Genomic DNA, 57671 nt, shown 5'->3' with positions numbered 1-57671 from the left:
TCTGCAGCATCAGGCTGAGCGTTGCGTCCTCCCTGTCGGCCCCCCGGCGCAGCAGTTCGATGGAATCGAGCAGGAATACGATGGCCATGATCGCGAGGAAAGTGCCGAGCACCCAGAGCAGGAACTGCTTTCCGAAATAGAGCGAGAGAGTTCCGGAAAGCTTCATGCCGGCGTCCCCTCGGCCGGCAGGCTGCCGGGTTTCGGGCGCCGCATCTTCTGTCGTGTCAGCAGGAGGAGGCAAAGCAGGATCGGGCCGATGGCAGAGGCATACATCATCGGCATCAGACCGAGCTCTTTCGCCGCAACGTATTTCGAACCGAGAACCGCGGCCTGGACGAGACCGACGAGGAGCACGGCGGCCACCAGCCGGCTGCTCCGTCCGCGGCGGCTGAATTCTCCGCGGAGCACGACGACGAGGCCGATCAGCGGGAGGGCGAGGCCAAGCAGCGGCGTTACCAGCCGGCTGTGGCCCTCGGCCATGTATTTGCCGAAATTCCTCGGCTGCGTGACCTGTTCAGTCGGATTCAGGAGTTCGTCGATAAAAAGTTCGTTCTGATCGCGCGTGGTCCGCTGCACGGCCTCCTGCAAGCCGCCGAGATCGACCGTGTAGCGATCGAAATAGAGGATGCTGATGCGGCCGGTTTCGTTGTTTCGAGCCTGCCGGTTGCCGTTGACCATCAGGACCTTCGGGCTGGTTTCGTCGAGGATCAGGGCTCCGCTTTCTGCCAGCAGAGTCACCGACTCGTCACTCTCGCGGTCGTCCTGGACGATGATCCCCGACAGCTCTCCGCTCGGCTGCCGTGCCCGTACGAAGACCGTCACGTCGTCTCCCATCGAATTGAAGACGCCCTCGCGCAACAGCACGTTGGTGTAATTGTGCCGGATTTGGAACTGCAGCTCCTTAAAGCCGCGATAGGAGACGGGGACGAGATAGAGACTGAGCAGGTAGCCGAGCAGGGTCACGCCGAGCGCCACGATCAGGGCCGGGCGGGCGAGCCCTATCGGACCGAGGCCGGATGCGGTCAGGACAACGAGCTCGCGATCGCTCGACATCCGGCTGTAGACGAACATGGTCGCCGCGAAACAGGCGATCGGCAACACAAGCGACAGCCAGGTCGGCATCAGCAGGACGGTGAAATAGATGAAGGTCGCGAGCGGCAGTCCGCGGTTCACGATCATGTCGATGAAGCGCAGGGACTGGCTCAGCCAGATGACGCAGGTCAGCGACACTACCACGATGATCATCGCGGCCAAAATCTGGCGAATGACGTAGCGGTCGATCCTCATGGTCCCGTTCGACTGGATTGTTCCGTTTGGCCGGAGCCGCTCCGGCGGGTCCTTGCACAACCCGCGTTTAAAGGCGCATGATAGCGATGTTTCAAGTGTTTCCAATCACCAACTTATTCAGGATGTGAAGCAGCACAGGCTTGTTCCCAAGCATGCAAGGTTTCGCGGCGACATTGTGATTGCGGCGACCTTATGCCCCGGTCGGAGACCGGAGGGCACTGTTCGGGACGCTGACCTGGCCGGGAGAGAATCGGAATGAAGATCGGGTTTCAGAAACTGGCACTGCCGAAAAAGGGCGCCGTCGTCGTCGGAGTGATGGACGGCGGAAAGCTCCTGCCGCTCGGCGCGGAGCTCGACGAGCAGCTCGGCGGGCTTCTGTCCCGCGCGATGAAGGCCAACAAATTCACCGGCAAGGCGAAGCAGACCCTTTCCGTCTTCGGAGAGAACGGTACTGTTCTGCTGTACGGTCTCGGCGACGGAACCGACATCGACGAGCTCTGGTGCGAAAATGCCGGCGGCGCCATCGTCGGGGCGATTCTTTCCGCCGGCGACAAGGAAGTGTCGGTGCTGTTCGAGCCGCACACCGCGGACGGCAAAGCCGACGACAAGGCTGCGGACCGTGCCGCCCGCCTCGCTTTCGGCGGCCTGCTGCGGACCTACAGGTTCGACAAGTACAAGACCAAGCTGAAGAAGGAAGACAAGCCGGTCCTGCAGAAGCTGACGGTGCTGACCAATCAGGCCGCCGAGGCGAAAAAAGCAGCCGAAGCGCTTGAAGCGATCGCCGAAGGTGTGTTCCTCGCCCGCGATCTCGTCAGCGAGCCGCCGAACGTCCTCTATCCGGTCTCCTACGCCAAGCGCTGCGAGGAACTGAAGGAGCTCGGCGTCAAGGTCGAGGTCCTGGACGAAAAGCAGATGAGCAAGCTCGGCATGGGTGCGCTGCTCGGCGTCGGTCAGGGCTCCGAACGCGAAAGTCGTCTCGTGATCATGCGCTGGGACGGCGGTCCGAAGAAGCAGCAGCCGATCGCGTTTGTCGGCAAGGGCGTCTGCTTCGATACTGGCGGCATCTCGCTGAAACCGGCCGGCGGCATGGAAGACATGAAGTGGGACATGGGCGGCTCGGCCACCGTTGTCGGCCTGATGAAGGCGCTTGCCGGCCGCAAGGCGAAGGCGAACGTGATCGGCGTCGTAGGCCTGGTCGAGAACATGCCGGACGGCAACGCCCAGCGTCCGGGCGACGTGGTGACCTCCATGTCCGGCCAGACCATCGAGATCATCAATACCGACGCCGAAGGCCGTCTCGTGCTGGCCGACGCGCTCTGGTACACGCAGGACCGCTTCAAGCCGCAGTTCATGCTGGATCTCGCCACGCTGACCGGCGCGATGATGGTCGCGCTCGGCCAGGTCAATTGCGGCTATTTCTCGAACAATGACGATCTGGTCTCGAAGCTCGAGGCGGCCGCGAAGGCGTCGGGCGAGAAGATCTGGCGGATGCCGCTCGGCGAGGAATACAACAAGATGATGGACAGCGACATCGCCGACGTGAAGAACGCCGGCGCGCGCTGGGGCGGCAGCATCACCGCCGCCTGTTTCCTCGAGCGTTTCGTCAATGATATGCCCTGGGTTCACATGGATATAGCGGGCATGGCCTGGTCCTCGAAAGATGCCCCGACGGTGCCGAAAGGCGGCACTGGCTGGGGCGTCCGTCTCCTGGACGAGATGGTGCGGGCGAACTACGAGGCCTGACGGCTTCGACACTCCTCTGATGACGGACATCAACTTCTACCATTTGACCGCGCGCCCCCTTGAATGGGCTCTGCCGAAGCTGCTCGAAAAGTCGCTTCAGGCAGAGGCGCGTGTGGTCGTGATGGCGTCGAGCGAGGAGAGGGTCGCCGATCTGAACGCCCATCTCTGGTCCTACGATCCGGACAGCTGGCTGCCGCACGGCAGCGAGAAGGACGGCCATGCCGAGGACCAGCCGGTCTGGCTCACCGTCGAGGACGAAAATCCGAACGGCGCCAGGTTCCTCTTCCTGACGGACGGTGCGACCTCGGGCCATATCGGCGATTTCGAGCGCGTGTTCGAGCTGTTCGACGGCCGGAACAACGAAGCGGTCGCGGCGGCGCGGGCCCGATGGAAGAACTACAAGGATTCCGGCCACACGCTTGCCTACTGGCGGCAGACGGATGCCGGTGGATGGGAAAAGGCCGGCTGACCGCCGGCGGGAACGACAACCAGAAACCCCTGGAGCAACAGGTGAAATACAATTTCGATCAGGAAATCCGGCGGACCGGTACCCATTCCGTCAAGTGGCAGATCTACTGGCGCGGCGACAAGCGCGAGCTCTGGGAGGGCACCGACCCCTCCCTCGGGGACGACCGCACCTTGCCGATGTGGGTTGCCGACATGGACTTCCAGGTTGCCCAGCCGATCCTCGATGCCATGCGCAAGCGTATCGATCATCCGATCTTCGGCTATGTCGTTCGCACCCCGGATTACAACGAGGCGGTGACCGGCTGGATGGAGCGCCGGCACGGCTGGAAGATCGACCCCGACTGGATCGTCAACACACCGGGCGTCGTGCCGGCCCTGAACCTGCTGGTCCGCGCGCTCAGCGAACCGGGTGACAAGGTGCTGATCCAACGCCCGGTCTATTATCCCTTCACATATGCGATCGAGAATAACGGCCGCGAAGTCGTCTCCAACTCACTGATGATGGAGAACGGCGTCTACCGCATGGATTTCGCCGATCTGGAGGCGAAGGCGGCAGATCCGAAAACGAAGCTGCTGATCCTCTGCAGCCCGCACAATCCGGTCGGCAGGGTCTGGACGGAAGAGGAACTGCGGCGTCTCGGCGAGATCTGCAACAAGCATGGCGTCGTCGTCATCGCCGACGAGATTCATGGCGACCTGATGCTGAACGGTTCGACATTCGTCCCGTACGGCAAGCTCGGCCGCGAGTTCATGGACAATTCGATTGTCTGCACCGCGCCGTCCAAGACCTTCAACCTCGCCGGCCTGCATACCTCCAACATGATCGTCTCGAACGAGGCGCACCGCAAAGCGCTGGTGAAGGAGATCGGGGCCTCGGGTATCGGCGGCATGAATACCTTCGGCCTGGAGGCGACCAAGGCCGCCTACAACGAGGGCGAGGAATGGCTTTCCCAGGTGCTCGATTACCTGAGCGGGAACGCGAACTTTCTGGAAAGCTTCGTCGCCGAGCGCATTCCGGAGATCAAGGTGATCCACCCGGAAGGCACCTATCTGGTCTGGCTCGACTGCCGTGGCCTCGGGCTCGACAAGCTCGAGCTGGAAGCAATGATGCACGAGGAAGTGAAGGTCCTCTTCGACGAGGGCTATGTCTTCGGGTCCGAAGGCGAGGGCTTCGAGCGCATCAACATCGCCTGCCCGCGTTCGATCCTCACCGAAGCGCTGGAGCGTATCGAGCGCGCGGTCGCGAAACGCCGCAAATAATCTGCATTTCCGGGGCAAGGCGCGCCATCGCCCGGCTTGCCCCGTTCCGTCGCGCCCGCTATAAGGCGCGCGCCGGGCGCCTTTGCGCCCGTTTAGCTTATTCAATCGCATCTCGCGGGCGGCTCCGGCCTCCCGGCGGAACCAGAAGAGAGACACGATGGCCATTCAGCGCACTTTCTCCATCATCAAGCCGGACGCCACCGAGCGGAACCTGACCGGCGGCGTGAACAAAATGATCGAAGAAGCCGGCCTGCGCATCGTCGCGCAGAAGCGGATCCAGATGACCCAGGCCCAGGCCGAGACCTTCTACGCCGTGCACAGCGCGCGTCCGTTCTTCGGCGAGCTGGTCGAATTCATGACCTCCGGTCCGGTCGTCGTGCAGGTTCTCGAAGGCGAGAACGCGATTGCCAAGTATCGTGAGGTGATGGGCGCGACCAACCCGGCGGAAGCCGCCGAGGGCACCATCCGCAAGGCCTATGCGAAGTCCATCGGCGAGAACACCGTGCACGGTTCCGATGCCGCGGAAACGGCCGCGGTCGAGATCGCCCAGTTCTTCAGCGGCAACGAAATCGTCGGCTGATCCTGATATCGGGCAAACGAAAAGGGCCGGTCAGTTCGACCGGCCCTTTTTGCTTCGTCAGGAAGGTTCCTCAGACGAGGAAGGCCGCCATCAGGATCAGCAGAATGACGACGCTGACGGTCGACCATTTCAGCAGGGTGATGAAACCTGCGTAATTCTGCTTGTGTTCGACGTAGTCGCCATCGGACTGCGCGTTGCTTCCAGCCATGTTACCTCCGCTAGGATACCGGCCGGGCACGTGGCCCGGTTCGATTGTTCAGAAATTTGTATAAATCACCGCGCCGTGAGCGCCAAGGCCCTATCTTGTGGCCTCGGGTGCCGGATTGAGCAGTGATGTGTCCGGATGTGTGGCACTGTCGAGCAGCACCCGTTCGCCTTCGATGCGGATCCGGCCTTCCGCGATCCAACGCAGGCTGGCCGGATAGATCCGGTGCTCCTGCTCCAGAATGCGCGCCGCAAGGCTCTCGGCGCTGTCGTCCTGATGGATCGGCACCACCGCCTGCTGGATGATCGGTCCGACATCCATTTCCGGGGTCACGAAATGCACGGTGCAGCCGGAGAAGCGCGCGCCGGCATCGATCGCCCGCTGCTGCACGTTCAGGCCCTTGAAGGAGGGCAGCAGGGAGGGGTGGATATTGATCATCCGCCGGGACCAGTGCTCGACGAACCCGGTCGTCAGCAGGCGCATGAAGCCGGCGAGGCAGATGAACTCTACCCCGGCGGCATCAAGCGCGCGCTGCATTTCCGCGTCGAAGCTCTCCCGGTCGGGATAGGCCTTGTGATCGACGGTCACCGCCTCGATGCCGGCCTTCTTCGCCCGGTCGAGCGCCTTCACCCCCGGCCGGTTGGAGATCACCGTGACGATCTCCGCCGGATGGTCCGGGGCGGCGCAGGAATCGATCAACGCCTGCAGGTTGCTGCCGCTGCCGGATACGAGAACGCCGACCCTGAGCCTGGCCTTGCTCACGCGGGCCAGGTTCCCAGTCCGGTGATCGCAACGGGCGGCGTCCCTTCCGCCCGCTCGACCAGTTGCCCGATGCGGTAGACGGTCTCTCCGGAGGAGGTCAGGGCCTCTGTCACCGCTTCGACCTTGTCCGGCGAAACGGTGATGGTCATGCCGATCCCGCAATTGAAGGTCCGGGCGAGCTCCGCGGCGGGGACGCCGCCGGTCTCGGCCAGCCAGCGGAAGACCGGCGGCAGTTCCCAGGCCGTCACGTCGATCTCGGCCGCGATGGTCTCGGCATAGGAGCGCGGCGGGTTTTCAAGCAGACCGCCGCCGGTGATATGGGCGAATCCCGTGACACCACCGGCCTTGAGGGCCGCGAGGCAGGATTTCACATAGATCCGTGTCGGCGTCAGCAGCGCTTCGCCGAGCGAGCGCGTCCTGTCGAAGGGCGCCGGGTCCGACCATGCAAGGCCGGAGCGATCGACGATGCGGCGCACCAGAGAGAAGCCGTTCGAATGAACGCCGGAGGAGGCGAGGCCGAGCATGATGTCGCCCGCTTCCGCGCGCGGCTCCAGGATCAGGTTCTCGCGTTCGGCGGCGCCGACGGCGAATCCGGCGAGATCGAAATCGCCGTCCTCATACATGCCGGGCATCTCGGCGGTCTCGCCGCCGATCAGCGCGCAGCCGGACTCGCGGCAGCCTTCGGCGATGCCGGCGACCACGGCACGCGCGGCTTCCACATCGAGTTTGCCGGTGGCGTAGTAATCGAGGAAGAACAGCGGCTCTGCGCCCTGTACGACCAGATCGTTCACGCACATGGCGACGAGGTCGATTCCGACGCCGGAATGGATCCCGGTATCGATGGCGAGACGCAGTTTCGTTCCGACCCCGTCGGTCGCGGCGACGAAGACCGGGTCCTTGAAGCCGGCGGCTTTCGGATCGAACACGCCGCCGAATCCGCCGATGGAACCGTCCGCGCCGGGCCGTCGCGTGGATTTGGTCAGCGGTTTTATGAAGTCGATGAGCCGGTCCGCCGCATCGATATCGACGCCCGCGTCCTTGTAGGTCAGGGGGCGGTTGGATCTGTCGAGGCCTGTTATGGTCTCCTCCTCAGCCATCCGGTATAAGACTCGGGCAGTGCCGGGTGCCATTTTTCTGCCCGGGTGAGGGTTTATGACGGGGGCGCTTGGACCGCAAGCGGATTTGGCTGCAGGCCAGAGAGTTCAGGGATGTTTGAGCTGATCACGAATATGCACTGGCGCCGGCTTCCGGCGGGGACGGGCGGGGCCGCGCGGCGATGTATCGGCATGCTGGCGTTGGCAGCGCTTCTGGTGAGCGGCGCCGTGTCCGGAGCACGGGCGCAGTCGGACGAGGACAGGGTGTTCGAAGTGCGCGCTGTCGCCGTCGACGTCCAGGCCGCGACCGCCGCCGACGCCCAGGCGAAGGCGATCGTTCAGGGCCGCCGGGACGCCTGGCGGCGGCTTTTGGATCGCCTCGTTCCGAAAAGCAATGCGGCCCAGATTCCGGCCCTGTCGGACGAGGAGCTTGTCGGACTCACGGTGGGCTATGAGGTCGCGCGGGAGCGCACGTCGGACGTGCGCTATCTCGGATCGCTCAATTTCCGCTTCAATCCGCTCGCCGTGCGGCAGTTTTTCAACGCGCGGGGCATTGCCTATGCGGAGGTCGCCTCGCGTCCTGTATTGATCCTTCCGGTCTATAACGACGGCCGCAAGCCGCTGCTCTGGGAAGAGGAAAGCCCCTGGCTCGCCGCCTGGCTCGAACGGGGTGCGGGAGACGGTCTGGTGCCGATCACCGTCCCCTACGGCGATCTCGCCGACATCAGGGACATTTCGGCGGTGCAGGCGGTTCTCGTCGACCGGGAAGCAATCCAGACCATCGGGGCACGCTACGGTGCTGCGCAGGCCGTGATCGCCAATGCGAGGACCGTGACCACCGATGCCGGCACGCAGGCGGTGGAGCTTAATCTGATCTATGTCGGCGGCGTCGCCGACGGGCAGTCGCTGATCCGCACCGTGGCGCCGGACGCGGGTGCGGCCGGCTCGGATCTTCTTGCGGCCGCCGCGAAGGCTGCCGCGTCGGAAATTCAGGAAGCCTGGAAAACCGAGAACCTCATCAGTCCGGGGCTCGAGACACGGGTGACGGTGCTGGTTCCGGTGCCGTCTTTCGACTACTGGCTGGAGGTCCGCAAGGGACTGGACGGCGTCTCCTCGATCTCGCGTCGGGAGATGCTCCGGATATCCCGCACGGAAGCCCTGATCGACGTCTGGATCAATGGCGACGCGGACCAGCTTGCTCTTGCCCTGAAACAGAGAGGCCTCGTGCTCGAGGAAATGGGCGGTAATTGGATTCTCTACAAGGAAGGCACGGAGTTGCCGGAAAGATACCGCCCGGCGCCGCAACTGCAGCCGGTTCTGCCGCCGTCCCCCGAGCCGGCGCCCGCTCCGGCGCAGCCGCTCATTCTCCCGCCTCTGGTGCAGTGATGCCGTGTCACACGCCTGGTTGTTCCCCCAGCCGCATCGGAACGCGTCATGACCCAGCGTGAACGGCTCACCTTCTGGGCCGGCTTGCTCGCCGCTTTTCTGCTGGCGATTTACTTTCTGAAGAGCGTGCTGGTGCCGTTCGCGGCCGGTATGGCGATCGCATATTTTCTGGATCCTCTGGTGGACCGATGCGAGCGGCTGAAGATGTCGCGGACGGCCGGTACCGCCGTCGTCCTGCTTGGCTTCTTTTTCGCCGGGACCGGACTGCTGCTTCTGCTGATCCCGCTGATCCAGGCACAGGCGATGCAACTCGCGAAGACCCTTCCGAACTATATCGAGCGGCTCTCCGTCACGACGGAGCCGCTGCTCAATATGGCGCGAGCCTGGCTCGGCAATGGCGGGGCCGATAGCCTCGATCTGCCCGCGATCGCGGCCCAGGCGGGGAAGTGGATGCTCACGGTCGCCGGGCAGGTGCTCAGCGGCGGCGCCGCGGTCGCCAATCTGCTGTCGCTTCTGGTGATCACCCCGATCGTCGCGTTCTATCTGCTCCGGGACTGGGATCACATCGTGGCAGCGGTCGACGGCTGGCTGCCGCGGGCGCAGGCGGGAACGATCCGGGAGCAGGCAAGCATCATCGACCGGACGCTGGCCTCCTTTGTGCGGGGGCAGGGATCGGTTTGCCTGATCCTCGGTGGCTTCTATGCGGTCGGCCTGACGGTTGCGGGGCTCGATTTCGGCGTGATCATCGGTCTCTTCGCCGGACTGATCTCCTTCGTTCCGTTCGTCGGATCGATTTTCGGCGGGCTTTTGAGCATCGGCCTCGCGGCCCTGCAGTTCGACAGTCTGACACCGGTTGCCATCGTCGCGGGCGTCTTCGTTTTGGGGCAGGCGATCGAGGGCAATTTCCTCACCCCCAACCTCGTCGGCGACGCCGTCGGCCTCCACCCCGTCTGGGTGATGTTCGCTCTGCTTGCTGGCGGTGCGCTCTTCGGCTTCCTCGGCGTGCTGATCGCGGTGCCAGTTGCGGCGGTCATCGGGGTACTGACCCGGTTTGCGCTCTCTAGATATCTCGCCAGTCCACTCCATCTACATGGCATACCGCCGGCGGACGATGATGCCGGCAAAGACGGACACTGAGCGGGTCAACAAGACAGCATGACGGACCGGAACAATAGATCGCTCCTCGCGGGCAGTGAGGGCGGGCAGCTGCCACTGACGCTTGAGCACCGCCCTGCCTACGATAGGGGGGAGTATCTCGTCTCGAGCTGCAACGAGGCGGCGACGGCCTGGATCGATTCCTGGCCGGCCTGGCCCGACGCCACCTGGGGATTGAACGTCTACGGCCCGGAAGCCTGCGGAAAATCGCACCTGGCGGAAGTCTGGGCGCGCAAGGCGGAAGCGGTGATGCTACGGCCGTCCGATCTCGATGTCGGCGTTCTGCCGGCACTGCTGGGCGACAACCGCTATGCCGTGCTCGACAATGTGGACGAGAGCCTGCCCGGTGTGCCGGCATTCCATCTCTACAACATGCTCGTCGAGCGTCGCGGGGCCCTGCTCGTGCTCTCCCGCACGCCGGTTTCCCGAATGGCGCTGACGCCACCCGACGTGAAGTCGCGGTTCGCGGCGCTGCCGGCGGTCGCGATCAGCGATCCGGACGATGCGCTCATCACCGGCGTGATGGACAAACTCTTTCGTGACAGGCAATTGTTCGTTGCTGAAGAGGTTCTGGCCTTTTTGGTCGGGCGCATGGAACGATCATTTCTTGAGGCGCAGGCGATGGTGGAAGCCATCGACGCCATGTCGCTTGCCGAAGGACGCCGGATCACGCTGCCGCTCGCGCGCCGGGTTCTGGAGGCTCGGGGAGCGCGCTAGCGCCCGACGGAAACAAGAAAAACACTCAAAACGGAGCACTATCCATGGATCTGGGAATCAAAGGGAAGAAAGCGCTCGTCTGCGCGTCGAGCAAAGGTCTCGGCAAGGCGTCGGCGATGGCGCTGGCTGAGAACGGGGTCGACCTCACCATCTGTTCGCGCACGCCGGAAGCGATCGAGGCCGCGGCCGACGAGATCCGTTCGGCGACCGGCGTCACCGTGCATGCTGTGGCCTGCGACATCACCACGCCGGAAGGCCGCGAGAAGGCGCTGGCGCCGTTCAACGCGCAGCTCGACATCCTGGTGAACAATGCGGGTGGCCCGCCGCCGGGCAATTTCCGAGACTGGACCCGCGACGACTGGATCAAGGCCGTCGATGCCAACATGCTGACCGCGATCGAGCTGATCAAGGCGACGGTCGACGGCATGATCGAGCGCAAGTTCGGCCGCATCGTGAACATCACCTCCGGCGCCGTGAAGTCGCCGATCGCGATCCTCGGTCTCTCCAACGGTGCCCGCGCTGGCCTGACCGGCTTCTGTGCCGGGATCGCCCGCGAGGTGGCGAAGGACGGCGTGACGATCAACGGCCTGCTGCCGGGTCCGTTCGATACCGACCGGCTGCGCGGCAACATGAAGCTGCAGGCCCAGAAGGCCGGGGTCGATTTCGAGACCTACTACGCCAAGGAAGCCGCGGCGCACACCGCCGGTCGCTTCGGTACGCCGGACGAGTTCGGCCAGACCTGCGCCTTCCTCTGCAGCGCCCATGCCGGCTACATCAACGGCCAGAACCTGCTGATGGACGGCGGCGCCTTCCGCAGCACGCTCTGGGAGCGGGACGGTTTTCCCGGGAGGAAGGGGAAACCCGCCACCGAACTGCAACATGACGCGACTAGTTTCCGGCCCGGGATATTCCATATCCCGGGCCGACCTGTGTTAAGACAGCATTGAGCGCTGCTTGCGCTGTCAGGTCCCGCGAGGCAGTGAAGACCAGGAGGCGATTTCGTGAGCGAGAGTCAGCCGGAAAACATTGTGCATGTCGATGCCGCGTCGCCCGAGCGCTTCTTCAATCGGGAACTCTCGTGGCTGAGCTTCAATCACCGTGTGCTGGAGGAGGCCGACAACCCGGCCCACCCGCTGCTCGAGCGCCTGCGCTTCGTCTCGATCTCCGCATCGAACCTAGACGAGTTCTATACGGTCCGCGTGGCCGGGCTGAAAGGCATGGTGAATGCCGGTGTCGCGACCACGAGCGCCGACGGGCTGTCGCCGGGCAACCAGCTGATCGCAATTGCCGAGAAGGCCGCCGAACTCATCGCCGTGCAGCAGCAGTACCTGAGCAAGCTGCTGGGCGAATTGCGGCAGGCGGGCTTTCACCTGATTGGCGCCGACGATCTGACGGCAGCCGATACCAAATGGCTCGATACGCATTTCATCGATCACATCTTTCCGCTGCTGACGCCGCTCGCCATCGACCCGGCGCACCCGTTTCCGTTCCTGCCGAACGGTGGTGTCTGTCTCGCCATGCAGCTGACCAACCCGACGAACGGGATCGACATGGAGGCGCTGCTGCCTCTGCCGGCCCAGGTCGGGCGCTTCGTGCGGCTTCCGGGAGACGATATCCGCTTCATCGCGATCGAGCAGGTGATCATCAAATACACCGATCAGCTGTTCCCGAACTTCGAGGTCTCCGGTCACGGCATTTTCCGCGTGCTGCGCGACAGCGAGATGGAAATCGACGAAGAAGCGGAAGACTTGGTCCTGTCCTTCGAATCCGCCCTGAAGCGGCGCCGGCGGGGCAATGTCATCCGGCTCTCCATGAACCGGGATATGCCTGATTTCCTGCGTGACTTCGTCATCGAAGAAATGAAGGTCGCGCCGGAGGATCTCTTCACGCTGGACGAGATGGTCGGTTTGGCCGATCTCTCCCAGCTCATCGTCGGCGAACGGCCGGACCTGCTCTGGATGCCGTTCAATCCGCGTTTCCCGGAACGGATCCGCGATTTCGGCGGCGATTGCCTGGCCGCGATCCGCGCCAAGGACATCGTTGTCCATCATCCCTACGAGAGTTTCGACGTGGTGGTGCAGTTCCTGCGTCAGGCGGCGGCCGATCCGGCGGTGGTCTCGATCAAGCAGACCCTCTACCGCACCTCTAAGGGCAGCCCGATCGTCAACGCGCTGATCGAGGCGGCGGAATCCGGCAAGACCGTGACCGCGATGGTCGAGCTGAAGGCCCGGTTCGACGAGGAGGCGAATATCCGCCTCGCGCGCGATCTGGAGCGGGCCGGCGTTCAGGTGGTCTACGGTTTCGTCGATCTCAAGACTCACGCGAAGATTTCGCTGGTGGTGCGCCGCGAGGGGAACGGGCTCCGCAACTACGTCCATTTCGGGACCGGCAACTACCATCCGATCACGGCGAAGATCTACACAGACCTCTCTTTCTTTACCTGCGATCCGGTGCTCTGCCGCGATGCCGCGCGCATGTTCAATTACATGACCGGCTACGCGACGCCGCAGCAAATGGACAAGCTGGCGCTCTCGCCGCTGACCATGCGTCAGAAGCTGCACGACCTGATCGAAGCGGAGATCGGTTTCGCGCGGGAAGGCAAGCCGGCCGCGATCTGGGGCAAGATGAACTCGCTGGTCGATCCGGACATGATCGACATGCTCTACAAGGCCTCCAGTGCCGGGGTGAAGATCGATTTGGTCATCCGCGGTATCTGCTGCCTCAGGCCGGGACTGCCGGGGTTGTCGGAGAACATTCAGGTCCGCAGCATCGTCGGTCGCTTCCTTGAGCATTCCCGGATTTTCTGCTTTGGCAACGGACGGAAGCTTCCCTCGGATCAGGCGAAAGTGTACATCTCCTCCGCCGACTGGATGCCCCGCAACCTGGACCGGCGGGTCGAACATTTCGTCCCGATCGAGAACCGGACGGTGCACCGGCAGGTGCTCGACCAGATCATGGTCGCGAACCTGAAGGACGAGACGAATTCCTGGATCGCGCAGCCGGACGGGCGCTATGTCCGGGTGGCGGCGGATGCGGGCGCCTTTTCGGCACATAACTACTTCATGACCAACCCGAGCCTGTCCGGCCGCGGCAGCGCTCTGAAGCGGTCAAACGAGATGCCCAAGAAGCTGAGCGGCGCGGAATAACGTTTGTCTGAGACATTCTCTCCAGAGTGGAAGGCCGGGATCCATGTCGATCATCCCGGGCTCGTCGGCGTTCTCGATATCGGATCGAACTCGGTCCGGCTCGTGGTTTTCGAGGCGGACGGGCGCATGCCGATCCCGCTCTTCAACGAGAAGGCCCTTTGCGGTCTAGGAGCGGGCCTGCAGGAAACGGGACATCTGTCGGAACCGGGTGTCCGCTCGGCAATGGAGAACCTCGAGCGCTACTTCACGATCGCCCGCGGCATGGGCGTCGAGGACATGAGCGTGCTCGCCACCGCTGCCGTCCGGGACGCGGCAAATGGGGACGAGTTCGTCTCCAGCATCGAGGAACAGTTCGGGCATCGGGTGACCGTCCTCTCCGGCGACGAGGAGGCGCGGTTGTCCGCACTCGGCGTCATCAGCGCCTTTCCGCAGGCGGATGGCGTTGTCGGGGATCTTGGCGGCGGCAGCCTCGAGCTCGTGGATGTGCAGAACGGGCAGGCGCGCCGCTTCGAAACGACCCCGCTTGGCCCGCTCCGGCTCGGCGATCTGACGGCGCAGTCGCAGGATGCTATGACCGCGAGGATCGACCAGATCCTAAGCGGCGTTGACTGGCTGGGCGCTCTCGACGGCCGTGACCTCTATGCCGTCGGCGGCGCCTGGCGCAGCCTGGCACGGGCCCATATGGAGCTCACCGACTATCCGCTGGAAGTGATCCACAATTACGCGATCGGCGCTGGCGAGGCCTCCAGGTTTCTCGAGGAAATCACCAGGATGGGCCGCAAGGACATGCGCGCGCTGAACGCGATCTCGAAGCGGCGCGTCGACAAGCTGCCGATCACGGCGCTGGTGCTGAAGCGGCTCATCGAGCTCGGACGCGCCCGGCAGGTCGTCTTCTCCTCGTTCGGTCTGCGCGAGGGCTGTCTCTACGATCGCCTGCCGCAGGGCGAGCAGGCGCGGGACCCGCTGATCGAGAGCTGCATGGACATCGCCTACAAGAGCAGCCGTTTCAGCCCGCATCCCGACGTGCTCGAGCGCTGGATCTCACCGTTTTTCGAGAATGTGCCCGCCAGCGAACAGCGGCTGATCCGCGCCGCCTGCGCGCTGAGCGATTTCGCCTGGGGCGAGCATCCGAGCTATCGAGGCGAGCATGCCTTCAACCGGGTGCTGCGTCTGCCGGTGGTCGGCCTGAACCATGCCGACCGGGTGTTCCTCGCCTGTGCCATTCTCTCCCGCTATACCGGCACCCTTGAGGAGGAGGGCACCTTGCGGGTGCGCAAGCTGCTCTCGCTGCGCCGGCGAGATCTCGCGCTCAATGTCGGACTCGCCCTGCGTCTGGCGCTCACCCTCTCGGGTGGCGCGACCGAACTGCTGGAAAGCGCTAGGCTGGAGCGCGAGCGGGACATGGTCGGCGAACGCGGCTTTGTCATCAGCATGCACGGCCACCAGGGCGGGCTCGCGGGCGACGTGGTCACGCGCCGGATCACCGCCCTCGCCGAAGCGCTCGGACAGGAGATCCGGATCGAGCATTGACGGGAGGGACGGTGTCTTTCCCTAGAGCCGCATCAGCTTGATTTTGCTGTCTTCGGCGGTCAGGCCGATCCGCCCATGCTTGAGGCTGATCGCGTCTCCACCGAAGATCTCGCGGCGCCAGCCTTTCAGGGCCGGCACGTCGGCATCGTCGTCGAGCGCGATCGCCTCGATGTCGGACGCGTTGGCGATCAGCCGCGCCGCCACCTTTTCCTCGTCCGAACGGATCTTCAGAAGAACTTTCAGAAGCTCTACGATCGGACCGGGAGCTTCCCGTTTGTCTTCCTTTTCGGGAAGGGTGGGGCACTCGGCCGTTGGCGTGGCGAGACCCTTCTCGACCACCTTGATGATTTCCTTGCCAAGGCGGCCGTTCGCGGTCTGGGCATTGAAGGTCCGGGTGCGCGCGAGCTCTTCAGGTGTGGTCGGGGCGTGGGCCGCGAGATCCATCAGGACATCGTCCCGCAGGATGCGGTTGCGCGGCACGTCGCGCTGGCGCGCCTCGCGCTCACGGAACGCGGCGACCTGTTGCAGCACGGCGAGGAATTTTGGCTTGCCGCTGCGGACCTTGAGGCGCTGCCAGACGGTCTCGGGATCCGGATCGTAGAGTTCCGGATCGGCCATCTTCGCGACCTCGTCCTCGATCCAGTCCTGCCGTCCGGTGCTTTCGATCTTCTGCACCAGCTTGCGGTAAACCTTGCGCAGATGCGTGACGTCGGCGAGGGCGTAGCCGAGCTGTTTCTCGCTCAGCGGCCGGTGCGACCAGTCGGCGAAGCGGGAACTTTTGTCGAGCCTGGTGCCGGTCAGGCTCTGCACCAGCTTGTCGTAGGAGACCTGGTCGCCGAAACCGCAGACCATGGCGGCAATCTGGGTATCGAAGACCGGCGCCGGAAGTTCGCCGCAGAGATGGTAGAAGATCTCTAGATCCTGGCGCGCCGCGTGGAACACTTTCAGGACGTTCCGGTTCTTCAGCAACTCGATCAGCGGAGCGAGATCGATCCCATCGGCGAGCGTATCGACCGCGACCGCCTTCTCGTCATTGCCGAGTTGAACCAGGCAGAGCTGCGGGTAATAGGTTTTCTCGCGCATGAACTCCGTATCGATGGTCACGAAGTCCTCGGAAGCGAACTCGGCGCAGACCGCGGCGAGCGCGTCGGTGTCGGAAATGATTGTCATGCCGGTTCTCATACACGGAAAAGCGGCCGAGCGGAATGCCGCGAACGGCACAAAACTGTCCCCTGATTTCAATGTCCTAAGTCTTCATGAGGGGCGCGGTAAAGAAACGGTTAACAACATGCCTTGCCAACAGTTCTGAAACAGCTACAATAAAGTCGAATAATGCGTTGATTCTTGCGGGGGAATCACGATGAAAAGAGGCCTGATTATCGCGGCCCTTCCTCTTGTGCTCGGGGGATGTCTACCGATATTGCCGCCGGCGATCCAGCTGGCGACGACCGGATTGTCCGGCATCGCCTTCCTGGCGACGGGCAAAAGCACCACCGACCATCTGATTTCTGCGGCCGTCGACGAAGATTGCTCGATGTTGCGGGTCGCCTTCGGCGACAAGCCCTGCCAGGAATACACCAGCGACCACCAGAAACCCCTGACCGAGATCGTGGCCTATTACCCCGGCGACGCGGACGACTGGATCGACAGGGCGTCTATCCCGAAAGGGGAGGTGAGTGGTAGCACGATGCTGGCCATGAGCACCGTCGGAGATCCGGACGTCAGGGGGCGCAACCGCTGGCCCGGCACGCAGGAAACCGACACTCTTCTTGTCGAGGCTCCCGTCGAAAATACAAGCGCGTCCGGGACTTTGAACGAGATCGATGCCGGCGTGACCGCAATCAAGGATCTGACTGTCACCGGGTTCGTGCCCGCCACAGCTTCTCTCGAACCGCAACCGCTCAAGCTGAAGAGCGTACCGGCAACGCCCGGACTTCTGGCGCTTCCGGTATCCTCGGACGTGAGCTGGAGGGTTAAGCCAGAGGCTCCCGCGCTCTCGGCCCGGCAGGCTCCGGAGCCGGTGCCGGTCGAGGCTGCCGATCGGACGTCCATGACGGTTCTGCCGGTGCTGCGCCCGGCTCGCGCGGTTCCGGGCAAGCAGACCTCGAAAACGCTTGATCTTTCCGAGACCTTTACCGAGTCCGGTCTGGCCGGGACGGATGGGTTTGCCCGAGAACAGGCAGGGGTGACATTGCTTCAGGACAGTTTCGCATCGGGCCAGGGAGCCGCGACGACGCAGCCGGTGATCATGTCGGTACGCCTGAAAGGCAGCCTGTTGCACCGTTTCGCGGGAGGAGCATTCTCCCGTTACGACGCGGTGGCCGCGACCTCCGGTTTCGAGCCCATGGTCCGCCGGACGAACTGACCGTCCTTTTTCCGCAGTTCCCGTTTTACGGTTGAGCCGCCGCGCCGCGGGCGGCTCAATGCACGCTGGCTTTCGAGAACAAGTGAATCACCGTGACGCCGCCCACGATCATCGCGAGACCGATGATTGCCGGCACGTCCGGCACCTGCCGGTAGATGAAAATGCTGGCCACCGAGACCAGTACGACGCCGAGCCCCGACCAGATGCCGTAGACGATCCCGACCGGCATTTCCTTCAGGCAGAAACTGAGCAGAACGAACGCGGCGGAGTAACCGAACAGGACCAGTATTGAGGGAACGAGGGTCGTGAAGCCGTTCGTTGCCTTCAGGGCCAGGGTACCGATGACTTCCGCGACGATCGCGAGCCCCAGATAGAGATAAGCCATCCGGCTCACTCCCGTCAGGATTGGAGATAAGCGGCGGGTTCCGCCGCGGGGCCGACCCTAGGCCTTTCGGCCGGAACGGGCAACCGCGGGCGATGCCGCAGCCCGGGCGTGAGCGCGCGCGCAAAGAAAAAGAGGGAGCCGATTTCTCAGCTCCCTCAAGGTTTTGCTCTAGGTGCTTGCCGACAGAGGAGGCAAATGCCCGTATCGACAAGTAGATTGCACGCCAGGGACGATCACAGCTCAGCGAATAGGCTGTTCTGCTTCCGCGCGTACATTGCGCGGTCGACCCTGTCGAGCAATTCGGTTTCGGTGTCGTCCGGCCCGTAGGCGTCGTGGCCGACACTTGCATGAAGATGGATCAGGGATCCGTGCCACTGCAGGACCCGGGTGTTCAGTTCGCGGTCGAGCGCCCGGATACGGGCGGCGGCGTCATCTTCGTCCGCACCGGACATGATGACGGCGAATTCGTCTCCGCCAAGCCGCGCCACGCTGTCGGTTTCGCGGGTCCGCGATTGCAGGATGCGGGCAACCGTGACCAGCAGCGCATCTCCGGCCGCGTGACCGTAGGTGTCGTTCACGACCTTGAACTTGTCGAGATCGATCATGAGGAGCGTCCCGGCGATCCCCTGGCGTTTGCAGGCCGCAAGGGCCGTCTGGAGACGATCGGCGAAACCGCGGCGGTTCAGCAGGCCGGTGAGTTCGTCGGTGACGGACAGGCTCTCGAGATAGGCGATCCGCTTTTCTTGGCGGGCGATCCGGTTTTCGGCTTCCGTCATCGCGATCATGGCGAGGCGCAGCGCGATCTCGGTATCGTCCAGACCTTCGTCCTTCACGATTTCCGAGGCACGGTTTGCGATATCCACCGGCATGCGGGAGAGGAGATTGCCGACGTCAAGATTTGCAAATGCGCTCGTCAATTGCGTGTCTTCCGGTTTCCGTTCTTGCGGGTGCATGAAGCCAGACATGTCACACCACCTGGTCGTTGTTTCTCGCCCTCATGGAATGCAGACCCTGTGCCAACGCGAATTTGAATTGGAACTAATTGAAATTAAGGAAATATTTCTTTCAACAGCCGGTTTTATTCTGCCGTGGGAACGCCATATTGTTGACCGGCAGGCAGGATTTGCCGGGTATGGGGAAAGCTATGCCGGGTCGGCGTGCTACATATGAGCCGCTGCCATCATGCCGGACGGAGGGACGTGTGGACTCAATCTTGAAGAAGGCTTTCGCGCTCTGCGCCGTGCTGGCGGGTGTGCTGCTATCCACCGTGGAGGCTGAAGCCGGCGCGGTGGACCGCCTTGTCCCGCACAAGGCGCTCTACAAGCTCTCCCTCAAGAGCACGGCGGCCAATACCGAGATCGTCGGTGTCGGCGGCCAGATGTCCTTTGAATGGCGCAACGAATGCGACGGCTGGGCGATCAACCAGCGCAATCTGATGGTGCTTCAGAGCGCCGAGGGTGGCGTGCGCAGCGTCGATTCCGTGATGAGCACCTGGGAGGCCAAGGACGGTTCGTCTTTCCGTTTTATCGTGAAGAAGGAATTCGACGGCAGCAGCGGCGAGACAATCGAGGGCCGGGCTGTCAGGGCGGCCGACGGGTCGGTGACCGCGGCCTTCTCGGAGCCGGAAGCCATGATGATGGATCTTTCGGCCGAGGTGCTGTTCCCGAGCCAGCATACTTTCCTTCTGCTCGACAAGATCGCGGCCGGAGAGAAGTTCTTTTCCGCCCCCCTGTTCGACGGCTCGGAGTTCGAGCCGGCGAGTTTCGTCTCGGCGGCGATCGGACGCGAGAAGACCGCCGAGGGCGGGGACGATCCTCTGTTGTCAGGCACTTACTGGCCGGTGCGCCTCGCGTTCTATGGCCCGGAAAACAACGCGGAAACGCCGGATTACGAACTTTCGGTCGACCTGCTCGCCAACGGGATCGCGCGCCACCTCGTGATTCACTTCAAGGAATTCACCGTGGACGTCACCCTGCAGCGTCTCGAGCGTCTCGCGCCCGCCGGCTGCTAGCGGCAAGCAGGTCAGTCCGGCCCGTCTTCCGCTTCGGGTAAGCGCGAGCTGACGCCCTGCTTTTCCATTTCCTGCTTGAAACCGCGGCCTTTCGTGATCGCTTTCTGGCCGAGCTTCGCCCGTACCGCGTCCATCGCGTGCTCCACCTTGCGCCGCCGTCCGAGCCCGGGATCGGCGAGGTCGGGCAGGTCCGCCCCGTCCGGATCCGCAAGGTCGGAGACGCCGATCCCGATCAGCCGGAACGCCCGTCCGTCGAGCTCGCGTTCCAGCAGCCGGCGCCCGGCCCGATAGAGCGTATCGGCCATCTGCGTAGGTCCGGACTGGTGGACCTGCCGGCTGATCTGCTTGAAGTCGGCGGTCTTCAGCTTCAGGACGATCGTCCGGCCGCTCAATGCCTTGGTCTTGAGCCGCCCGGACAGTTCCTCGGCGAGGCGCCAGAGGATCGGGTCCAGTTGGTCCAGGGTTCGCAGGTCCTCGGAGAAGGTGGTCTCGCAGGAGACGCTCTTAGTCTCGGATTGCGGGTCGACTTTACGGTCGTCGCGGCCCTGGGCGAACCGGGCGAGCCGGGTGCCGATGCTGCCGTAGCGGCGGATCAGAGCGTCTTCCTCCATGCCCTGGAGGTGCCCGACGGTCTCGATCCCATCCCGCCTGAGCTTCTCGTGCAGCGACTTGCCGACGCCCCAGATCGTGGTGACCGGGCGGTCGCGGAGAAACGCGCGCGCATCTTCCCGTCCGATGGCGGCGAAGCCGCGGGGCTTGTCTAAATCGGAGGCGACCTTGGCGAGAAATTTGTTGTAGCTGAGACCGATCGAAGCGGTGACGCCGATTTCCGCTTCTATGCGGGCGACGAGCCGGCAGAGGGTCTCCGCTGGAGGCGCGTGATGGAGGCGCTCCGTGCCGCCCAGATCGAGGAAGGCCTCGTCGATCGAGATCGGTTCCACCAGCGGCGTCACCGATTGCATGAGCTCGCGGATCTGTTTCCCGATCCGGCTGTATTTCTGCATGTCGGGCTTGATCACCACGGCATGCGGGCAGGCCTTCAGGGCCTTGAACATCGGCATGGCTGAGCGGATGCCGTAGGTCCGGGCGACATAGCAGGCCGCGGAGACGACGCCGCGCTTGCCGCCGCCGACGATGACGGGCTTGCTCAGAAGCTCCGGGTTGTCGCGCTTTTCCACCGTGGCGTAGAAGGCGTCGCAATCGATATGGGCGATGGAGAGCGAGCGGATCTCCGGGTGCGTCGAAACACGGGGCGAGCCGCAGCGGGGGCAGCGGGCGCCGTCCGCCGACGGCAGGCTCTCATGCCAGGAAAAACAGCTCCTGCAAATCGCGGGCAGTCTCGTCGAGACATCGCTCTCGGTCATCGTTCCGCTACCGGCACCGTATTGAGAAACCGGGATCTAAGCCGTTGCCGGCCACAGCCATGCCGCACCACGCACGCCGCTGGAGTCGCCGTGAACCGGGGGCCTTAGCTCCGTCCGCACGATATCGGAAAAGACGTGCGGCTCCCAGAGGCGCGGAACCGTTTCGTAGAATCGTGTGATATTGGACAGCCCGCCGCCAAGGACGATGATATCCGGGTCGAGAATATTGATGACATGTGCAAGCGCGCGGGCGAGGCGCTCCTCGTAACGGCCGAGCACCGCGTCGGCGATCCGGTCGCCGTCCTCGGCCCGCGCGGCGATCTCGCTGCCTGAAAGAGAGGCGCCTCCGGCCGAGACATGCTGGCGCTCAAGCGCCGGTCCGCAGAGGAAGGTCTCTATGCAGCCGTGCCGACCGCAATAACACTCGTCTCCCGGGCGCTCGTCGTCCCGGGGAGCGGGCAGGGGGTTGTGTCCCCATTCTCCGGCGATGGCATTGCGGCCTTCCAGGGCCTCTCGCCGGATCGCGATCCCGGCTCCGACTCCTGTTCCAAGGATCACTCCGAAGACGACCTCTCCGTCGCGCCCGGCACCGTCGACGGCTTCCGAGACGGCGAAACAATTGGCGTCGTTCTGAATTCGGACGGGCCGCCTGAGCGCCTCTTCGAGGTCGCGACGCAACGGCATTCCGATCAGCCAGGTGGAGTTTGCGTTCTTCACGAGGCCGGTATCGCGGGAGACCGTTCCGGGAATGCCGATGCCGATGGAGCAGCTTTGTCCGATCCGGTTTTCGGCGCGCTGGACCAGGCCGGTGATCGTGCTGATGGTGGCGCCGTAGTCGCCTTTGCGAGTCGAAACCCGCTCCTGCACGATGGGTTTTCCCGAGGGCGAAAGGGCAACAAGCTCGGTTTTTGTCCCGCCGAGGTCGATGCCGATCCGGAATTGGGACTGCTCGGGTCGGTCCATCCGTCTGTCCTGCTCAGATCAATGGTCACTTGCGCTTGGAGTGTTTAAACTGTTTATTCTTTTGTAAGTTATTAATTTTATCCAGTCATACAGGCTTGGATAAAACGCTGCGCGGAGAGCGTGGGCGAACGGGTTCTGATGGAGGACGGAGTGGCGGCAGAAACGTCGGTCGAGAAAACGGTACTCATTGTTGAGGATAACGAGCTCAACATGAAACTGTTCCACGACCTCCTCGAAGCGCACGGCTACAACATCCTCGGTACCCGGGATGGCATGGAAGCCCTTAAGATCGCCCGCGAGAAGCGGCCGGATCTGATTCTCATGGACATCCAGCTTCCGGAGGTTTCCGGCCTCGAAGTCACGAAATGGATCAAGGAAGACGATGACCTCAGCGCGATTCCGGTGATCGCGGTCACGGCTTTTGCCATGAAGGGCGACGAGGAGAAGATCAGGGAAGGTGGCTGCGAGGCCTATATCGCCAAACCGATATCGGTGAGCCATTTCCTGGAGACGGTTCAGAAATTCCTCGGATAGACCGCGATGCCTGGACGCGTACTCGTCGTTGACGACGTCCTGCCGAACATCAAGCTGCTCGAAGCCAAGCTGATGAGCGAGTATTTCGATGTGCGGACGGCCTCGAACGGACCCGAAGCGCTCGAAATCATCCAGTCCGAAGTTCCCGACATCGTCCTCCTGGATGTCATGATGCCGGGGATCGACGGGTTCGAGGTGTGCAAGCGCATCCGCAGCAATCCGGCGACGGTCCATCTTCCCGTGGTCATGGTGACGGCCCTCAGCGATCCCTCCGACCGCGTGCGCGGGCTGGAAGCCGGGGCTGACGATTTCCTGACCAAACCTGTCGACGACACCGCGCTCTTCGCCCGCGTCCGTTCGCTGCTCCGCCTCAAGGTAATGATGGACGAGTGGCTACTGCGCGAGAAGACGTCCGCGCATTTCGGCGTGCTCGAGCCGGGCGCGGGAGCGCAGGCCGTCGGATACGAGTCGGGACGGATCCTGCTGATCGAAGACAATCCGATCGATGCGGCGAATACGCGAAACATTCTGAATCGGGACGACAACAGGGTCTATGTCGCCGCCGACGCCGCACAGGCACGGGAAATAGTCGCGTCGACGGATGTCGAGCTGATCGTCTGCAGCCTGAACCTCGAGACGGAGGACGCATTGCGCCTCGTCTCCCAGTTCCGTGCTTCGGAACGGACGCGTCAGGTTCCCGTGCTGATGACGGGCGAGGTGGATCAGCTGGACAAGCTGGCGAAGTCGCTCGACCTCGGCGCCAATGACTACATCATGAAGCCGCTCGACAAGAACGAGCTGACGGCCCGCACCAGGACCCAGATCCGCCGTAGGCGGTTCCAGGACCGGTTGCGCGACAATTACGAGCGGTCGCTCTCGATGGCGCTCATAGACAGCCTCACGGGGCTCTATAACCGGCGCTATCTGGAGACCTATCTGAAAAGCCTGATGGACAGCGCGGTGGAGCGGCGCAAGCCTCTGGCGCTGCTGGTACTGGATATCGACCATTTCAAGGCGGTTAACGATACCCACGGCCATCTCGTCGGCGACCATGTGCTGAAGGCCGTTGCGGACGCCCTGACCAACAGCCTCCGCTCGGTCGACATGGTCGCGCGGATCGGCGGAGAGGAATTCGTCGTGGTTATGCCCGACACCTCGGAGGAGTTCGCCGAAGCGGTCGCCGAACGGCTGCGCAAGCGCGTTGCGGACACGGTCGTGGAGATCGAAACCGCGGACGAGCCGATCTCGGTGAAGATCAGCATCGGCCTGACCATGCGGCGCGACGAGGATCGGACGGTCGAGGACATGATCGGCCGCGCCGACAAGGCGCTCTACGGCGCGAAGAGCGCGGGCCGCAACCGGGTCGTCGCCGACATTTCCCAATCGGACTGAGCCGGCCGCCGGGAGAAATTCCGGACAAAACAAAACGGGCCGTAGAAACGGCCCGCTCTGGCAATCGTTCTGCGGAAGCCGCTTACTTGATCTTGGATTCCTTGAACAGCACGTGCTTGCGCGCAACCGGATCGTACTTCTTGAGCTGAAGCTTCTCGGTCTGCGTGCGCGGATTCTTCTTCGTGACGTAGAAGTAACCGGTATCAGCGGTGCTGACGAGCTTGATAAGTACTGTCGCGGGCTTGGCCATCGCCGTTCCCCATCGTTGGGAGTGAATTCGAAGGCCGCAAACATATCCATATCCCGGCACCTGTCAAGCGCCTATCGGGATTTCCCTGTCCGGCCGGTCTATTGCGCGGCGGCTGGCCATTTCGAGGCGATCAGCGAGGCCTCGAACGCGCGTTCGAACTGGCCCGGCTCGCGCAGCAACCTGAGGGCCAGGGCAAGATCGGTGTCGCCGGAGCCGGCAGCGGGATTCCGGCCGCTGCAACGCTCCATAAGAGCTCTCTGGATGCTTTCGTCGAGATCGTGGGCGATCCTGCGCAGCCGCAGCAATTCGCGCGCGCGGACGGCGGCCACACGGGCTTGCGAGCCGACGAACTGCAGCTCCGGATCCTGGATCTCGGCCGAACAGATCGTCGGATAGACGCCGAACGGACCGATCGGATAGCCGGACGGCGTGTACATCTTGGCCCAGGTGATGATCAGCTCGCCGTCGTTCGGCAGCCGCACGATCATCTGGACCGTACCCTTGCCGTAGGTTCGCGAGCCGATCAGCACGGCACGCCCGCTGTCCTGCAGGGCGCCGGCGACGACCTCCGAGGCCGAGGCCGAATCGCCGTCGATCAGGACGATGAGCGGAATGCCGACGGCGATATCCGGCCGGTCGGCCTTGAATTCCTTTTCCGAACGCGGGTGGCGGCCTTTTGTCAGCAAAATACGACCGTCCTCGATGAACAGATCCGCGATTGACACGGCATCGCGCAGGACGCCGCCGCGGTTATGCCTGAAATCCAGAATGATGCCGTTCATCGACGGGCCGATCCTGGCCGCTGCCTCGGCAATCTTCTGACGCAGGCTGGAGGCGGTGGCCTCGTTGAAGCTCCGGATCTCCAGATGGGCGCTGTCACCGATGCGTTTCAGATAAACCGTCTGTTCGATCACGGGGGCTCGCGTCACAGAGACGGTGCGCTCGCGATCTGCTGCCTCCGTCGTAATCCGGACGACGCTTCCGTCGGGCCCGCGCAACAGATCCGAGACTGCAAGCATGTCGAGGCCCGCGACAGCCTTGTCATCGATCGCGAGGATCAATTCGCCGACCGAGAGACCACTATGCGCCGCCGGACCGTTTTCGAAGACCTCCTTGATCTCGATCAGTCCGCTCTTCTCTGCCAGTACGACGCCGATGCCGGAATAGCCGCGGCGATGCGCCCGGTTGCGGGCGGCGTCGGCCGCCGTCGTATAGCGCGAAAACCGGTCGAGATCGGCAAGCGCGCTTCTGAAGACCAGATTGTAGAGGGTCTCCGGCGGTGCGTCGTGCAGCACGGGCGAGACCCGGCGGCCGGTATCGATGACCGCGGCCGTGAGCATGCTCCAGCGCGCCACATCGTCCGGTTCGGGGACGGTGAAGGCAGCGACGTCGCGGCCCTTGTGCCCGACGATCACCTGGTCGCCCCTGTCCGTCACGGTGACTGTATCGTCGAGCTTGCGCATTCCCTGCAGCCCGGTCACCACGAGCGACGGGAGGTCGGTTTCCTCGATATAGAAACTCGTGATGCCTTCGAACCCGGCGGAGAAAACCTCGGCCGCGGCGTCCCGGTCGTAGACCATGGGATCGACCGGAGCACGGGGGGCCGCACAGGCCGCAAGCACGGAGAACAGCATTGCCGTGACGAATCTCGACAGCCGGCGGCGCCGGGGCTGGCGGTCTCGATTGGTGTCTCTCTTCCGGTTCAACAACTTATGGTCCATCGGCCCACTATAGGCGCAAAAGCCTTACGCGTCAGCGGGACTTCTTCGGGCGCCCGCGTGCGCTTCCTTGCTGGCCATGTTTGTGCCGTCCGCGGTGCTTGCGCAAGCCGCCCGGCCGGCGCGACCCGGGGTGCCCGCCGGGCCGTCCTTCGGTCCCGCCGGAGATGTAATCCAGCAACAGCCCGCCGGTAAGCGGATCGGCATCGACGAGGCGAACGGTCACCGGGTCCCCGATCCGGAAGGTCAGGCCGGTCGCGCGACCGCTCAGCGAATGCCGGTGATCGTCGAGATCGTAGAAATCGCCGGGCAGGCGCTTCATCGGCAGCAGGCCGTCTGCGCCGATACCTGCAAGCGCGATGAAGAGACCGGCCGAACCGACGCCTGAGACCCGCGCCTCGAAGCTATTGCCGACCTGATCCTTCAGATAGGCGGCGACATAGCGCGAGATCGCCGAGCGTTCGGCCGCCGCCGCGCGTCGCTCTGTCATGGAGATGTGTTCGGCGGTCTCGTTGAAGGCCTCCATCTCGATCTCGCCGAGCCCGTCCTTGCCGAATCCGTGCGCATCGATCAACGCGCGGTGCACCAGCAGGTCGGAATAGCGCCGGATCGGCGAGGTGAAATGGGCATAGCGCCTGAGCCCGAGGCCGAAATGGCCGACATTGTCGGGGCTGTAGACGGCCTGGCTCTGGCTGCGCAGCACGAGTTCGTTGACGATGGTCTCGTGTATGCCGCCGCGGACCTTGGCAAGGAGTTCGTTGAAGGTCTTGGGCCGGATCACGCCGGAGGTTCCGAAGGGAAGCTCGAGCCCTTGGAGATATTCCTTCAGGGCCTCGATCTTCTCGGGATCGGGGCTTTCGTGGATCCGGTACATGCAGGGCCGCCGCTTGGCTTCCAGCGTCTCGGCCGCGGCGACGTTCGCCAGCACCATGAATTCCTCGATCAGCCGGTGGCTGTCGAGCCGCTCGCGCGGCTCGATCGAGGCGACCTTGCCGTCGTCGCCGAGCACCACCTTGCGCTCCGGGAGGTCGAGATCGAGGGCGCCGCGCTCGTTCCGGGCCGCGAGCAGCAGCCTGTAAGCGCCGTAGAGCGGCTCGATGATGCCTTCCGGCACGATGCCCGCTTCACCGCCGCCCGCCGCCGCCTGGACCTGCTCGTAGGTCAGCCGCGCGGAGGAGCGCATGAGGCCGCGCATGAACCTGTGCTTCACCTTCTGGCCGCGGGCATCGATCACCATCTCGACCGCGAGACAGGCCCGATCCTCGTCCGGTCGCAACGAGCAGAGACCGTTGGAGAGCGCTTCGGGGAGCATCGGGACGACGCGGTCGGGGAAATAGACGGAGTTGCCCCGCTTGCGCGCTTCGGTGTCGAGCGCGTCGCCCGGGCGGACATAATGGGCGACATCGGCGATCGCGACGAGGATGCGGTACCCGCCGGCATTCTTCGCGTCGCCGTCGGCTTCCGCGAAGACCGCATCGTCGAAATCGCGCGCGTCGCTGCCGTCGATCGTCACCAGTGGCAGATCTCTCAGATCCGTCCGTTTGCCGATCGTCACAGGTTTCGCAGCGTTCGCCTGCGCCTCGCAGGCGTCGGGAAACACCGAGGGGATCTCGTGCTCAGCGATGGCGATCAGGCTGACGGCGCGCGGCGCGGAGGCATCGCCGAGGACCTCGATGACTCGCGCGTGGCGCAGGCCCATCCTGCCGCGCGGCAGGATCTCGGCGACGACCAGTTCTCCCGGCTTCGCATCGGCCGTTTCGCCCGGCTCGACGATATAGTCTGCCCGCGCCCTGCGGTCTGAAGGGAGAATCCGGTAGTCCTTGCCCTCGCGCTTCAACTGGCCGACGACGCGTTCGCCGCGGCTTTCCAACTTGCGCATGATCCGGCCGCGGTATTTTCCCTGATCGATCCGCTCCAGCTTCACGAGCGCGCGGTCGCCGGTCCCAACGGAGGGCGCGCGGCTCGAGGGCGGGATGGTGATGGAGGGCGGATCGGTCTTTTCCCGCCAAGCAAGCGGACGGGCGCTCGCATGCCCGTCCTCGTCGATCCCGATGATGGCGACGACCGTCACCTCAGGCAGCGCCCCAGGCGCAGCCGCGCGGCGGTTGCGGCCGAGATCGATCAGGCCTTCGGCCGCCAGATCCTTCAGCAGGGCTTTCAGGGGGATTCGGTCGGCGCCCTTGATGTTGAAGGCGCGCGCAATCTCGCGGCGGCCGACCGGCGTCGGGCTGTCCTGGATGAACTCGATGACGGCCTCACGGCTCGGCAGTCCGTGAGGCGGCTTGCGATGGGTCACGCGTTCCGCCGGCCTAATCGTCCCCGGCCGCCTGGGCCGGGTCCTTGGTTGAGTCCGCTTTCTTCGACGCACTCTTCTTCGCTGCGGGCTTCTTCTTCGCCGCGGTTTTCTTGGCCGCCGCCTTTTTCGCAGGTGCTTTCTTCGCCGGGGCCGCTTTGGCGGTCTTTCCGGTGCCCGCCTTTTCGGCCTTGGCCTTGATCAGCTCGATCGCCTGTTCCAGCGTGACCTCTTCCGGAACGATGCTTTTCGGAATGGTCGCGTAGATCTTCTGATGCTTCACATAGGGCCCGAAGCGTCCGGCGCCGACCGTGACCGGCTTGCCGTCATATTCGCCGAGCTCTCGCCCCGCGCTCTTCTTCTTCGGATTGTTCGCGATCAGATCGACCGCGCGGTTGATGCCGATGGTCAGCACATCGTCGCCCGCCGGGATCGATATGTAGGTGCTGCCAATCTTCAGGTAGGGACCATAGCGCCCGATTCCGGCGAGGATGATCTCGCCGCTCTCCGGATCCGGGCCGACCTCGCGCGGCAGGGCAAGGAGCGCCAGCGCCGGTTCAAGCGTCACGTCCGCCGGGTTCATGCCCTTGGTGAGCGAAGCGCGTTTCGGTTTCGGATTGTCGTCCGTCTTCTCGCCGAGCTGCACATAGGTACCGTACGGCCCCTTGCGCAGGGAGACGTCGAGACCGGTGGCCGGATCCTGGCCGAGGATCTTCGGGCCGTTGGCGAGATCGGCGGTGCCGTCCTCGCTGCCGTCGCCGGCCTGCGTCATCTGCCGCGTGTACTTGCATTCCGGATAGTTCGAGCAGCCGATGAAGGCGCCGAACTTCCCAAGCTTCAGGCCGAGCCGTCCCTGGCCGCAGGTCGGGCAGGTGCGGACGCTGGCGCCGTTCTCGTCGACCGGGAAGAAGTGCGGGCCGAGTTCCTCGTCGAGTGCGTTCAGAACGTCCGAGATCTTCAGCTCTTTCGTATTGTCGACCGCCTCGCGGAAGGCCTTCCAGAAGTCCTGCAGGACCTTCTTCCAGGCGACGGTACCCTCGGCGATGTTGTCGAGCGCATCCTCCATCTCCGCCGTGAAGTTGTACTGCACATAGCGGGTGAAGAAGTTCGAGAGGAAGGTGGTGACCAGACGGCCGCGGTCCTCCGGAATGAAGCGGCGCTTGTCGAGCCGGACATAGTTCCGGTCCTGGAGCACCTGCAGGATGCTGGCATAGGTCGACGGACGGCCGATGCCGAGTTCCTCCATCTTCTTCACCAGGCTCGCCTCGCTGTAGCGTGGCGGCGGCTGGGTGAAATGCTGTTCCGGCATGGTCTTGTCGTGCGCCAGAGCCTCGCGTTCGGCCATCGGGGGCAGCAGGCGGTCGTTCTCGTCGTCGTCCTGCGTCGGGTCGTCCCGCGTCTCCTGGTAGAGCTTGAGGAAGCCGTCGAAGGTGACGATGGAGCCCGTCGCACGGAACTCTGCCCGGTTGTCGGCGGCGCCGATGATGGCTGTGGTCTGGTCAAGTTCCGCGCTCGCCATCTGGCAGGCGACGGTGCGCTTCCAGATCAGCTCGTAGAGCCGGAGCATGTCCTTGTCGAGATGCGCCGCCATCTGTTTCGGATGACGACGTACGTCGGTCGGGCGGATCGCCTCGTGGGCCTCCTGTGCGTTCTTCGACTTGTTCTTGTACATCCGCGGGCTGTTCGGGAGGTAGCGGTCGCCGAAATTCTTGCCGATATCGTCGCGGATGGCGAAGACGGCTTCCTGGCTGAGCTGCACGCCGTCGGTTCGCATATAGGTGATGAGACCGACGGTCTCGCCGCCGAGATCGATCCCCTCATAGAGCTTCTGCGCGATCTGCATCGTGCGTGAGGCGCCGAAGCCGAGCTTGCGCGAGGCCTCCTGCTGCAGGGTCGAGGTGGTGAAGGGCGGGTAGGGGTTGCGCTTGGTCTGCTTCTTTTCGAGCGAGCGCACTGAGTAAGCGCCGCCCTCGACGCGCGCGACAGCTTCCTTCGCCGCCGCTTCGGTGCCGATGGAAAGCTTGTCCAGCTTGGTGCCGTCGAGATGGGTCAGGCGGGCGGTGAAATTCTTCCGTTCCTTGGTGCGGAACTGGGCGTCGATGGTCCAGTACTCGTCGGTGCGGAAGGCCTCGATCTCGGCTTCACGCTCGCAGATCAGGCGCAGCGCGACGGACTGCACGCGGCCGGCCGAGCGGGAGCCCGGCAGCTTGCGCCAGAGCACCGGCGAGAGGGTGAAGCCGACGAGATAATCGAGTGCCCGGCGGGCAAGATAGGCGTCCACCAGGTCCTGGTCGAGATCGCGCGGATTGTCGATCGCGTCCAGCACGGCGCGCTTGGTGATCTCGTTGAAGACCACGCGTTTGACGTCGACGCCCTTCAGGGCCTTGCGGTCGGTGAGCACGTTCTGCACGTGCCAGGAAATGGCCTCGCCCTCGCGATCCGGGTCAGTCGCGAGATAGAGCCGCTCGGCTCCCTTCACCGCGCTGGCGATTTCCTTGATTTGCTTCTCGGCGCGCGGCTGCGCTTCCCAGACCATCGCGAAATCGGCATCGGGATCGACCGATCCGTCTTTTGACGGTAGGTCACGTATATGCCCATAGCTGGCGAGCACCTTGTAGTCGCTGCCAAGGTATTTGTTGATGGTTTTGGCTTTGGCCGGCGACTCGACGACGACAATTTTCATGCGGCTAACCGGACGTCCTTTCTTGCGGTGGTGGTCCGGTGCCGACGATTAAACCTCCGTATTTACAAAGGTTTATAGCGCCGCGCCACGTTGTTTCCCGGATGGCGTTCGGCCTCGCCGGCCAGCTCCGCTTCCAGAAGAATGGTAAGGACCACCGGCGGTGACAATTGGCATCGGCGAATGATTTCGTCAACCGGTAGAGGTGTCGCGTCCAGCATGGCGAGCACTGAAGCCCGCGCTGCGTCGTCGATTTTCTCAACGATTTGCGGTGCTACACCGTCGAGCGAATATTGCTCGGACGCGGCCGGTTCTTCGCGTATGCCACCTTCGAGAAGCAAGGTCATGAGGTCCTCCGCCCGTTCGATCAGATGCGCCCCGTCGCGGAGCAGGCCGTTGCTGCCGGCGCAGCGCGGATCCATCGGCGATCCGGGCACGGCGCAAACCTCGCGTCCCTGGTCTGCGGCGAAACGCGCAGTGATCAGGGAGCCGGAACGCTTGGCCGCCTCCACCACGAGCGTCGCCCGTGTCAGGCCGGAGATGATCCTGTTACGGGCGGGGAAATGTCGCGCCAGCGGGCGGGTGCCGATGGGCGCTTCGGCGAGCAGCGCACCTTCCGCGACGATGCGGTCTCTCAGCGCCTCGTTCTCCGGCGGATAGACGATATCCGCGCCGCCCGCGACGACTGCGATCGTTCCGCTTTCGATTGATCCCTGGTGCGCGGCGGTGTCGATTCCGCGGGCGAGGCCGGAGACGATAACAATACCATGCGCCCCGAGGTCGCGGGCGATCCGTTCGGTGAAGCGGAGCGCATTACCGGATGCGTTGCGCGCGCCGACGATGGAGATAGCCGGCTCCAGGAAGAGATGCGGATGCCCCATCAGCGAGAGCGCGGCCGGCGCGCCTTCGATCTGTGCCAGCATCGCCGGATAGTCCGGCTCGCCGATGACGATGAGACGGGCACCCTGCCGTTCGTTCTCGGCGATTTCCTTTTCGATCTCTCCGACCTCGGGAATGGCGAGCTTCTTTTTCCGTCCGCCCCGCCGCGCAAGATCCGGCAACCGGTCAAGCGCCTCCGCTGCCGAACCGAAACGGACGAGCAGGTGCTGGAAGGTGACCGGACCGACATTCTCCGTACGGATCAGACGGAGGCGGGCGATCCGCTCGGCCGCGTCCGGCGGGCCGGGGGACCGTTTGTTTCTGACCATGGCGGTTCTCCTCTCGGCCCTTTCATGGACGGGCCGGGAAGATTTCTGCGCAGGGCAGGGGGACTCTAGGCGGTTGGCTTGCTCTTGGAGAGCTTGATCTTGCTTTCTTCGCCCTTGAGCAGGCGGCGGATATTCGCGTGGTGGCGGATGAAAATCAGCACCGCCATGAACGCGGCGAGCTCCGCATGCTGCCGGTCGACCAGCCACTCCATATAGAAGGGCGCGGCAACGGAGGCTGTGAGGGCGGCGAGTGAGGAATAGCGGAACAGTACCGCCATCGCGAGCCAAGTCACTCCGGCAAGTCCGGCCACGAGGGGGGAGAGCGCGAGCAGGGTGCCGAACGCGGTGGCGACGCCCTTGCCGCCCTTGAATTTCAGCCAGACCGGATAGCAATGCCCGAGCATGGCGGCGGCTGCGGCGATGACCGCCATGTCCGGGCCGTACTGCGCCGCGACGAGTACCGCCGCCGCGCCCTTGCCGCTGTCGCAGATCAGCGTGGCGACCGCGATCAGCTTGTTGCCTGTGCGTAGCACATTGGTCGCGCCGATGCTGCCGGAGCCGATCTTGCGCACGTCCCCAAGCCCGGCGAGGCGAGTGAAAACCAGACCGAACGGCACCGAGCCGAGCAGATAGGCGGCGAGGCCGCAGGCATAAAACGGCCAAGTGAATTCGAGCGAGCCGAGCAGATCAGGCATCGGGGAACCTCCGCCGTTCCGGTACTGGCGCGGTCTCGATATCGAAGACGAGATTGCCCGCGCGATAGGTCTTCTCGACCCGGCCCTGGACCGGGCGCTCGTCGAACGGGGTGTTCCTCGATTTGCCGCGCAGTTCGTCCCGGTCGATCCTGACCGCGCGATCGGGATCGAACAGGATGAAGTCTGCAAGGTGGCCCTTGCGCAGGCGGCCCGCCGGGAACTTCAGCAGCTCGGCCGGGGTATCGGTCAGTGCCTTGAGCACGGTCAGCATGGGCACATCGCCGTTGTGCACCAGCTCGAGCGATACCGAGAGCAGGGTTTCCAGTCCGACGCCGCCGAAATCGGCCTGGCCGAAAGGCAGGCGCTTCTGGTCGCGGTCGCCCGGCGTGTGCGCGCTGACGATGGCGTCGATGGTGCCGTCGGCGATGCCCGCGATCACCGCGCGCCGATCGTCCTCGGTGCGGAGCGGCGGCGACAGCTTGGCGAAGGTGCGGTAGCCGACAACCTCGGACTCCGTGAGCGCGAAATAGGGTGGGGCGGTGTCCGCCGTGACCTGCAATCCGCGCGCCTTGGCCTTGCGGATCGCTTCAATGGCGTCTCCGGTGGAAAGGCAGGAAAAATGCAGCCGCCCGCCGGTCAGCTCCAGCAGGCGGAGATCGCGCTCCACCATCATCACTTCGGCGACGGCCGGAATGCCCGGCAGGCCGAGCCTTGTCGCGGTCTCGCCTTCGTTCATCACGCCGCTGCCGACCAGCTCCGGCAGTTCGGGGTGCTGGACGATCATGGTGTCGAACAGCCTGGCGTAGGAGAGCAGGCGCCGCATCACACCGGCATGGGCGATCGCCTTGCCGCCGTCCGTGAAGCCGGCCGCACCCGCTTCGTGCAACAGGCCGAGCTCGGTCATGATCTTGCCCTGCAGGCCCTTGGTCGCGGCGGCGTAGGAATGGATGTTGACCAGCCCGACATCGCGGCCGAGCCGTTCGACGAATTCCAGCACCGCGACATCGTCGACGATCGGGTTGGTGTTGGGCAGGCAGGCGAAGGTGGTCACGCCCCCGGCGACGGCGGCGTGAGCGGCGGTCGCCAGGGTTTCCATATGCTCGTTTCCGGGCTCGCCGGTGGAGACCCGCATATCGACGATGCCGGGCGCGAGGCAGAGCCCCTTGCAGTCCACGACATGAACGTCGTCCTGCACCGCGTCGACGAAGATGTTCGGGCCGATATCGGCGATCCGGGCGCCGTCCACGAGCATCGCGCCCTGGCTGTCGAGTCCGGAGGCGGGATCGAGCAGGCGGGCATTCTTGAAGATCGTGCGCTTCACTGGTTTTTCGCCCACGGTTCGAGCTGAGACTGGGCCAGCACCTCGAGGCAGGCCATACGGACGGCGACACCCATCTCGACCTGCTCGCGGATCAGGCTGCGTTCGATGTCGTCGGCGACGTCGGAGTCGATCTCAACGCCGCGGTTCATCGGTCCCGGATGCATCACCAGCGCGTCGGGCCTGGCGACCGAGAGCTTGTCGTGATCGAGGCCGAAGAGCTTGTAGTACTCGCGGATCGAGGGGATGTAGCTCGCCTGCATGCGCTCGTTCTGCAGCCGCAGCATCATGACGATGTCGCAGTCCGCGAGGCCGGTGCGCATGTCATGATAGATCTCAACGCCGAATCGCTCGAGTCCGGCCGGGATAAGGGTCGGCGGCGCCACGATGCGGACCCGCGCCCCCATGATCGAGAGCAGATGGATGTTGGAGCGGGCGACGCGGCTGTGCGCGACGTCGCCGCAGATCGCGACGGTGAGGCCGGTGATCTCGCCCTTGCGCCGGCGGATCGTCAGGGCGTCGAGCAGGGCCTGGGTCGGATGCTCGTGGCTGCCGTCGCCGGCATTGATCACGCCGCAATTGACCTTCTGGGCGAGCAGGTGGACCGCGCCCGAGTCCGCGTGGCGGATGGTCAGCACGTCCGGGTGCATGGCGTTCAGGGTGACCGCGGTGTCGATCAGCGTCTCGCCCTTCTTCACCGAACTGGTGCCGACCGACATGTTGAGCACATCGGCGCCCAGCCGCTTGCCGGCGAGCTCGAAACTCGTCCGCGTGCGCGTCGAGTCCTCGAAGAACAGGTTGATGATCGTCCGCCCGCGCAGGCTCGACATTTTCTTGTCCGCGCGGCGGTTGAGATCGACATAGCGGTCGGAAAGATCCAGGAGCGCTTCGATGTCGGGGCGCGACAGTCCTTCGATCCCCAGCAGGTGCTGGAGTCGGAGCGCGGGCGCGTCACTTGTGGCCGATGGCTGAGAGCTTGTCATTAAAGGCCCCTTATACGGACCGGGCCCATGGCCGGGCAAGGGTGAACTCAAGGAACAGGGAAACCTTCGGACAGCGGGCGGGACGGCAGGTGCGTCACGGCTTCCGCCTTCACAGAATCGGACGGCCGGACGTCGAACCGACGAGCCTGTCCGTTGGGGAGTCCGACCATGCCCTTCGTCTATCTGCTTGCCCATGCGCCCGGTGACATCGAGCAGCTCGTCCTGCTTGGCCAGCGGGTGTTCATCCAGACCTGGGCCGGGTCGAAGAAGATCCGCGGGCAGATACCCGACCATGCGGGGCAGTGGGTGCTGCCGGGCGGTGCGCATGGAAAGGACCAGGATCCGGCCAAGGCGCTCCGGGCGATAGTGCTGGCCGAGACAGGGATGCGGCTCGACGATCCGGTTGCGCGGACGAACTACGACATCGGCGAGCCTAAACTGCATCGCCTGGAAGACCGGGACTACAATCCCTTCGCGGTCATCGAATATCCGTTCTCGGCGTCGGGGCTCCGGCGTTTCGCCGATGCCGTCGACGGCAATATCCAGAAGCTGTCCATGCAGGATTGTCTGTTTGCAAAGACCGGCATTCCGCGCCGGACGGAGGCACTGGAGAATCTCGGTCCGGTGCTTCCGCCGCAGAGCGGCTGGCAGGCCTTCATCATCAAGAATTTCTACGGCGGCACGCCGCCGGGCCCGTTCAATACCGAAGTCGACACGCTGACGGGTCAGATCGCGGCCTCGACCAAGCAGAGCGGCGCATGGTTCGAGCAGGCGATCGAGAAGCTTCTGCCGGAAGGGTCGGTCGCGCCGGTGAGCAAATCGAAGCTGGTCGGGCTGCGGGTGGACGGAGCGACCTCCACCGGGGTGGATGCCTACCGGGCGCAATATGGCGGGACGGCGGTCCGGGTGACGGCATTGTTCGATCCGCCGCCGGTCGGCGAGATGCCGGCGGTCACCTGGGCCGGGGCGACGCAATCCGCAGGCGCCGCCGCGGAAGTGGCGCTCGACAGGGTCACGGCAAAGGGGCGGCCCCTGACGGTCAAGGCGGAATCAGACGGCGGCTCCCGTCAGATCGCGCTTACGATCATCCCGGAGCTGGTCGGCTTCGAGGTCGAGAACGCCAAGAAGATCGGCGAGAAGGAGAAGGTTGCGATCTATGCGGCGGCCTATTCCGAAGAGGAATCCGATGTCGTTGTGACCCTGAAACTTCGGCCGAACAGTTCGGAGGCTTTCGACGCGGTGACCTGGGAGGGGGGCAACCCGGTTTCGGGCAATCCGGCCAAACGCACCGTGTCCCGCGGAACGGTGGTGGATCCGAAAGCGCCGGTCCGGGTAAAGGCGTCGGTCAATCCAGAGATCGAGATGGCGGTGATCGTCTATGCACACCTGACCGGGATCGAGATCCGCAACGCGCCCTCCCGTCAGGTCGCGGGAACGAATTACAGTATCGACTATCAGGCGGGCGCACAGGCGACCCTGCGCGGGCTGCTGAACCCGGACCGGCCGCAATCCTACTTCTACCTGAACTGGGACACCGGCGAGCAGCATACCCGGGACATCACGATCAACCGTCATCCGATCAGCGCGCCCGGAGCCTTCACCAACCATACGGTGACGCAGACCATCGGCGACGAGGATGTCGAGAATACGAGCATCGGTGTCGAGATCGTGCCGACCGTCCAGTCGCTCGCCTACGAGAGCTTCGCGTTCCGCGACAACACGAACGCCTGGTACAGCTATGCGATCTCGAACCAGTTCGGGTTGCCGAACCATATACCGGCGCAGGCGATCGCCGTCACCGATCCGGATACGGCGCCGGCCTGGCTGCATCTCGTCTGGGCGAACGACAGTGCCCCAGGCATCGCCGACAACCGCCGTCTGGTCTATCTCGACGGCGCGGCGACCGTGCAGCTTCAGGTGCGCTCCAATTCGGCAAACCCCTTAGCGGCACTTCTAACGATCAAGAATACTCAGCAATGGCCGGTTGGGACACCGCAGATCGATGTCCGCCAGATCACCTTCAGCGGAGGCCGTTCGGTGTTGCGGGAAGACGGCGTCAACTTCGGCAATGCCTATGGTCGCGTCTGGCAGCCGGGACAGACAGTGCCGCAGACCTATACGAGGAATACCAATGTCGGCCTGCAGCCGGTCTTTCGCGTCAATACAGCGGGAACCGGAACTGCGATCGATGTCCGGGCCACCCTGTTCCTGCCGCTGGCCGACGGCTCGTTCCACACCATGATCTGGAGCTGGAACAATATCGCGTCCGCGAACGGGGCGACGGCGGATCTTACCCCCGCCGCGGCGAATGCCAATGTGACCCTGCCGAATCAGGTCGTGCATGGCGACCCGGTCCGCTTGCTGTGGGAGATGCGGGCCACCGGAGGACATGACGGAAACTGGACCCTGTTCGACGTCACCAGCCACCAAGTCTATGTGACCTATGCGGACCCGGTGAATGGCGATCGGCTTCCGGGAGGCGGCGCGAGCAACTATTGGACTGTGCTGAAACTTTCCTGCGCCGCCGCCGACGGCCAGGCCGGGAATGCCGCGCAATTGAAGACCGCCATCTATTCGGCGTTCGCCCAGTTCGGCGGCGGCGAGCTCGATCCCGCCTCCGGCGATAACCCGGGGGCTCTGCGCGCATGGGACAATGCCAGAATGACCTATTGGACCGCCCGTCCTCCGCAGCAGAGATTGAACACGATGCTGTCGACCGCTCCGACCGGCGGGACGATCTCCTGCGCCTGTGGTGCGTGGGCGGAACTGCTGATCGCCATGTTCGCCGCGCATGGCGAGGCGACGCCGCGGAAGGTCTCGGTCGAGCCGAACGCGGCGGTCAGCGGTACGGCAACCGGGTTCATGGTTTCGAACTGGACCTTCCATGCGCCGCCGGCGGCCTCGGCGAATGCCTACACGCATGATCGTGGCGCACCCGGAACGGCCGTGGCAGGGACCGCGACCTGGGGGCCAGGAGTGGTCGCACAGAACAATCAGACGCCGCCGGAGCGGTTCGGCAATCACTACATCGTCTACGACACTGCCGGAGGTCTTGCTTTCTACGATCCATCCTACGGCAGTCCGGTCGTGAACACGGCAGCAGCCTATGTGACCGCGGCCTCGGCCGGGCTGTCCCGTGGCGCGAATCCTCGACTCGGGTTCTCCGTCGCCGCGGGGGCCGCCAACAACATACTCAAACTCCGTAGGCTGACCGTCCTGCATAACCTCAATTAGGGAGTGGGCGTATGCCTGAAGATTCGATCAAATGGGAAACGATCTCCTTCGACGGTTATGCGCCGGCGCGTCTGGCCGGAGCCGGCGGAACCCTCAATCTTTACAAGGGCGTCATATCGGAGACGTCGTCGGACGACGGTGCGGAGGAGGTCGAGGTCACCCTCAAGGCGGTTGCGCCGGGACGGGCGGCATCTGTTATTTCCGAAGCGGATTCGACGCCCGGGGCCGATATCGCGATCGGCTTCGAGCAGATGTTCGTATCCGCTCCCGATTGGGACCTGTCACTGGACGAAAGCGGCAATGGCGCTGCGGTCATGCAGCTGTTCGGGGGCGCCTGGAACGATCTGCTGTACGTGACGACTGCCAAGGGCGTGCCCTCCGATCCGGTTCGCTTCGCCGGGCAGGATTTCTCCGCCCCGAGGCTCTTCCGGCAACTCGACGGCAGTTACCGGATCCTGGCGTGCGGTGATCTCGACGGTCTGGTCTCGATCGACCCTGCCCACCCAACCGCTAAACCGACCTGGATCGGCGCTTGGAGAAGCGCATTGTCGCTGGATATCGGGGGCGGCGAGAGCGCCTGGCTGTTCCAGGAGTTCAGCGATATCGGTCCGCTCTCTCCGGGCGGCATTGGCGCCGCACCAGTCTTGCTCGGTATCGGCCCGACAGGGAAAGTTCCGGTCGCGGGCAACGACATTCTGGGTGGCGCACCGATCTTCGAGTTCGCGGCGGCCTCTTCGCACGAGGGTGTGCTTGTCTTTGCGACCGGGCCCGGCGGCATCCATGCCACGGCGATCGACGTGCACGGAGCCGAGACCGACATCGCGGTCGGGACCTTGGCGGGAATATTGTCCAGCCCGTCGGTCGCGCTCATGCCCGACGGGCTGGGTGGCTTCGACGGCGTGCTCACCGTGTTGCACCTGAAGCAGGATCTGAGCGCAGAAGGGGTTTCCTTTGCGCGTGTACCGTTCGCCGGGTCCGCATCACCCGCGCCCGCAGCGTGAGCCGGTGGACCTGTACAAGCCGGCCGGCAACGGATAACTCTGGTCTCCGGAAGCGAGAGGCAGCGGACGGACGCCAAGCTGATGAGCGAACATGTTCCCAGGGTAACCGTGCGGGTGGTGATCTCCGGTCGGGTTCAGGGCGTGTGGTATCGTGGCTGGACGGTCAAGGAAGCGAGCGAGGCAGGGCTCGACGGCTGGGTCCGCAATCGCAGCGACGGGACGGTGGAGGCGGTATTCTCGGGGCCGTCCGCGCGCGTGGACGCCATGATCGAGGCCTGCCGCAGCGGCCCGCCGGCGGCACGGGTGACCGGGATTGCGTGTTTCGACGACACGGACCCTCCCGCCCAGTCCGGTTTCCAGCAAAGACCGACACTCTAGGGGGGCGGCGTGCAGACCCCGATCCGCGCAATCGCTTCGCAATCCGAGATGCGTCAGCGCCTGTCCTGGGTCGACCGGCTGGTCGATCGGGAGAGTGACGGCGACGGACTGGATCTCGGGCCGCAGGCCGCCGCTTTGTTCGACGAGATGCGTCTGTGCTTCGCGTCCGGTGCCTGGGTGGCTGTTCTGGTCCTGGCCCAGGCGGCGCTGGATGCGGAAATGCAGCAGGACGACCTGAACGGGCTGGTCCAGAACGAAATCCGGTTCGGCGCCGATTATGTCTGGCTGCGAAACCGCCGCAATCACCTGCTGCATGCAGACGATCCTTTGCCCGCCGTCACTCTGGCTGACTTCGGTCCGGGAAATGCTGCGTTGGAGCGCGAGGCGCGCCGGGCCGTCGAGCTGGTCGTCGGAGGCCTCGCCGAACTCGTCCGATAGACGTCTCAGTCGGGTCGCGGCTGACGTTCCTCACGCGGGGCCAGAAACCACGCCGCCGCCGGGTTCACGGAAAGCTGTGTCGCTGCTTTTTTGTTCTCGACACGCTGGATCAGGCCCTTCTCGATCAATTGCAGCAGGATCTGGGACAGCGGTGAACGCACCCGGGAGAGGAAAATCTCAAGATCGCCGCGGTCGGACGGATCGTGACCGAGAAGCAGCAGGTCAAAGACCTCGCATTCCTCCTCCGTCATGTCCTGGACGGTCTGGACGATATCGGGGCGAGGCTGCGTCACGAAAGCACCGGGTGGATGGGGAGAGGGCTGTCGCCACACCGTACGAAAGTTTTCTTCGTTTTTTAAGGAGAAATTCGATGGAATGGCCGAAAAACCCTTCAGGCACCGGCGGCAGACACCGCTGACGGCTGGCGTGCGAACGCGCTCTCAGGCCCGAAAACCCCTTCGAAGGACTCGCGGAGCGCCATGTCGACCTCCGGCATGGAGGCGAGCTGACCGAGGTTGTGCAGACTGGTCACGCCGTGTTCCGAGATGCCGCAGGGAACGATGCCCTCGAAGTGCGAGAGCTCCGGCTCGACATTGATCGAGATCCCGTGAAAGGACACCCAGCGCCGCACGCGGACGCCGATGGCGGCGATCTTGTCCTCCTTCTTCGGCGCGCCGATGTCTCCGCGCGTAACCCAGATGCCGACGCGCCCGTCGCGTCGTTCGCCTTTGACGTTGAAGGCGGCGAGCGTCCGGATCACCCAATCCTCCAGCGCCTGGACGAAGGCGCGGACATCGGGCTTGCGGGCCTTCAGGTCGAGCAGGACATAGGCCACCCGCTGCCCGGGGCCATGATAGGTATACTGGCCTCCGCGCCCGGCCTCATAGACCGGGAAGCGGTCCGGCTGCAGCAGGTCGGCGGCGTTGGCGCTGGTGCCGGCGGTGTAGAGCGGCGGGTGTTCCAGCAGCCAGACAAGCTCCGGCGCACTGCCGTCGCGAATGGCCGCCGCGCGGGCTTCCATTTCGGCCACCGCTTCCGGATAGGCGACCGGCCGGTCAGATACCCGCCATTCAACGTCCATGTTCCTCACTCGTCCTGCAGAAGGTAATTTTTTCGTTCGATCAACTTTTTCAGCATAATGCCACTTGATCAGCTCCGAGGGATTTGCTACTCCCCCGCATCCCGAAGGCGCAAGCCTTCACAAGCCATATATCGTGCGGTCGTGGCGGAATTGGTAGACGCGCAGCGTTGAGGTCGCTGTCCGGTAACACGGGTGGAAGTTCGAGTCTTCTCGACCGCACCATCTCTCTCTGATCATAATGACTTAATCGCCTCCGGGCGCCATTTCTGCTGTGGCGTTCGCGGCCGTTGGCGGCTATCCAATGGCGATGCAGACCTGATCGGGGAGAGCCATTGTGGCTGAAGGACTGAAGGAAGCAGCACTCTATTTCCATAAGTATCCGAGGCCCGGAAAGCTGACGGTCGAAGCGACCAAGCCTCTGGCCACGCAGCGCGACCTGTCGCTCGCCTATTCCCCGGGCGTTGCCTATGCCTGCACCGCGATCGCCGAGGATCCTTCCGAAGTTCGCAACCTCACCGCCCGCGGCAATCTGGTTGCCGTGGTCACCAACGGCACGGCGGTGCTCGGTCTCGGGAATATCGGGCCGCTCGCCTCCAAGCCGGTGATGGAGGGCAAGGCGGTCCTGTTCAAGAAATTCGCCTATATCGATGTGTTCGACCTCGAGGTCGACGCGCTTGAGGTCGACAAGTTCTGCGACGTCGTCGCGGCGCTCGAGCCGACCTTCGGCGGCATCAATCTCGAGGACATCAAGGCGCCGGAATGCTTCGAGATCGAGGAGAAGCTCCGCGCCAGGATGAACATTCCGGTCTTCCATGACGATCAGCACGGCACCGCGATCATCGTCGCGGCGGCGATTCTGAGCGGCCTGCGCTGCGTCGACAAGAAGATGGAGGACATCAAGCTGGTCACCTCCGGCGCCGGCGCGGCCGCGCTGGCCTGCCTGAAGCTGCTGGTGACCATGGGGGTCAAGTACGAGAACATCTTCGTCACCGACATCGACGGCGTGGTCTACAAGGGCCGCTCGGCGATGAACCCGCATCTGGAGCCCTTCGCCCGGGAGACCGAGGCCCGCAAGCTGGGCGAGGTGATCGACGGTGCCGACGTGTTCCTCGGACTGTCGGCGCCGGGGGTCCTGAAGCAGGACATGGTCAAGAAGATGGCGCCGAGGCCGCTGGTCCTCGCGCTCGCCAACCCCGACCCGGAAATCACCCCGGAAGATGTCCGCGATGTGCGTCCCGATGCGGTGATCTGTACCGGGCGCTCGGACTATCCGAATCAGGTGAACAACGTTCTCTGCTTCCCCTACATCTTCCGAGGCGCACTCGATGTCGGCGCGACGACGATCAACGAGGAGATGAAGATCGCCGCGGTCGAGGCGATCGCCGATCTGGCCCAACAGGAAGTCTCGGATGTGGTCGCGAGCGCCTATGGTGGTGAAGCGCCGTCCTTCGGGCCCGAATATTTGATCCCGAAACCGTTCGATCCGCGCCTGATTCTCGAAATCGCGCCCCGCGTCGCGAAGGCGGCGATGGACAGCGGCGTCGCCACCATGCCGCTCGAGGATTTCGGCTGGTACCACGAGAAGCTCAGCCAGTTCGTCTACCGCTCCGGCCAGGTGATGCGGCCGATGGCGCTCGCGGCGAAAAAGGACCCGAAGAGGGTGGCGTTCGCCGAAGGGGAAGAGGACCGTATCCTGCGTGCCGCCCAGACGGTACTCGACGAGGGAATCGCCCGGCCGATTCTCATCGGGCGCGGCGCCGTGATCGCGCAGAAAATCGAGGAACTGCATCTCAGGATGAAGCCTGGCGTCGATATCGAGATCGTCGATATGCAGAATGACGACCGGCTCGACAGCTTCGCCGACACCTATCACGACATGATGGCGCGCCGAGGGGTCTCGCCGGACCGAGCCCGCCAGATCATGCGGAACCGGCCGACGGCAATCTCGTCGGTCATGGTTTGCCGCGGCGAAGCGGATGCCGGTATCTGCGGCGCGATCGGCCGCTGGCGCGACCATCTGCTCGAGGTCATTGACGTGATCGGGCCGCGTCCCGGCGTACACCGGTGCGCGGCGCTGAGTCTCCTGATCATGCCGCAGGGGCCGGTTTTCATCCTCGACACGCACGTCAATCCGAAGCCGTCGGCGTCCGATCTTATCGAGATGGTCGGGCTGGCGGCGACGGAAGTCCGCAGCTTCGGGATCGAGCCGAAGGTGGCCTTGCTGTCCCATTCCAATTTCGGCTCCTCGAACCTGGAATCGGCGGTCCGAATGCGGGAGTCCGTCGCTGGCTTGAAGAAGGCCTACCCGGACATCGAGATCGAGGGCGAAATGCATGCCGACGCCGCGATGTCCGAATCGATCCGCGAGCGCGCCTTCCCGAAAGCGGGTCTGACAGGTGCTGCGAACCTGCTCGTCATGCCGAGCATCGATGCGGCGAACATCTCGTTCAACCTGCTGAAGACGCTCGGACGCGGGCTTTCCGTCGGGCCGATGCTGCTCGGGACCGCCTATCCCATGCATATCCTGACCTCGTCGGTCACGGTGCGCGGGATCGTGAATTTGGCGACCGTCGCGGTCGTCGACGCTCAGGCACATCACAGCGCACGCGCCAGAAAGGGATAGCGCCATGGCGGTCGACAGCCCGAACGGACCGGAGGCGCCGGACGAGCCCGTGGCCGCGACCGAATCGGAAAAGCTGTCCAATGCCGGTCAGAAGGCCGAGAAGGCGCGCCGGGCGAAACGCAAGCAGAAGAAGCTCAAGCGCAAGATCCGCCATCTCGAACAGGAGCTGGCGGTTTATGACAGCGTCGCCGCCTCGAAGCTCTACGGCCTGACGCCGGAGCTTGAGCGCGAGGTCGCACAGGCGCTTTCCGAAGACAATCCGCGTCAGCTCTACCGACTGGTCCGCCCGCTCCACGCTGCCGACCATGCGGACCTGATCGAGCGCTATTCGGGCAAGGCCCGGGAGCGGCTCGTTACGGTCCTGGGGCGCTACTTCGATCCCGAGACCCTGACCTATCTCGACGACCGGGTGCGCGAAGAGGTCATCCCGCTGCTCGACGAGGAAGTCCTTCGCGCCGCCTTCCAGAAACTCGAATCGGACGATGCGGTCGGAATTCTCGGGGAACTGGATGAAGAGGATCAGGCGCGGCTGCTCGATTCTCTGCCGGAGCGCGATCGGGCGATCGTCGAAGAGGGCCTCACATATGAAGAGGAATCCGCTGGGCGTCTGATGCAGCGTGAGCTGGTGACCGTGCCGGAGCACTGGACGGTCGGCCAGACTATCGACTTCCTGCGTACCAATGCGGCGCTGCCGAACTCCTTCTACGACATCTTCGTCATAGATCCGGCCCGCCGCCCGCTCGGCAAGCTGTCGCTGAGCCGGTTGCTCCGGAGCAAACGGCCGGTGCTCGTCGAGGACATCATGCAGACCGACTTCCACCGGGTTCCGGTGGTGATGGACCAGGAAGACGTGGCGCTGCTGTTCCGCCAGTACGGTCTCGTTTCGGCGCCGGTGGTTGACGCGAACGACCGGCTGCTCGGCATGATTACGGTGGATGACGTCGTCGACGTCATGAACGAGGAGGCGGAGGAGGACATTCTGCGCCTCGGCGGTGTCGCGAACGACGACCTGCACGGTAGTCTCTTCAGCACCACGCGCAGCCGGTTTTCCTGGCTGGCAGTGAATCTGGTGACTGCCGTCGTCGCCTCCGGTGTGATCGGCGCCTTCGAGACCACGATCGAGAAGATCGTGGCGCTCGCGGTCCTGATGCCGATCGTCGCCTCGATGGGCGGCAATGCCGGCACCCAGACCCTGACCGTTGCCGTCCGCGCGCTGTCCATGCGCGAGCTGAGCTCGACCAACGCGCTTAAGTTCGTGCTGAAGGAAATGACCGTCGGTTCGCTGAACGGGATCATGTTCGCGCTCATCGCCGCTGCGGTCTGCTGGGCCTGGTTCGGCGACCCCCAGATCGCCGCGGTCCTTGCCTTCGCCATGCTGATCAATCTTTTCGTCGCCGGGCTCTCCGGCACGCTGATTCCGATCACCCTCGAGCGCTTCAAGATCGACCCGGCGGTGGCCTCGACCGTGTTCCTGACCACGGTCACGGACGTGGTCGGGTTTTTCACATTCCTCGGACTCGCTGCCGTCTTCCTTATGTAGCCTTGCCGATTGACGTAAACGTCAATCGGTGATCTGGTTTTCCTCATGCTAAAGGAAATCACCACGGCGGATCTTGCGCGCGAGTTCGACCTGACCACCAGGGCGATCCGCCATTATGAAGCCATTGGCCTGATCGCGCCATCGCGGCGCGGCCGGACTCGGATCTTCAGTCAGCGCGACCGGGTGCGCCTTGGGCTCATCGCACGCGGACGAAGGCTGGGCCTCGCACTCGAGGAAATCCGGGAGATCATCGACCTCTACGATGCGGAACGCGGGGAGGAACGGCAGATCCTGCTGCTCCTCGGCAAGTTGCGCGCGCGGCGCGCGAAGCTGCAGGAGCAGGTGCGGGAGCTGACTGCTATTCTCGAGGAGCTCGATGCCGTCGAGGCGAGTTGCATTCAGACATTGACGGATCTGTCCAAAGACGGAAATGATTGACGTTAACGTCAATGAGAAAATCATGAACGCGCTCCGCACCCCCAACCCCGACTTCGCCGCCCGCGTGCGCGAGAGTTTCGCCCGGCAAGCCTTCATGACGCATATCGGCGCCGAACTTACGGCGGTGGAGGCCGGAAGCTGCGAGATCGTACTGCCGTACCGCGAGGAGCTGACCCAGCAGCACGGCTTCTTCCATGGCGGCGTGATCGGAACGCTGGCGGACAATGTCTGCGGCTATGCCGCCTTTACGCTCGCCCCCGCCGATGCCAGCATCCTCACCGTCGAATACAAGATGAACATCGTTTCGCCCGGCGACGGGGAGCGGCTGGTTGCGCGGGCGAAGGTCGTCCGTCCCGGGCGTTCGCTGGTGGTCTGCCAGGCCGATATTCATGTCGAGAAAGGCGGGGTCGAGAAGCTGGTCGCCACCGCCCTCGGTACCCTGATGCTGATGCATGGCCGCGACGACGGCCCCAATGTCTACTGAGCGGACAAAGATCCGTAGCGGAGGAAACAGAGGATGATCCCGAACGATATTCCGTCCCTGAATTACGATCTGGGCGAGACCGCCGACATGCTGCGCGATGCGGTACGCTCTTTCTCGGCGGACGAAATCGCGCCGCGCGCCGCGGAGATCGATCGGACGAACGAGTTCCCGATGGATCTCTGGCCGAAGCTCGGTGCTCTCGGCGTGCTCGGCGTCACGGTCGACGAGGAATATGGCGGCGCGGGCATGGGCTATCTCGAACATTCCGTCGCTATGGAGGAGATCAGCCGTGCGTCCGCCTCGGTCGGGCTCAGCTACGGCGCCCACTCCAATCTCTGCGTCAACCAGATCCGCCTCAACGGCACGGAGGCGCAGAGGCGGAAGTACCTGCCGAAGCTGATCTCGGGCGAGAATGTTGGCGCGCTGGCGATGAGCGAGCCCGGCGCCGGTTCAGACGTGGTTTCGATGAAATTGCGCGCCGTGAAGAAAGGCGACCGCTACGTCCTCAACGGCAACAAGATGTGGATCACCAACGGTCCCGATGCCGACACGCTGGTGGTCTACGCCAAGACCGATCCGGACGCGCATCAGCACGGGATCACCGCCTTTCTGATCGAGAAGGGCTTCAAGGGGTTCTCTACGGCGCAGAAGCTGGACAAGCTCGGCATGCGCGGCTCGAACACCTGTGAGCTGGTGTTCGAGGATTGCGAGGTGCCGGAGGAGAACGTTCTCGGCAAGCTGAACGGCGGCGTCCGGGTGCTGATGAGCGGTCTCGACTACGAGCGCGCGGTGCTGGCCGCCGGATCGCTCGGCATCATGCAGGCCTGCATGGACATCGTCGTGCCCTACATCCACGAGCGCAAGCAGTTCGGCAAGCCGATCGGCGAGTTCCAGCTCATGCAGGGCAAGATCGCCGACATGTATGTGACGATGAATTCTGCAAAGGCCTATGTCTATGCGGTCGCCAAGGCCTGCGACCGTGGCGAGGTGACCCGCAAGGACGCGGCCGGCGCGATTCTTTACGCGGCGGAAAAGGCGACCTGGATGGCGCTGGAAGCGATCCAGTGCCTCGGCGGTACGGGCTACATCAACGAGACCGCGACGGGCCGCCTGCTGCGCGACGCCAAGCTCTACGAGATCGGCGCGGGAACCAGTGAGATCCGGCGCATGCTGATCGGCCGCGAGCTGTTCAAGGAAACCGCCTGACGGGGAGGGCCGCGTGGCCATCGAACACGAGAACGGCCTGGTCCGGGAAGCGGACGGCAAGCCCCGCTGCTGGTGGTGCGCCGGCGACGATCTTTACCGGCACTATCACGACACGGAATGGGGGCAACGGGTTCGGGACGACCGAACCCTGATCGAGAAGATTTGCCTCGAGGGCTTCCAGTCCGGTCTCTCCTGGCTGACCATCCTGCGCAAGCGGGAGAACTTCCGAGCGGCCTTCGCAAATTTCGAGATCGAGAAGGTGGCCGCGTTCGGGGAGGCCGATATCGAGCGCTGCGTGCAGGATGCCGGCATCATCCGGCACCGTGGCAAGATCGTCTCGACGATCAACAACGCGCGCCGCGCGATCGAGCTGATCGAGAAGGAGGGTTCGCTCTCCGACTACGTCTGGCAGTTTCGGGCGCAGGACCGCGGCCTCCAGCGGCTCGACTATGCCGCACTTCGGCAGATCACGATGTCACCGGAATCGACAGCACTCTCCAAGGACCTGAAGAAACGCGGCTGGAGCTTTGTCGGCCCGACCACCTGTTACGCATTCATGCAGGCCATGGGTATGGTCGATGATCATGTCGAGGGTTGCCACGTCACCGTCGGAGAGAGACGGTAACGGCCGCAGGAGCCGTACCGCGAGGGAGAGCACATGATCGGCAGACGTATTTATTCCGGGTCGCCCTTCGAGGAGATGGCTGGTTACGCCCGCGCCGTCGTCGACGGCAACATGGTCCATGTCTCGGGGACCACGGGCTTCAATCCGGAGACCATGAGTTTCCCGGATAGCGTCGAGGAGCAGGCAGAGCTCTGCTTCCACAACATCCAGCGTGCCCTGGTACAGGCGGACAGCCATCTGGACAACCTGCTGCGGGTCCGGGTCTATGTCGCCAGCCGGGAGGAGTTCGACCGGATCAAACCGATCATCAAGAAATATTGCGACGCCGCTCGGCCGGCGAACACGACGATCATCTGCGATCTGGCCGAAGAACAGATGCGCGTCGAGGTCGAGGTGACGGCAAAGACCGTCTATCGGCCGCAGGGCAACGAACGCTGAGGGAGATGCGAAATGCCGACAGTTCTGATCACGGGTGCCAACCGGGGTATCGGCCTCGAGCTTGCCCGGGCTTATGCGGCGGATGGCTGGGACGTCATCGGCACCTGCCGCCAACCTGACGCGGCCTCCGAGCTGAAAGCCGTCGGCGGGGTCGAGATCCATGCGCTCGACGTGACTGACGCCGCGAGCGTCGCGGCGCTGGGGAAGACGCTTCAGGGCCGCAAGATCGACCTTCTGCTGAACAATGCCGGCGTCAACTACCGGGGCGGAACCCTGGCGGAGATCGATTACGACAATTGGGCGAAGACGATGGACGCGAATGTCTTCGGCCCGATGCGGGTATGTGACGTCCTGATGGAAAACGTGCTGGCGAGCGAGCGCAAGCAGATGGGTTTCATCAGCTCGAAAATGGGCTCCATCGCCGAATGCAAGGGCGGCTCGTACATGTACCGCTCCTCCAAGACGGCGCTGAACATGGCCGTCAAATGCCTCTCGATGGAATTCGGCGCGAAGGGCCTGGTCGCCGTGATGTTCCATCCGGGCCATGTCCGCACCGACATGGGCGGTCCGTCGGCGCCGGTTCTTCCGACCGAGAGCGCGGCCGGAATCAAATCCGTACTCGACGGAGCGACGGCCTCGGATAACGGGTGTTTCTACAATTACGACGGGACCGCGCTGCTGTGGTGAGCGGGGCCGGAGACAAGGGAGCGAAACAATGACCGACAGCGAAACGGGCGGAGACCCTATCCTCTTCTATTTCGATTTCTCCTCGCCCTTCGCCTATCTGGCGGCGAACAAGATCAACGACGTCGCCAAGCTCTACAACCGCGAGGTCGACTGGCGGCCGACGCTGCTCGGCGCGGTCTTCAAACTGAACGGCAACAAGCCGCTGATGGACCAGCCGCTGAAGGGCGAATATGCCCGCCGGGACCTCGCCCGCTGCGCCCGCCTGATGGGCCTGCCGATGGAAATGCCGGAAAGCTTCCCGTTCCTCTCCGTCGCCGCGGCGCGCGCCGTTTGGTGGCTGAAAGGCAAGGACGAAGCACTGGCGCAGAAGGTTGCGCTCGCCTTGTTCAACGCAGCGTTCCAGGAAGCGAAGGCGATCAACAGCGCCGAAGCCGTGCTCGAAATCGCAGCGGATTGCGGCGTCGATGCCGACGAGCTGAAGGCGGCTCTGAACGATCCGGAGGTGAAGGAAAAGCTGAAGATGGAAGTCGACGCCTCGATCGCCGCCGGCGTCTGCGGCGCGCCGTTCTTCATCGTCGACGGCGAACCCTTCTGGGGCGCGGACCGGATCGACCATATCGAACACTGGCTCAGCACCGGCGGCTGGTAGGATCTTTCAGATGACCGTTCTCACTTCGGCGCTCAGCAGCCGTGACGAAACTTTCCGTCGCAACGCGGACCACATGCGCGCGCTGGTCGCCGACCTGCAGGCGCAGATCGCGGTCGCCAAGGAAGGCGGCGGCGCGTCCAGCCGTGAGCGTCACGTCGCGCGCGGCAAGCTGTTGCCACGCGAACGGATCCGCACGCTGCTCGATCCGGGCGCACCCTGGCTCGAGCTTTCCCAACTCGCGGCGCACGGCATGTATTCCGGAGACATCGCGTCGGCGGGGATCCTGACCGGTATCGGCCGGGTCATGGGGCAGGAGGTGATGATCATCGCCAACGATGCGACGGTGAAGGGCGGCACCTATTTCCCGATGACGGTGAAGAAGCATCTCCGCGCCCAGGAAATCGCCTGGCAGAACCGTCTGCCCTGCATCTATCTGGTCGATTCCGGCGGCGCCTTCCTGCCGGCCCAGGACGAGGTCTTCCCGGACCGGGACCATTTTGGCCGGATCTTCTACAACCAGGCCAACATGTCGGCCGACGGCATCCCGCAGATCGCGGTGGTGATGGGGTCCTGTACGGCTGGCGGCGCCTATGTCCCGGCGATGTCCGACGAAAGCATCATCGTGAAGGAGCAGGGCACCATCTTTCTCGGCGGACCGCCGCTGGTGAAGGCCGCGACCGGCGAGGTGGTGAGCGCGGAGGATCTCGGCGGCGCCGACGTGCATTCCCGCATCTCCGGCGTCACCGACCATATCGCCAATGACGACACCCACGCGCTCGGCATCGCCCGGCGGATCGTCGGCAACCTGAACCGGGTGAAAAACCCCAACATCGCTGTCCGCGAGCCGGTCGAGCCACTCTATGACGCGGAAGAGATCTACGGTGTCGTTTCCGAGGACAGCCGCAAGCCCTTCGACGTGCGCGAAATCATCGCCCGCATCGTCGACGGCTCGGAGTTCGACGAGTTCAAGCCGCTCTACGGCACCACGCTGGTCACCGGCTTCGCCCATCTCTGGGGCTATCCGGTCGGCATCGTCGCCAACAACGGCATCCTCTTCTCAGAATCATCCCTTAAAGGCGCGCATTTCGTCGAGCTCTGCTGCCAGCGCGGCATCCCGCTCGTCTTCCTGCAGAACATCACCGGCTTCATGGTCGGGCGGAAATACGAGTCCGGCGGGATCGCCAAGGACGGCGCCAAGCTGGTGACGGCCGTCGCTTCCGCCAGGGTGCCGAAATTCACCGTGATCATCGGCGGCTCCTTCGGGGCGGGCAATTACGGCATGTGCGGGCGAGCCTATTCGCCGCGCATGCTCTATATGTGGCCGAACGCCCGGATCTCGGTCATGGGCGGCGAGCAGGCGGCGAACGTATTGGCCCAGGTGCGCCGCGACGGGCTCGAGGCCAAGGGCGAGAGCTGGCCGGAAGCCGAGGAAGAGGCTTTCAAGGCGCCGATCCGCGAGCAGTACGAGACCCAGGGCCATCCCTATTACGCGAGCGCCCGGCTCTGGGACGACGGCATCATCGATCCAGCCGACACCCGCACCGTGCTCGGGCTATCCATTTCCGCCTCGCTGAACCGCGAGATCGAGCCGACGAAATTCGGCATTTTCAGAATGTAGGCTCATGCAGACCGAATACAGATTGCAGAGGCCGGAAAGCCTCTTCGTCGAGGACGATGCAGGCGTGGTGACCGTCACGCTCAACCGGCCCGAAATCCATAACGCCTTTGACGAGGTTCTCATCAAGGACCTGCACGCGCTGTTCCGTGCCATGGCCGGGCGCGGCGACGTCCGCGTGCTGGTTCTGACCGGCGCCGGAACCAGCTTCTCGGCGGGCGGCGACCTCAACTGGATGAAGCGCGCGGCGGAGCATACGGAGCACGACAATTTCGAGGACGCGATGCGTTTCTCGAACATGATGGACGCGCTCTACAGCCTGCCCATGACGACTATTGCCAAGGTGAACGGAGCGGCGATGGGCGGCGGTTTCGGACTTTGCACCTGCTGCGACGTCGCCGTTGCTTCGGAAAATGCGAGCTTCGCCCTTTCCGAGGTGCGGCTCGGGATCATTCCGGGCGTGATCAGCCCTTACGTGATCCAGGCCATCGGCGTGAGGGAAGCGCATCGCTGGTTTCAGACCGGCGAGCGGATCGGGGCGGCGGAGGCGCAGCGTATCGGCATCGTCCATGAGGTCTGCCCGCAGGATGAACTTGATGCCGCAGTCGACAACATGGTCGGCGAGATCCTGAAATCCGGTCCGGACGCGGTGCGTGCCTCGAAGGCGCTGCTCCGCGAGATCGCCGGGCGCGAACTGGACGACACCACGCGCCGGGAAACCGCGCAGCGGATCGCTCAACAGCGCGCCTCCAGCGAGGGACGGGAAGGGCTCTCGGCCTTTCTCGAGAAACGCAAACCGAACTGGATCTCCAGATGAGCGGCGTCCGGACCATCCGCACCCTGCTGATCGCCAACCGGGGCGAGATCGCCTGCCGTATCGCGAGGACCGCGAAGGGCCTCGGAATCCGCACTGTCGCCGTCTATTCGGAGGCGGATGCGGACGCGCTTCACGTAAAGACGGCGGACACCGCTTATCCGATCGGTCCGGCGGAGGCGGCGAAGTCCTATCTCGACATCCCGCGCCTGATCGAGACCGCGAAGCGCGCCGGCGCGGAGGCGATCCATCCCGGTTACGGGTTTCTCTCCGAGAATGCGGCTTTCGCGAAGGCCTGCGCCGAGGCCGGGATCATCTTTGTCGGCCCGGACGTCCCGGCGATCGAGGCGATGGGCTCGAAGGCGGCCGCCAAGGAAATCATGTCGAAGGCCGGCGTGCCGCTGGTGCCTGGCTATCATGGCGAGGATCAGGACCTCGCGGTGCTGAAGAAGGCTGCCGAGGAGATCGGCTTTCCCGTTCTGCTGAAGGCGAGCGCCGGCGGTGGCGGCAAGGGCATGCGTGTGGTCGAGGCGGAGAAGGATCTCGAATCGGCGATCGCCGCAGCGAAGCGCGAAGCGGCGGCGGCATTCGGCGACGACCGGCTGCTGATCGAGAAATACCTGACCCGCCCGCGCCATGTCGAAATGCAGGTCTTCGCCGACCGGCTTGGCAATGTGGTTCATCTCTTCGAGCGCGACTGCTCGGTGCAGCGCCGTCATCAGAAGGTGGTGGAGGAGGCGCCTGCGCCGGGCCTTGCCGAAGAGGTCCGCGCCGCGATGGCGGAGGCCGCGGTGAATGCGGCGAAGGCGATCGACTATGTCGGCGCCGGCACCGTCGAGTTCATCATGGACGAGGGCGGCGGCTTCTATTTCATGGAGATGAACACCCGCCTGCAGGTCGAGCACCCGGTAACGGAGATGATCACCGGGCAGGACCTTGTGGCTTGGCAGCTTCGCGTGGCCGAGGGACATCCCCTGCCGCTCTCCCAGGAGGAGATCCGGCGCGAGGGCCATGCGGTCGAGGTCCGGCTCTATGCCGAGGACCCGGCGCGCGATTTCCTGCCGCAGACCGGGACCCTGAGCAGGCTCGGCTTTCCCGGGGCGGGAACCGGGATTCGCATTGATAGCGGTGTCGTCGAGGGCGACTCGGTCTCGGTGCATTACGATCCGATGATCGCCAAGCTGATTGCCTATGGCGCGGACCGGACGGAGGCGCTGCGCCTGCTGGCCCGCGCGCTCGGCACGACCCGGATCGGCGGTCTCGCGAACAATGCCGGCTATCTGAAGCGGATCGTCGAGCACCCGGCCTTCCTCGCAGGCGAGGTGGATACACGTTTCATCGAACGCTACGGGGAAGATCTGCGGGCGGAGGCGGGTGACCCGTCGATGCTGCATCGGATCGCCGCCGCCGCTCTGCTCGAGTCGCAGCGGCTCAGGGCGCTCGAGGCCGCGCGCCGGAGCCGGGATCCGTTCTCGCCTTGGGCGCTGGCCCATGGCTGGCGTCTGAACGACTCGCCGTTGCATCGGATGACGCTTCTCTCCGGGGGCGCGGAAATCCTGCTGGAATACCGCCTCGATGCCGCTGGCTGCCGCTTTGAGGGAGACAGCGATCCCGTTCTCGTTCGTGTCGAAAGCGATCGGGACGACCTGCGGGTTCGGGTCGACGGCGTGCCGTTCGACGGCGAGGTGCGGGCGGACGGCGACAGCGTGACACTCTTTTCGAACGGCGCGGCGCACCGCTATCTTTTGAAATCCGCACTGGCCTCCGGCGCCGATGCGGGTGAGGATTCGGGCCATGTCTCAGCGCCGATGCCCGGCAAGCTGATCGCGGTACAGGTCACCGCGGGCGCGCAGGTCGCCAAGGGCGATCCGCTGATGGTGCTCGAGGCGATGAAGATGGAGCATGTGATCAGGGCGCCGGATGATGGCGTGGTCGCGGCGCTTCATTTCGCGGCCGGCGATCAGGTCGAGGAGGGCGCGGATCTGCTGCTCTTCGAGAAGGCCGCAGAGGGCTGAGCCACCGGCGCGGGACCGGCGGCAGAGCCGGTTCCCAGACATCCCGTGACACGAGTTGGATAGTTTCCGCTGATGCCGAGTTTCCAGCCCCGCCACCTGATCCTGTTGCCGGTCCTGGCGCTCAGCGCCTGGCTTGCCTTCCTCCCGCCGGCGGGCATGCCTCCGGGCGCGGCTCCGTCCGGCGCCCTTGTGGTGCTCTGCATCGGCCTCTGGGCGACGGGCGCGATCGCCGAGCACCTGGTGGCGATGCTGCTCTTCTTCCTCGCCATGGTCTTCTCCATCGCACCGGCGCCGACGGTGTTTTCCGGCTTCGCCTCCGGCGCCTTCTGGCTCGTCTTCGGCGGCCTGATCATCGGCGCCGCGGTCGACGTCACCGGGCTCGGCAAGCGATTGGCGCGGGCGATCACGGCACGGATCTCCGGCGGCTACGGCGCGGTGATCGCGGGCATCGTCACGGTCTCGGTGGTGCTGATCTTCCTGATGCCGTCGACGCTGTCGCGCATCGTGCTGCTGATGCCGATCGTCCTCGCGCTCGCCGAGCGGCTCGGATATGCGGATGGCACGAAAGGTCGGCACGGTATGGTGCTGGCGATGATTCTCACCTCCTATCTCTGCTCCGTCGGCGTGCTACCGGCGAACGTTCCGAACAACGTGCTGGTCGGCGCCGCCGAGACCTCCCACGGCGTGGTGATCCGCTATTTCGACTATCTGCTGCTGCACTTCCCGGTGCTGGGCGGGGTGAAGGCGGTGATCATCGCCTTCTTCCTCACCTGGATGTTCGGCGAGGAGGCGAAACCGAAGGCCGAGGAGACAAGCGAGACGGGACCTACCTGGGCTGGCATGAGCCTGCCCGAGAAGAAGATGGCGCTTTACCTCGCCGTCGCGCTGGTGCTCTGGGCGACGGATGCGGTACACGGCATTTCGCCGGCCTGGATCTCCCTCGGTGCCGGACTGCTCTGCCTTCTGCCGGTGACGGGATTGGTCTCGGCGGATGTCTACCGGCAGAAGATCTCGCTCAATCCGCTGATCTATATCGCCGGCATTCTTGCCGTCGGGGCGCTGGTCGCGCAGTCCGGTCTCGGAACCTGGGTCGGCGCGCAGCTGATCGCGGCCGAAGGGCTGCAACCGGGCAATCCGGCCGAAGCCTTCGCGGTAATCGCCGGGCTTGGCACATTTCTCGGCATGATCTCGACCATGCCGGCGGTGCCGGCCGTTCTGGCCCCGCTGGCAGGCGACCTTTCCGAGGCGAGCGGCTTTCCGCTCTTCCATGTGATGAATCTGATCGTGGTCGGCTTCTCGACCGTGATCATGCCCTATCAGGTCCCGCCTTTCGTGATCGGCATGCAGCTCGGCAACGTTCCGCTGGCGGCGGGCGCGCGGTCCTGCCTCGCGCTGGCGCTGCTGTCCGTGCTCGTCATCCTGCCGCTGGATTTCGCCTGGTGGTGGCTGCTCGGCATGTTCGACTAGGCCGGGCGGGGAACCAGCCATGCCGCTCAACCTGATCAAGCTCTGCGTCGGGATCGAAACCGTGGAAGAACTCGAGCAGTACCGCGCCGAACAGCGCGCCCGGGCCGAGTCGACGGGAACGGAGCCCTGCAGCACGCACCGCACGCGGTCCTTTCCGCGCCGGGCGGACGAGATTCTCGAAGGCGGGTCGCTTTACTGGGTGATCAAGGGGCAGGTGCGGGCACGTCAGCGAATCCTCCGGCTGGAGGAAATCGAGAGCGAGGACGGACGGCCGCGCTGCGGCATCGTAATGGATCTGGATGTCGTCCGCGTCGTCCCCCGCCGGCACCGCGCCTTCCAGGGCTGGCGCTACCTCGACGAGGCGGACGCGCCGCAGGATCTTTACGATTCGGGTGGCGGCGTCGACGGCGACATGCCGTCCGAGATGCAGGAGGAACTGCGCCGCCTCGGAATTCTCTGACTCTGCCGGTTCGGAGCTGCGCTCAGGTCTTTTCCGCCAGCGGGTTGGCCGGGGCGACGGTGAAGTCGATCGCCGTGCCGCCGACGGTCCGGCTCGAGAGCGTGACCGTCGCGATCCGGTCGCCGCGGCTATATGTCATGGTGCTGATCGCGGAGCGGACGCTGGTGATCTTGCGCCAGCCGAATCGCGGCATCTCGCGCTCGTAGAAGGCATACATGTCCGGCATCTTGTGGCCGACGGTCAGCGCGAGCCGGCCGATCCAGCCGTCCTCGGCGCCGAGCACAAGCAGATTGTCGAAATCGATATCGGCATTGACGGGGATGGGAACATCCCGGAACTCCGCGAATTTCGGTCCCTCGTCCCGGTTCTGCTGCGAGCTCGACCCGAGCCCGTCCTTCTTCGCCTGCCCGTCAGAGCTGCCGGCCTGACCGAAAGAGGGAAGAGTGACGCCGTTGCAGGCACCGAGCGCGACCGTCAGGGCGGCGGCAAGGAGCAGCTTCGGAACGGAACCGAATCTTGCCAATGGAGGGTGCCCGTCGCGCATGTGCTTTCGTCCTTTGCCTGATTTCCGTAAGGAAAGTTCGGGACGCCCGAGCAAACCCCACAGAATGTTTTTATAGACCGTAATTATGCTATATATTGTGCCATCGATCAGATGACCTGTCAGGCTTTTTCGCTGTTGACAGGGTTCTGCGGGAGGTTCTATACACCGGCCCACTTCGCGGCGCCGACGCGAACGCGTGTCTCTTCTTCAGGGGCTTGCATTCACCGACGGCCTCGCCTATATTCGGGTTTCGCAAGGCGTTCGTCGCCGCAGCGGTTTCCATAGACGCGGATCTTCCAGTGCCGCCCTTCGGCGGAACAGGGTTTCGTTGTCTCTCCTCTCCGGAGGAGTGCTCTTTGACATTGTGGATATAGGAAAGGGATGCGCAGGCGGCGGCCTTGAGTGGTTTGCCGGTTTTCGATCAAATGATCGACCTGAGCAT

The 57671-nt window shown here is 64.2% G+C and carries 54 protein-coding genes and 1 tRNA gene (1 of these 55 running past the window's edge); 34 read left to right on the top strand and 21 right to left on the bottom strand.

All coding sequences use genetic code 11. The features are described 5' to 3' along the window. Both lptG and lptF read right to left on the bottom strand, forming a co-directional pair. Positions 1-166, bottom strand: partial view of an LPS export ABC transporter permease LptG gene (gene lptG / locus IG122_RS20510; protein ID WP_193188128.1) — the 5' portion only. It extends 929 nt beyond the left edge of the window; only the first 166 of its 1095 coding nucleotides appear in the window; it begins with the start codon at positions 164-166; the stop codon falls past the left edge of the window. After that, the gene (gene lptF / locus IG122_RS20505; RefSeq protein ID WP_193188126.1) at positions 163-1287 is read right to left on the bottom strand and encodes an LPS export ABC transporter permease LptF; all 1125 of its coding nucleotides are present in this window, start codon (positions 1285-1287) and stop codon (positions 163-165) included. The genes lptG and lptF overlap by 4 nt, the downstream gene beginning before the upstream one ends. A gap of 255 nt (positions 1288-1542) precedes the next feature. Here lptF and IG122_RS20500 point away from each other — a divergent pair, with 255 nt between their 5' ends. The 4 genes from IG122_RS20500 (at position 1543) to ndk (ending at position 5338) form a co-directional block, all read left to right on the top strand. Beyond that, entirely contained in the window at positions 1543-3030 is a 1488-nt protein-coding gene (locus tag IG122_RS20500; protein ID WP_193188124.1) for a leucyl aminopeptidase, read from the top strand. Between the two features lie 19 nt (positions 3031-3049). After that, positions 3050-3499: a DNA polymerase III subunit chi gene (locus tag IG122_RS20495; protein ID WP_193188122.1), complete on the top strand. Its 450-nt coding sequence runs from the start codon at positions 3050-3052 to the stop codon at positions 3497-3499. Then, entirely contained in the window at positions 3481-4758 is a 1278-nt protein-coding gene (locus tag IG122_RS20490; protein ID WP_226893809.1) for a MalY/PatB family protein, read from the top strand. The genes IG122_RS20495 and IG122_RS20490 overlap by 19 nt, the downstream gene beginning before the upstream one ends. A 157-nt stretch (positions 4759-4915) precedes the next feature. Next, positions 4916-5338 (top strand): nucleoside-diphosphate kinase, encoded by a 423-nt coding sequence (gene ndk, locus IG122_RS20485; protein ID WP_193188119.1) that lies wholly within the window; start codon positions 4916-4918, stop codon positions 5336-5338. A 70-nt stretch (positions 5339-5408) separates the two neighbouring features. Here ndk and IG122_RS20480 read toward each other — a convergent pair whose 3' ends face one another. From IG122_RS20480 to purM, 3 genes are all read right to left on the bottom strand, one after another. Beyond that, positions 5409-5546 (bottom strand): aa3-type cytochrome c oxidase subunit IV, encoded by a 138-nt coding sequence (locus IG122_RS20480; protein ID WP_193188116.1) that lies wholly within the window; start codon positions 5544-5546, stop codon positions 5409-5411. A 90-nt stretch (positions 5547-5636) separates the two neighbouring features. After that, positions 5637-6305: a phosphoribosylglycinamide formyltransferase gene (purN, locus tag IG122_RS20475; protein ID WP_193188114.1), complete on the bottom strand. Its 669-nt coding sequence runs from the start codon at positions 6303-6305 to the stop codon at positions 5637-5639. After that, entirely contained in the window at positions 6302-7402 is a 1101-nt protein-coding gene (purM, locus tag IG122_RS20470) for a phosphoribosylformylglycinamidine cyclo-ligase (protein ID WP_193188113.1), read from the bottom strand. Before purM ends, purN begins: the two co-directional genes overlap by 4 nt. A gap of 111 nt (positions 7403-7513) precedes the next feature. Between purM and IG122_RS20465 the strand changes: the two genes are divergently transcribed. The 6 genes from IG122_RS20465 to IG122_RS20440 are packed head-to-tail and all read left to right on the top strand — an operon-like array spanning position 7514 to position 15333. After that, positions 7514-8785, top strand: coding sequence for a DUF2066 domain-containing protein (locus IG122_RS20465; protein ID WP_193188111.1), 1272 nt, complete (start codon positions 7514-7516; stop codon positions 8783-8785). Positions 8786-8833: 48 nt separating this feature from the next. Continuing rightward, positions 8834-9922: an AI-2E family transporter gene (locus IG122_RS20460; protein WP_193188109.1), complete on the top strand. Its 1089-nt coding sequence runs from the start codon at positions 8834-8836 to the stop codon at positions 9920-9922. An 18-nt stretch (positions 9923-9940) separates the two neighbouring features. After that, positions 9941-10657: an HdaA/DnaA family protein gene (locus IG122_RS20455; protein ID WP_193188107.1), complete on the top strand. Its 717-nt coding sequence runs from the start codon at positions 9941-9943 to the stop codon at positions 10655-10657. A gap of 44 nt (positions 10658-10701) precedes the next feature. Beyond that, a complete protein-coding gene (locus IG122_RS20450; RefSeq protein ID WP_193188105.1) occupies positions 10702-11604 on the top strand; it encodes an SDR family oxidoreductase in 903 nt (300 codons plus the stop codon). Between the two features lie 54 nt (positions 11605-11658). Continuing rightward, complete coding sequence (locus IG122_RS20445) at positions 11659-13803, top strand: RNA degradosome polyphosphate kinase (RefSeq protein ID WP_193188103.1); 2145 nt, start codon at positions 11659-11661, stop codon at positions 13801-13803. A gap of 3 nt (positions 13804-13806) precedes the next feature. Beyond that, complete coding sequence (locus tag IG122_RS20440) at positions 13807-15333, top strand: Ppx/GppA family phosphatase (protein ID WP_193188101.1); 1527 nt, start codon at positions 13807-13809, stop codon at positions 15331-15333. Positions 15334-15354: 21 nt separating this feature from the next. Here IG122_RS20440 and rnd read toward each other — a convergent pair whose 3' ends face one another. Further along, positions 15355-16503, bottom strand: a complete 1149-nt coding sequence (gene rnd, locus IG122_RS20435; RefSeq protein ID WP_193188099.1) for a ribonuclease D — start codon at positions 16501-16503, stop codon at positions 15355-15357. A 190-nt stretch (positions 16504-16693) separates the two neighbouring features. On the opposite strand from rnd, the gene IG122_RS20430 reads away from it, so the two are divergent. Beyond that, complete coding sequence (locus tag IG122_RS20430; protein WP_193188096.1) at positions 16694-17698, top strand: hypothetical protein; 1005 nt, start codon at positions 16694-16696, stop codon at positions 17696-17698. A gap of 55 nt (positions 17699-17753) precedes the next feature. Here IG122_RS20430 and IG122_RS20425 read toward each other — a convergent pair whose 3' ends face one another. Both IG122_RS20425 and IG122_RS20420 read right to left on the bottom strand, forming a co-directional pair. After that, positions 17754-18083, bottom strand: a complete 330-nt coding sequence (locus IG122_RS20425; RefSeq protein WP_193188094.1) for a DMT family transporter — start codon at positions 18081-18083, stop codon at positions 17754-17756. 233 nt (positions 18084-18316) lie between these two features. Continuing rightward, positions 18317-19000, bottom strand: a complete 684-nt coding sequence (locus tag IG122_RS20420; protein ID WP_319024949.1) for a GGDEF domain-containing protein — start codon at positions 18998-19000, stop codon at positions 18317-18319. A gap of 46 nt (positions 19001-19046) precedes the next feature. On the opposite strand from IG122_RS20420, the gene IG122_RS20415 reads away from it, so the two are divergent. Both IG122_RS20415 and IG122_RS20410 read left to right on the top strand, forming a co-directional pair. Continuing rightward, positions 19047-19253 carry a hypothetical protein gene (locus IG122_RS20415; RefSeq protein ID WP_193188092.1) on the top strand — a complete coding sequence of 69 codons (207 nt, stop codon included), beginning with the start codon at positions 19047-19049 and terminating at the stop codon, positions 19251-19253. 31 nt (positions 19254-19284) lie between these two features. Then, on the top strand, positions 19285-20094 hold the full coding sequence (locus IG122_RS20410; protein WP_193188088.1) for an EipB family protein: 810 nt from the start codon (positions 19285-19287) through the stop codon (positions 20092-20094). An 11-nt stretch (positions 20095-20105) separates the two neighbouring features. On the opposite strand, the gene IG122_RS20405 is transcribed toward IG122_RS20410, so the two are convergent. Further along, entirely contained in the window at positions 20106-21458 is a 1353-nt protein-coding gene (locus tag IG122_RS20405) for a DNA polymerase IV (protein ID WP_193188085.1), read from the bottom strand. A gap of 36 nt (positions 21459-21494) precedes the next feature. Continuing rightward, complete coding sequence (locus tag IG122_RS20400; RefSeq protein ID WP_193188084.1) at positions 21495-22421, bottom strand: ROK family protein; 927 nt, start codon at positions 22419-22421, stop codon at positions 21495-21497. Between the two features lie 138 nt (positions 22422-22559). Here IG122_RS20400 and IG122_RS20395 point away from each other — a divergent pair, with 138 nt between their 5' ends. Then, a complete protein-coding gene (locus IG122_RS20395) occupies positions 22560-22955 on the top strand; it encodes a response regulator (RefSeq protein WP_193188266.1) in 396 nt (131 codons plus the stop codon). A 6-nt stretch (positions 22956-22961) separates the two neighbouring features. Next, a complete protein-coding gene (locus IG122_RS20390) occupies positions 22962-24347 on the top strand; it encodes a PleD family two-component system response regulator (protein WP_193188082.1) in 1386 nt (461 codons plus the stop codon). A gap of 82 nt (positions 24348-24429) precedes the next feature. On the opposite strand, the gene rpmG is transcribed toward IG122_RS20390, so the two are convergent. The 8 genes from rpmG to IG122_RS20350 form a co-directional block, all read right to left on the bottom strand. After that, positions 24430-24597: a 50S ribosomal protein L33 gene (rpmG, locus tag IG122_RS20385; RefSeq protein ID WP_193188080.1), complete on the bottom strand. Its 168-nt coding sequence runs from the start codon at positions 24595-24597 to the stop codon at positions 24430-24432. Between the two features lie 98 nt (positions 24598-24695). Then, a complete protein-coding gene (locus tag IG122_RS20380; RefSeq protein WP_193188078.1) occupies positions 24696-26303 on the bottom strand; it encodes a S41 family peptidase in 1608 nt (535 codons plus the stop codon). A gap of 46 nt (positions 26304-26349) precedes the next feature. Beyond that, positions 26350-28611, bottom strand: a complete 2262-nt coding sequence (gene rnr, locus IG122_RS20375) for a ribonuclease R (RefSeq protein WP_319024948.1) — start codon at positions 28609-28611, stop codon at positions 26350-26352. Between the two features lie 13 nt (positions 28612-28624). After that, a complete protein-coding gene (gene topA / locus IG122_RS20370) occupies positions 28625-31291 on the bottom strand; it encodes a type I DNA topoisomerase (RefSeq protein WP_193188076.1) in 2667 nt (888 codons plus the stop codon). A 62-nt stretch (positions 31292-31353) separates the two neighbouring features. After that, positions 31354-32496, bottom strand: coding sequence for a DNA-processing protein DprA (gene dprA / locus IG122_RS20365; RefSeq protein WP_193188074.1), 1143 nt, complete (start codon positions 32494-32496; stop codon positions 31354-31356). Between the two features lie 65 nt (positions 32497-32561). After that, entirely contained in the window at positions 32562-33191 is a 630-nt protein-coding gene (gene plsY, locus IG122_RS20360) for a glycerol-3-phosphate 1-O-acyltransferase PlsY (protein WP_193188071.1), read from the bottom strand. Next, on the bottom strand, positions 33184-34512 hold the full coding sequence (gene pyrC / locus IG122_RS20355) for a dihydroorotase (RefSeq protein WP_319024947.1): 1329 nt from the start codon (positions 34510-34512) through the stop codon (positions 33184-33186). Before pyrC ends, plsY begins: the two co-directional genes overlap by 8 nt. Further along, a complete protein-coding gene (locus IG122_RS20350; protein WP_193188069.1) occupies positions 34509-35492 on the bottom strand; it encodes an aspartate carbamoyltransferase catalytic subunit in 984 nt (327 codons plus the stop codon). The genes pyrC and IG122_RS20350 overlap by 4 nt, the downstream gene beginning before the upstream one ends. Positions 35493-35660: 168 nt before the next feature. Here IG122_RS20350 and IG122_RS20345 point away from each other — a divergent pair, with 168 nt between their 5' ends. The 4 genes from IG122_RS20345 to IG122_RS20330 all read left to right on the top strand — a co-directional run bounded on the left by IG122_RS20345 (position 35661) and on the right by IG122_RS20330 (position 40543). Continuing rightward, a complete protein-coding gene (locus IG122_RS20345; protein ID WP_193188067.1) occupies positions 35661-38726 on the top strand; it encodes a hypothetical protein in 3066 nt (1021 codons plus the stop codon). Positions 38727-38737: 11 nt separating this feature from the next. Next, on the top strand, positions 38738-39727 hold the full coding sequence (locus IG122_RS20340; protein ID WP_193188065.1) for a hypothetical protein: 990 nt from the start codon (positions 38738-38740) through the stop codon (positions 39725-39727). 81 nt (positions 39728-39808) lie between these two features. Continuing rightward, positions 39809-40105: an acylphosphatase gene (locus IG122_RS20335; protein ID WP_193188063.1), complete on the top strand. Its 297-nt coding sequence runs from the start codon at positions 39809-39811 to the stop codon at positions 40103-40105. Positions 40106-40114: 9 nt separating this feature from the next. Beyond that, complete coding sequence (locus IG122_RS20330) at positions 40115-40543, top strand: hypothetical protein (RefSeq protein ID WP_193188060.1); 429 nt, start codon at positions 40115-40117, stop codon at positions 40541-40543. 5 nt (positions 40544-40548) lie between these two features. Here the strand turns inward: IG122_RS20330 and IG122_RS20325 are convergent, their stop codons facing one another. Together IG122_RS20325 and lipB are read right to left on the bottom strand one after the other, a co-directional pair. Continuing rightward, positions 40549-40836: a hypothetical protein gene (locus IG122_RS20325; protein ID WP_193188057.1), complete on the bottom strand. Its 288-nt coding sequence runs from the start codon at positions 40834-40836 to the stop codon at positions 40549-40551. A gap of 98 nt (positions 40837-40934) precedes the next feature. Continuing rightward, positions 40935-41624 (bottom strand): lipoyl(octanoyl) transferase LipB, encoded by a 690-nt coding sequence (gene lipB, locus IG122_RS20320; protein ID WP_193188055.1) that lies wholly within the window; start codon positions 41622-41624, stop codon positions 40935-40937. A gap of 135 nt (positions 41625-41759) precedes the next feature. On the opposite strand from lipB, the gene IG122_RS20315 reads away from it, so the two are divergent. From IG122_RS20315 to IG122_RS20245, 15 genes are all read left to right on the top strand, one after another. Continuing rightward, positions 41760-41846 (top strand) — tRNA-Leu (locus tag IG122_RS20315). A 112-nt stretch (positions 41847-41958) separates the two neighbouring features. Further along, positions 41959-44247, top strand: coding sequence for an NADP-dependent malic enzyme (locus IG122_RS20310; RefSeq protein ID WP_193188053.1), 2289 nt, complete (start codon positions 41959-41961; stop codon positions 44245-44247). A 4-nt stretch (positions 44248-44251) separates the two neighbouring features. Next, positions 44252-45787 carry a magnesium transporter gene (gene mgtE / locus IG122_RS20305; RefSeq protein ID WP_193188051.1) on the top strand — a complete coding sequence of 512 codons (1536 nt, stop codon included), beginning with the start codon at positions 44252-44254 and terminating at the stop codon, positions 45785-45787. A 45-nt stretch (positions 45788-45832) separates the two neighbouring features. Continuing rightward, positions 45833-46225 (top strand): MerR family transcriptional regulator, encoded by a 393-nt coding sequence (locus IG122_RS20300; protein ID WP_193188049.1) that lies wholly within the window; start codon positions 45833-45835, stop codon positions 46223-46225. Between the two features lie 22 nt (positions 46226-46247). Further along, positions 46248-46709, top strand: coding sequence for a PaaI family thioesterase (locus tag IG122_RS20295; RefSeq protein WP_193188047.1), 462 nt, complete (start codon positions 46248-46250; stop codon positions 46707-46709). Positions 46710-46742: 33 nt separating this feature from the next. Next, positions 46743-47915 (top strand): isovaleryl-CoA dehydrogenase, encoded by a 1173-nt coding sequence (locus IG122_RS20290; RefSeq protein ID WP_193188045.1) that lies wholly within the window; start codon positions 46743-46745, stop codon positions 47913-47915. A gap of 13 nt (positions 47916-47928) precedes the next feature. Beyond that, positions 47929-48540: a DNA-3-methyladenine glycosylase I gene (locus IG122_RS20285; RefSeq protein ID WP_319024946.1), complete on the top strand. Its 612-nt coding sequence runs from the start codon at positions 47929-47931 to the stop codon at positions 48538-48540. Positions 48541-48573: 33 nt separating this feature from the next. Continuing rightward, positions 48574-48978 carry a RidA family protein gene (locus IG122_RS20280; protein ID WP_193188043.1) on the top strand — a complete coding sequence of 135 codons (405 nt, stop codon included), beginning with the start codon at positions 48574-48576 and terminating at the stop codon, positions 48976-48978. Positions 48979-48990: 12 nt separating this feature from the next. Beyond that, positions 48991-49665 carry an SDR family oxidoreductase gene (locus IG122_RS20275; RefSeq protein WP_193188041.1) on the top strand — a complete coding sequence of 225 codons (675 nt, stop codon included), beginning with the start codon at positions 48991-48993 and terminating at the stop codon, positions 49663-49665. 28 nt (positions 49666-49693) lie between these two features. After that, entirely contained in the window at positions 49694-50314 is a 621-nt protein-coding gene (locus IG122_RS20270) for a 2-hydroxychromene-2-carboxylate isomerase (RefSeq protein ID WP_193188039.1), read from the top strand. 10 nt (positions 50315-50324) lie between these two features. After that, on the top strand, positions 50325-51932 hold the full coding sequence (locus tag IG122_RS20265; RefSeq protein ID WP_193188036.1) for a carboxyl transferase domain-containing protein: 1608 nt from the start codon (positions 50325-50327) through the stop codon (positions 51930-51932). A gap of 4 nt (positions 51933-51936) precedes the next feature. Continuing rightward, positions 51937-52746: an enoyl-CoA hydratase/isomerase family protein gene (locus IG122_RS20260; protein ID WP_193188033.1), complete on the top strand. Its 810-nt coding sequence runs from the start codon at positions 51937-51939 to the stop codon at positions 52744-52746. Continuing rightward, positions 52743-54758, top strand: coding sequence for an acetyl/propionyl/methylcrotonyl-CoA carboxylase subunit alpha (locus IG122_RS20255; RefSeq protein WP_193188031.1), 2016 nt, complete (start codon positions 52743-52745; stop codon positions 54756-54758). The genes IG122_RS20260 and IG122_RS20255 overlap by 4 nt, the downstream gene beginning before the upstream one ends. A gap of 72 nt (positions 54759-54830) precedes the next feature. Next, positions 54831-56225, top strand: a complete 1395-nt coding sequence (locus IG122_RS20250; protein ID WP_193188029.1) for an SLC13 family permease — start codon at positions 54831-54833, stop codon at positions 56223-56225. A 19-nt stretch (positions 56226-56244) separates the two neighbouring features. Further along, on the top strand, positions 56245-56685 hold the full coding sequence (locus IG122_RS20245) for a DUF1489 family protein (protein WP_193188027.1): 441 nt from the start codon (positions 56245-56247) through the stop codon (positions 56683-56685). Positions 56686-56707: 22 nt separating this feature from the next. On the opposite strand, the gene IG122_RS20240 is transcribed toward IG122_RS20245, so the two are convergent. After that, on the bottom strand, positions 56708-57229 hold the full coding sequence (locus IG122_RS20240; RefSeq protein ID WP_193188025.1) for a hypothetical protein: 522 nt from the start codon (positions 57227-57229) through the stop codon (positions 56708-56710). Between the last annotated feature and the right edge of the window lie 442 nt (positions 57230-57671).

The sequence above is a fragment of the Nisaea sediminum genome, from assembly GCF_014904705.1.
In the GTDB taxonomy this organism is placed as follows: Bacteria; Pseudomonadota; Alphaproteobacteria; order Thalassobaculales; family Thalassobaculaceae; genus Nisaea; species Nisaea sediminum.
Note: the sequence above shows the minus strand (reverse complement) of the source record. Positions and strands in the feature narration are given on the sequence as shown.

Excerpts from the sequence above, each read along its gene's own strand:
- lptF (WP_193188126.1), bottom strand. The coding sequence starts at position 1,287 with ATGAGGATCGACCGCTACGTCATTCGCCAGATTTTGGCCGCGATGATC.
- IG122_RS20500 (WP_193188124.1), top strand. The coding sequence starts at position 1,543 with ATGAAGATCGGGTTTCAGAAACTGGCACTGCCGAAAAAGGGCGCCGTC.
- IG122_RS20495 (WP_193188122.1), top strand. The coding sequence starts at position 3,050 with ATGACGGACATCAACTTCTACCATTTGACCGCGCGCCCCCTTGAATGG.
- IG122_RS20490 (WP_226893809.1), top strand. The coding sequence starts at position 3,481 with ATGGGAAAAGGCCGGCTGACCGCCGGCGGGAACGACAACCAGAAACCC.
- ndk (WP_193188119.1), top strand. The coding sequence starts at position 4,916 with ATGGCCATTCAGCGCACTTTCTCCATCATCAAGCCGGACGCCACCGAG.
- IG122_RS20480 (WP_193188116.1), bottom strand. The coding sequence starts at position 5,546 with ATGGCTGGAAGCAACGCGCAGTCCGATGGCGACTACGTCGAACACAAG.
- purM (WP_193188113.1), bottom strand. The coding sequence starts at position 7,402 with ATGGCTGAGGAGGAGACCATAACAGGCCTCGACAGATCCAACCGCCCC.
- IG122_RS20465 (WP_193188111.1), top strand. The coding sequence starts at position 7,514 with ATGTTTGAGCTGATCACGAATATGCACTGGCGCCGGCTTCCGGCGGGG.
- IG122_RS20460 (WP_193188109.1), top strand. The coding sequence starts at position 8,834 with ATGACCCAGCGTGAACGGCTCACCTTCTGGGCCGGCTTGCTCGCCGCT.
- IG122_RS20455 (WP_193188107.1), top strand. The coding sequence starts at position 9,941 with ATGACGGACCGGAACAATAGATCGCTCCTCGCGGGCAGTGAGGGCGGG.
- IG122_RS20450 (WP_193188105.1), top strand. The coding sequence starts at position 10,702 with ATGGATCTGGGAATCAAAGGGAAGAAAGCGCTCGTCTGCGCGTCGAGC.
- rnd (WP_193188099.1), bottom strand. The coding sequence starts at position 16,503 with ATGACAATCATTTCCGACACCGACGCGCTCGCCGCGGTCTGCGCCGAG.
- IG122_RS20430 (WP_193188096.1), top strand. The coding sequence starts at position 16,694 with ATGAAAAGAGGCCTGATTATCGCGGCCCTTCCTCTTGTGCTCGGGGGA.
- IG122_RS20425 (WP_193188094.1), bottom strand. The coding sequence starts at position 18,083 with ATGGCTTATCTCTATCTGGGGCTCGCGATCGTCGCGGAAGTCATCGGT.
- IG122_RS20415 (WP_193188092.1), top strand. The coding sequence starts at position 19,047 with ATGTCACACCACCTGGTCGTTGTTTCTCGCCCTCATGGAATGCAGACC.
- IG122_RS20405 (WP_193188085.1), bottom strand. The coding sequence starts at position 21,458 with ATGACCGAGAGCGATGTCTCGACGAGACTGCCCGCGATTTGCAGGAGC.
- IG122_RS20400 (WP_193188084.1), bottom strand. The coding sequence starts at position 22,421 with ATGGACCGACCCGAGCAGTCCCAATTCCGGATCGGCATCGACCTCGGC.
- IG122_RS20395 (WP_193188266.1), top strand. The coding sequence starts at position 22,560 with ATGGAGGACGGAGTGGCGGCAGAAACGTCGGTCGAGAAAACGGTACTC.
- IG122_RS20390 (WP_193188082.1), top strand. The coding sequence starts at position 22,962 with ATGCCTGGACGCGTACTCGTCGTTGACGACGTCCTGCCGAACATCAAG.
- rpmG (WP_193188080.1), bottom strand. The coding sequence starts at position 24,597 with ATGGCCAAGCCCGCGACAGTACTTATCAAGCTCGTCAGCACCGCTGAT.
- topA (WP_193188076.1), bottom strand. The coding sequence starts at position 31,291 with ATGAAAATTGTCGTCGTCGAGTCGCCGGCCAAAGCCAAAACCATCAAC.
- dprA (WP_193188074.1), bottom strand. The coding sequence starts at position 32,496 with ATGGTCAGAAACAAACGGTCCCCCGGCCCGCCGGACGCGGCCGAGCGG.
- plsY (WP_193188071.1), bottom strand. The coding sequence starts at position 33,191 with ATGCCTGATCTGCTCGGCTCGCTCGAATTCACTTGGCCGTTTTATGCC.
- IG122_RS20350 (WP_193188069.1), bottom strand. The coding sequence starts at position 35,492 with ATGACAAGCTCTCAGCCATCGGCCACAAGTGACGCGCCCGCGCTCCGA.
- IG122_RS20345 (WP_193188067.1), top strand. The coding sequence starts at position 35,661 with ATGCCCTTCGTCTATCTGCTTGCCCATGCGCCCGGTGACATCGAGCAG.
- IG122_RS20340 (WP_193188065.1), top strand. The coding sequence starts at position 38,738 with ATGCCTGAAGATTCGATCAAATGGGAAACGATCTCCTTCGACGGTTAT.
- IG122_RS20335 (WP_193188063.1), top strand. The coding sequence starts at position 39,809 with ATGAGCGAACATGTTCCCAGGGTAACCGTGCGGGTGGTGATCTCCGGT.
- lipB (WP_193188055.1), bottom strand. The coding sequence starts at position 41,624 with ATGGACGTTGAATGGCGGGTATCTGACCGGCCGGTCGCCTATCCGGAA.
- mgtE (WP_193188051.1), top strand. The coding sequence starts at position 44,252 with ATGGCGGTCGACAGCCCGAACGGACCGGAGGCGCCGGACGAGCCCGTG.
- IG122_RS20300 (WP_193188049.1), top strand. The coding sequence starts at position 45,833 with ATGCTAAAGGAAATCACCACGGCGGATCTTGCGCGCGAGTTCGACCTG.
- IG122_RS20295 (WP_193188047.1), top strand. The coding sequence starts at position 46,248 with ATGAACGCGCTCCGCACCCCCAACCCCGACTTCGCCGCCCGCGTGCGC.
- IG122_RS20290 (WP_193188045.1), top strand. The coding sequence starts at position 46,743 with ATGATCCCGAACGATATTCCGTCCCTGAATTACGATCTGGGCGAGACC.
- IG122_RS20280 (WP_193188043.1), top strand. The coding sequence starts at position 48,574 with ATGATCGGCAGACGTATTTATTCCGGGTCGCCCTTCGAGGAGATGGCT.
- IG122_RS20275 (WP_193188041.1), top strand. The coding sequence starts at position 48,991 with ATGCCGACAGTTCTGATCACGGGTGCCAACCGGGGTATCGGCCTCGAG.
- IG122_RS20270 (WP_193188039.1), top strand. The coding sequence starts at position 49,694 with ATGACCGACAGCGAAACGGGCGGAGACCCTATCCTCTTCTATTTCGAT.
- IG122_RS20265 (WP_193188036.1), top strand. The coding sequence starts at position 50,325 with ATGACCGTTCTCACTTCGGCGCTCAGCAGCCGTGACGAAACTTTCCGT.
- IG122_RS20260 (WP_193188033.1), top strand. The coding sequence starts at position 51,937 with ATGCAGACCGAATACAGATTGCAGAGGCCGGAAAGCCTCTTCGTCGAG.
- IG122_RS20255 (WP_193188031.1), top strand. The coding sequence starts at position 52,743 with ATGAGCGGCGTCCGGACCATCCGCACCCTGCTGATCGCCAACCGGGGC.
- IG122_RS20250 (WP_193188029.1), top strand. The coding sequence starts at position 54,831 with ATGCCGAGTTTCCAGCCCCGCCACCTGATCCTGTTGCCGGTCCTGGCG.
- IG122_RS20245 (WP_193188027.1), top strand. The coding sequence starts at position 56,245 with ATGCCGCTCAACCTGATCAAGCTCTGCGTCGGGATCGAAACCGTGGAA.
- IG122_RS20240 (WP_193188025.1), bottom strand. The coding sequence starts at position 57,229 with ATGCGCGACGGGCACCCTCCATTGGCAAGATTCGGTTCCGTTCCGAAG.